This window comes from Candidatus Accumulibacter sp. ACC007 (genome assembly GCF_907163205.1).
GTDB lineage: Bacteria > Pseudomonadota > Gammaproteobacteria > Burkholderiales > Rhodocyclaceae > Accumulibacter > Accumulibacter regalis.
In genome coordinates this window covers 57,672-114,152 of record NZ_CAJQUD010000009.1, presented here as the reverse complement: position 1 = coordinate 114,152, position 56,481 = coordinate 57,672, and the positions used below count along the sequence as shown (strand labels likewise).

54 protein-coding genes and 1 tRNA gene (2 of these 55 running past the window's edge) are annotated in these 56,481 nt (G+C 63.8%); 34 read left to right on the top strand and 21 right to left on the bottom strand.

Features of this window, described 5'->3' with window-relative positions:
* Nucleotides 1-778 carry the 5' portion of an alpha/beta fold hydrolase gene (locus QZ634_RS18220; RefSeq protein ID WP_291990881.1) on the bottom strand. Its footprint begins 20 nt before the window's first position, so the window shows 778 of its 798 coding nt (coding positions 1-778); its start codon is at nt 776-778; the stop codon falls past the left edge of the window.
* Between the two features lie 43 nt (nt 779-821).
* Entirely contained in the window at nt 822-1,916 is a 1,095-nt protein-coding gene (locus QZ634_RS18215; protein WP_291990879.1) for a calcium/sodium antiporter, read from the bottom strand.
* Nucleotides 1,917-2,117: 201 nt separating this feature from the next.
* Between QZ634_RS18215 and QZ634_RS18210 the strand changes: the two genes are divergently transcribed.
* The 10 genes from QZ634_RS18210 (at nt 2,118) to QZ634_RS18165 (ending at nt 11,140) form a co-directional block, all read left to right on the top strand.
* Entirely contained in the window at nt 2,118-3,359 is a 1,242-nt protein-coding gene (locus QZ634_RS18210; RefSeq protein ID WP_291990877.1) for a DUF1887 family CARF protein, read from the top strand.
* Between the two features lie 286 nt (nt 3,360-3,645).
* Nucleotides 3,646-5,562: a threonine--tRNA ligase gene (gene thrS, locus QZ634_RS18205; RefSeq protein ID WP_291990875.1), complete on the top strand. Its 1,917-nt coding sequence runs from the start codon at nt 3,646-3,648 to the stop codon at nt 5,560-5,562.
* Nucleotides 5,563-5,588: 26 nt separating this feature from the next.
* A complete protein-coding gene (gene infC, locus QZ634_RS18200; RefSeq protein WP_291863189.1) occupies nt 5,589-6,110 on the top strand; it encodes a translation initiation factor IF-3 in 522 nt (173 codons plus the stop codon).
* Nucleotides 6,111-6,240: 130 nt separating this feature from the next.
* Nucleotides 6,241-6,438 carry a 50S ribosomal protein L35 gene (gene rpmI / locus QZ634_RS18195; RefSeq protein WP_043567180.1) on the top strand — a complete coding sequence of 66 codons (198 nt, stop codon included), beginning with the start codon at nt 6,241-6,243 and terminating at the stop codon, nt 6,436-6,438.
* Nucleotides 6,439-6,449: 11 nt separating this feature from the next.
* On the top strand, nt 6,450-6,809 hold the full coding sequence (gene rplT / locus QZ634_RS18190) for a 50S ribosomal protein L20 (protein ID WP_042335591.1): 360 nt from the start codon (nt 6,450-6,452) through the stop codon (nt 6,807-6,809).
* Nucleotides 6,810-6,861: 52 nt separating this feature from the next.
* Nucleotides 6,862-7,920: a phenylalanine--tRNA ligase subunit alpha gene (pheS, locus tag QZ634_RS18185; protein ID WP_291990872.1), complete on the top strand. Its 1,059-nt coding sequence runs from the start codon at nt 6,862-6,864 to the stop codon at nt 7,918-7,920.
* A 64-nt stretch (nt 7,921-7,984) separates the two neighbouring features.
* On the top strand, nt 7,985-10,360 hold the full coding sequence (pheT, locus tag QZ634_RS18180) for a phenylalanine--tRNA ligase subunit beta (protein WP_291990870.1): 2,376 nt from the start codon (nt 7,985-7,987) through the stop codon (nt 10,358-10,360).
* 12 nt (nt 10,361-10,372) lie between these two features.
* Entirely contained in the window at nt 10,373-10,675 is a 303-nt protein-coding gene (locus QZ634_RS18175; protein ID WP_042335585.1) for an integration host factor subunit alpha, read from the top strand.
* On the top strand, nt 10,659-11,033 hold the full coding sequence (locus QZ634_RS18170; protein WP_291991087.1) for a MerR family transcriptional regulator: 375 nt from the start codon (nt 10,659-10,661) through the stop codon (nt 11,031-11,033). The genes QZ634_RS18175 and QZ634_RS18170 overlap by 17 nt, the downstream gene beginning before the upstream one ends.
* 30 nt (nt 11,034-11,063) lie before the next feature.
* A tRNA-Pro gene (locus QZ634_RS18165) sits at nt 11,064-11,140 on the top strand.
* A gap of 51 nt (nt 11,141-11,191) precedes the next feature.
* Here the strand turns inward: QZ634_RS18165 and QZ634_RS18160 are convergent.
* The 7 genes from QZ634_RS18160 to QZ634_RS18130 form a co-directional block, all read right to left on the bottom strand.
* A complete protein-coding gene (locus QZ634_RS18160) occupies nt 11,192-12,658 on the bottom strand; it encodes a hemerythrin domain-containing protein (RefSeq protein WP_291990869.1) in 1,467 nt (488 codons plus the stop codon).
* 63 nt (nt 12,659-12,721) lie between these two features.
* Nucleotides 12,722-14,041, bottom strand: a complete 1,320-nt coding sequence (locus QZ634_RS18155) for an ATP-binding protein (protein ID WP_291990868.1) — start codon at nt 14,039-14,041, stop codon at nt 12,722-12,724.
* Nucleotides 14,042-14,653, bottom strand: a complete 612-nt coding sequence (locus tag QZ634_RS18150; protein WP_291990867.1) for a chemotaxis protein CheC — start codon at nt 14,651-14,653, stop codon at nt 14,042-14,044. It abuts the gene before it with no gap.
* Nucleotides 14,650-15,018: a response regulator gene (locus QZ634_RS18145; protein ID WP_291990865.1), complete on the bottom strand. Its 369-nt coding sequence runs from the start codon at nt 15,016-15,018 to the stop codon at nt 14,650-14,652. Before QZ634_RS18145 ends, QZ634_RS18150 begins: the two co-directional genes overlap by 4 nt.
* 127 nt (nt 15,019-15,145) lie before the next feature.
* Nucleotides 15,146-16,351: an ATP-binding protein gene (locus tag QZ634_RS18140; RefSeq protein ID WP_291990862.1), complete on the bottom strand. Its 1,206-nt coding sequence runs from the start codon at nt 16,349-16,351 to the stop codon at nt 15,146-15,148.
* Nucleotides 16,352-16,647: 296 nt separating this feature from the next.
* Nucleotides 16,648-17,214, bottom strand: coding sequence for a response regulator (locus tag QZ634_RS18135; RefSeq protein ID WP_291990860.1), 567 nt, complete (start codon nt 17,212-17,214; stop codon nt 16,648-16,650).
* A 20-nt stretch (nt 17,215-17,234) separates the two neighbouring features.
* On the bottom strand, nt 17,235-18,548 hold the full coding sequence (locus tag QZ634_RS18130; protein WP_291990858.1) for an HD domain-containing phosphohydrolase: 1,314 nt from the start codon (nt 18,546-18,548) through the stop codon (nt 17,235-17,237).
* Nucleotides 18,549-18,875: 327 nt separating this feature from the next.
* On the opposite strand from QZ634_RS18130, the gene QZ634_RS18125 reads away from it, so the two are divergent.
* Complete coding sequence (locus QZ634_RS18125; protein ID WP_291990856.1) at nt 18,876-20,129, top strand: HD-GYP domain-containing protein; 1,254 nt, start codon at nt 18,876-18,878, stop codon at nt 20,127-20,129.
* A gap of 34 nt (nt 20,130-20,163) precedes the next feature.
* Here the strand turns inward: QZ634_RS18125 and QZ634_RS18120 are convergent, their stop codons facing one another.
* The 7 genes from QZ634_RS18120 to QZ634_RS18090 form a co-directional block, all read right to left on the bottom strand.
* Nucleotides 20,164-21,327 carry a response regulator gene (locus QZ634_RS18120; protein WP_291990854.1) on the bottom strand — a complete coding sequence of 388 codons (1,164 nt, stop codon included), beginning with the start codon at nt 21,325-21,327 and terminating at the stop codon, nt 20,164-20,166.
* A gap of 163 nt (nt 21,328-21,490) precedes the next feature.
* Nucleotides 21,491-22,558, bottom strand: a complete 1,068-nt coding sequence (locus QZ634_RS18115) for a GNAT family N-acetyltransferase (RefSeq protein WP_291990852.1) — start codon at nt 22,556-22,558, stop codon at nt 21,491-21,493.
* 46 nt (nt 22,559-22,604) lie between these two features.
* Entirely contained in the window at nt 22,605-23,786 is a 1,182-nt protein-coding gene (locus tag QZ634_RS18110; RefSeq protein ID WP_291990850.1) for a DegT/DnrJ/EryC1/StrS family aminotransferase, read from the bottom strand.
* A 142-nt stretch (nt 23,787-23,928) separates the two neighbouring features.
* Nucleotides 23,929-25,173, bottom strand: coding sequence for a pyridoxal-dependent decarboxylase, exosortase A system-associated (locus tag QZ634_RS18105; protein WP_291990848.1), 1,245 nt, complete (start codon nt 25,171-25,173; stop codon nt 23,929-23,931).
* The gene (locus QZ634_RS18100) at nt 25,170-26,801 is read right to left on the bottom strand and encodes an acyl-CoA ligase (AMP-forming), exosortase A system-associated (RefSeq protein WP_291990846.1); all 1,632 of its coding nucleotides are present in this window, start codon (nt 26,799-26,801) and stop codon (nt 25,170-25,172) included. The genes QZ634_RS18105 and QZ634_RS18100 overlap by 4 nt, the downstream gene beginning before the upstream one ends.
* 135 nt (nt 26,802-26,936) lie before the next feature.
* Nucleotides 26,937-27,815, bottom strand: a complete 879-nt coding sequence (locus QZ634_RS18095; protein WP_291990844.1) for a methylated-DNA--[protein]-cysteine S-methyltransferase — start codon at nt 27,813-27,815, stop codon at nt 26,937-26,939.
* Complete coding sequence (locus tag QZ634_RS18090) at nt 27,812-28,690, bottom strand: DMT family transporter (RefSeq protein ID WP_291990842.1); 879 nt, start codon at nt 28,688-28,690, stop codon at nt 27,812-27,814. The genes QZ634_RS18095 and QZ634_RS18090 overlap by 4 nt, the downstream gene beginning before the upstream one ends.
* A 433-nt stretch (nt 28,691-29,123) precedes the next feature.
* On the opposite strand from QZ634_RS18090, the gene aroC reads away from it, so the two are divergent.
* From aroC to QZ634_RS17985, 21 genes are all read left to right on the top strand, one after another.
* On the top strand, nt 29,124-30,239 hold the full coding sequence (gene aroC, locus QZ634_RS18085; RefSeq protein WP_291990840.1) for a chorismate synthase: 1,116 nt from the start codon (nt 29,124-29,126) through the stop codon (nt 30,237-30,239).
* Between the two features lie 79 nt (nt 30,240-30,318).
* Nucleotides 30,319-30,570, top strand: coding sequence for a DUF465 domain-containing protein (locus QZ634_RS18080; protein ID WP_291990838.1), 252 nt, complete (start codon nt 30,319-30,321; stop codon nt 30,568-30,570).
* Nucleotides 30,571-30,664: 94 nt separating this feature from the next.
* Nucleotides 30,665-31,876 carry an MFS transporter gene (locus QZ634_RS18075; protein WP_291990836.1) on the top strand — a complete coding sequence of 404 codons (1,212 nt, stop codon included), beginning with the start codon at nt 30,665-30,667 and terminating at the stop codon, nt 31,874-31,876.
* Nucleotides 31,873-32,712 carry a M48 family metallopeptidase gene (locus QZ634_RS18070; protein WP_291990834.1) on the top strand — a complete coding sequence of 280 codons (840 nt, stop codon included), beginning with the start codon at nt 31,873-31,875 and terminating at the stop codon, nt 32,710-32,712. Before QZ634_RS18075 ends, QZ634_RS18070 begins: the two co-directional genes overlap by 4 nt.
* Before the next feature lie 127 nt (nt 32,713-32,839).
* The gene (gene leuC / locus QZ634_RS18065; RefSeq protein WP_291990832.1) at nt 32,840-34,246 is read left to right on the top strand and encodes a 3-isopropylmalate dehydratase large subunit; all 1,407 of its coding nucleotides are present in this window, start codon (nt 32,840-32,842) and stop codon (nt 34,244-34,246) included.
* A gap of 15 nt (nt 34,247-34,261) precedes the next feature.
* A complete protein-coding gene (locus tag QZ634_RS18060) occupies nt 34,262-34,390 on the top strand; it encodes an entericidin A/B family lipoprotein (protein ID WP_291990830.1) in 129 nt (42 codons plus the stop codon).
* Between the two features lie 21 nt (nt 34,391-34,411).
* Nucleotides 34,412-35,050, top strand: a complete 639-nt coding sequence (leuD, locus tag QZ634_RS18055; RefSeq protein ID WP_291990828.1) for a 3-isopropylmalate dehydratase small subunit — start codon at nt 34,412-34,414, stop codon at nt 35,048-35,050.
* A gap of 10 nt (nt 35,051-35,060) precedes the next feature.
* The gene (gene leuB / locus QZ634_RS18050) at nt 35,061-36,143 is read left to right on the top strand and encodes a 3-isopropylmalate dehydrogenase (RefSeq protein WP_291990826.1); all 1,083 of its coding nucleotides are present in this window, start codon (nt 35,061-35,063) and stop codon (nt 36,141-36,143) included.
* A gap of 39 nt (nt 36,144-36,182) precedes the next feature.
* On the top strand, nt 36,183-37,313 hold the full coding sequence (gene asd, locus QZ634_RS18045) for an aspartate-semialdehyde dehydrogenase (RefSeq protein ID WP_291990824.1): 1,131 nt from the start codon (nt 36,183-36,185) through the stop codon (nt 37,311-37,313).
* A 202-nt stretch (nt 37,314-37,515) separates the two neighbouring features.
* Nucleotides 37,516-40,635: a FimV/HubP family polar landmark protein gene (locus QZ634_RS18040; protein WP_291990822.1), complete on the top strand. Its 3,120-nt coding sequence runs from the start codon at nt 37,516-37,518 to the stop codon at nt 40,633-40,635.
* A gap of 76 nt (nt 40,636-40,711) precedes the next feature.
* Complete coding sequence (locus tag QZ634_RS18035) at nt 40,712-41,305, top strand: CbiQ family ECF transporter T component (protein ID WP_291990820.1); 594 nt, start codon at nt 40,712-40,714, stop codon at nt 41,303-41,305.
* A 3-nt stretch (nt 41,306-41,308) separates the two neighbouring features.
* A complete protein-coding gene (truA, locus tag QZ634_RS18030; protein WP_291990817.1) occupies nt 41,309-42,103 on the top strand; it encodes a tRNA pseudouridine(38-40) synthase TruA in 795 nt (264 codons plus the stop codon).
* On the top strand, nt 42,100-42,759 hold the full coding sequence (locus QZ634_RS18025) for a phosphoribosylanthranilate isomerase (RefSeq protein WP_291990815.1): 660 nt from the start codon (nt 42,100-42,102) through the stop codon (nt 42,757-42,759). Before truA ends, QZ634_RS18025 begins: the two co-directional genes overlap by 4 nt.
* Before the next feature lie 158 nt (nt 42,760-42,917).
* Nucleotides 42,918-44,123 (top strand): tryptophan synthase subunit beta, encoded by a 1,206-nt coding sequence (gene trpB / locus QZ634_RS18020; RefSeq protein ID WP_291990813.1) that lies wholly within the window; start codon nt 42,918-42,920, stop codon nt 44,121-44,123.
* A 2-nt stretch (nt 44,124-44,125) separates the two neighbouring features.
* Complete coding sequence (gene trpA / locus QZ634_RS18015; protein WP_291990811.1) at nt 44,126-44,950, top strand: tryptophan synthase subunit alpha; 825 nt, start codon at nt 44,126-44,128, stop codon at nt 44,948-44,950.
* Nucleotides 44,947-45,819 carry an acetyl-CoA carboxylase, carboxyltransferase subunit beta gene (gene accD, locus QZ634_RS18010; protein WP_291990809.1) on the top strand — a complete coding sequence of 291 codons (873 nt, stop codon included), beginning with the start codon at nt 44,947-44,949 and terminating at the stop codon, nt 45,817-45,819. Before trpA ends, accD begins: the two co-directional genes overlap by 4 nt.
* 10 nt (nt 45,820-45,829) lie before the next feature.
* The gene (gene folC, locus QZ634_RS18005; RefSeq protein WP_291990807.1) at nt 45,830-47,164 is read left to right on the top strand and encodes a bifunctional tetrahydrofolate synthase/dihydrofolate synthase; all 1,335 of its coding nucleotides are present in this window, start codon (nt 45,830-45,832) and stop codon (nt 47,162-47,164) included.
* A gap of 32 nt (nt 47,165-47,196) precedes the next feature.
* Nucleotides 47,197-47,877: an SPOR domain-containing protein gene (locus tag QZ634_RS18000; protein ID WP_291990805.1), complete on the top strand. Its 681-nt coding sequence runs from the start codon at nt 47,197-47,199 to the stop codon at nt 47,875-47,877.
* A complete protein-coding gene (locus QZ634_RS17995; RefSeq protein WP_291990802.1) occupies nt 47,874-48,362 on the top strand; it encodes a CvpA family protein in 489 nt (162 codons plus the stop codon). The genes QZ634_RS18000 and QZ634_RS17995 overlap by 4 nt, the downstream gene beginning before the upstream one ends.
* Before the next feature lie 11 nt (nt 48,363-48,373).
* Nucleotides 48,374-49,897, top strand: coding sequence for an amidophosphoribosyltransferase (gene purF, locus QZ634_RS17990; protein WP_291990800.1), 1,524 nt, complete (start codon nt 48,374-48,376; stop codon nt 49,895-49,897).
* A gap of 11 nt (nt 49,898-49,908) precedes the next feature.
* The gene (locus QZ634_RS17985) at nt 49,909-51,117 is read left to right on the top strand and encodes an O-succinylhomoserine sulfhydrylase (RefSeq protein WP_291990799.1); all 1,209 of its coding nucleotides are present in this window, start codon (nt 49,909-49,911) and stop codon (nt 51,115-51,117) included.
* Here QZ634_RS17985 and QZ634_RS17980 read toward each other — a convergent pair.
* The 4 genes from QZ634_RS17980 to glnK form a co-directional block, all read right to left on the bottom strand.
* Nucleotides 51,114-51,413: a hypothetical protein gene (locus QZ634_RS17980; RefSeq protein ID WP_291990797.1), complete on the bottom strand. Its 300-nt coding sequence runs from the start codon at nt 51,411-51,413 to the stop codon at nt 51,114-51,116. The genes QZ634_RS17985 and QZ634_RS17980 overlap by 4 nt on opposite strands.
* A gap of 199 nt (nt 51,414-51,612) precedes the next feature.
* Nucleotides 51,613-52,068: a bacteriohemerythrin gene (locus QZ634_RS17975; RefSeq protein ID WP_291990795.1), complete on the bottom strand. Its 456-nt coding sequence runs from the start codon at nt 52,066-52,068 to the stop codon at nt 51,613-51,615.
* A gap of 223 nt (nt 52,069-52,291) precedes the next feature.
* Nucleotides 52,292-53,797, bottom strand: a complete 1,506-nt coding sequence (amt, locus tag QZ634_RS17970; protein WP_291990793.1) for an ammonium transporter — start codon at nt 53,795-53,797, stop codon at nt 52,292-52,294.
* 10 nt (nt 53,798-53,807) lie between these two features.
* The gene (gene glnK / locus QZ634_RS17965; protein ID WP_291990791.1) at nt 53,808-54,146 is read right to left on the bottom strand and encodes a P-II family nitrogen regulator; all 339 of its coding nucleotides are present in this window, start codon (nt 54,144-54,146) and stop codon (nt 53,808-53,810) included.
* 411 nt (nt 54,147-54,557) lie between these two features.
* On the opposite strand from glnK, the gene QZ634_RS17960 reads away from it, so the two are divergent.
* Nucleotides 54,558-54,812, top strand: coding sequence for an accessory factor UbiK family protein (locus QZ634_RS17960; protein WP_291990789.1), 255 nt, complete (start codon nt 54,558-54,560; stop codon nt 54,810-54,812).
* 76 nt (nt 54,813-54,888) lie between these two features.
* Nucleotides 54,889-56,394, top strand: coding sequence for a YifB family Mg chelatase-like AAA ATPase (locus tag QZ634_RS17955; protein WP_291990787.1), 1,506 nt, complete (start codon nt 54,889-54,891; stop codon nt 56,392-56,394).
* 21 nt (nt 56,395-56,415) lie between these two features.
* Here the strand turns inward: QZ634_RS17955 and QZ634_RS17950 are convergent, their stop codons facing one another.
* On the bottom strand, nt 56,416-56,481 hold the 3' portion of the coding sequence (locus QZ634_RS17950) for an MFS transporter (RefSeq protein ID WP_291990785.1). Its footprint extends 1,251 nt past the window's final position; only the last 66 of its 1,317 coding nucleotides appear in the window; its start codon lies beyond the right edge, outside the window; the stop codon is at nt 56,416-56,418.

The window sequence follows — 56,481 nt, the reverse complement described above, 5'->3', positions numbered from 1 at the left end:
AGTCGGCGATTTTCGCGGCTGCTGGCTGCCAATGGGCGTCGAGCATCAGGGTATGGCCGGCGCCGGGAATGACGCTCTCGTCGGCACGCCAGCGGCTGGCGGTGAAGTTCAGCAGGGCGGGTTGGAAAACGGCATCGGCTTCGCCGCCGACGACGAGAACGGGCAGCTTCGGCCGCCGTCCGCCGATGCGCATCGCCAACAGCGTCAGATCGAGGATTGCGCGCCGGGACTCGGGCTGGAACAGGCGACCGAAGCGGATCAGATCCTCGCTTTTCGTTTCGCGTGAGTAGTAGACGTCGCGGATCGTGCGCAGCGTCTTCTCGCTGTACTCGCCCTGCGTGGCACGCGCCTGTTCGCTGAAGAACGCCGGTTGGGCGAAAGCGATGTTCATCGTTGCGCCGAGAATGCCGCCGGGTGGCACCGGCGCCATCAGGACCGCGGCCTGTGCCGGCTGCCGTTCGAGGACGCGTTCGACGACGACGCTGCCCATCGAATGGCCGATCAGGATGAGCGGCTCGTCGATGCCCTGAGCGACCTGTACGACGTCGTCGACGTAGTCGTCGAGTCCGAACCCGTCGAGCCGCTCGCGACCGTCGCTGGCGCCGTGGCCAGCCAGGTCGAGTGCTCGGCAATCGAAACCGCGACGGCTGAAATAGGGCAGAAAGTACGCGTCCCAGCAGCCCGCCGTGGCGTAACCGCCATGGACGAAAAGGAGGCGCGGCGTACGCGCCGGTCCGGTTGCCGGTCGGTGCAGGGTATGAATTCGTCTGGTTTTCATGGTTGCCGAGGCTTTCAGAGGGGGCTGCCGCTGCGGTGCCGGGTCATCGGCCCACACCTGGTGCGCTGCGCGGACTGTTCCAGTGGCGCCAGGCGAGCACGATCAAGGTGATCGCGGTGAGCGGCAGGGCGAAGCCGCTCATTACCAGCGAGAAGCCGCTTTGCGCGGCGTGATCGGCGGCGTCGAGCACGAGGTAGGTCGTATAGCCCGCGTAGTAAGCGAGGAACAGCGCTCCCTCCCAGCGTGCGATCAGGTGGCCGGTAAAGAAAATGGGCAGGCAGGCGACCGCGACGGCAACCATTACTGGCAGGTCGAAGGCGAGCAGCGACGCCGGGACGAGGAGATCGCCCGGCGCGACGCTCGCCGAGATGCCGAGTACGGCGAGGATATTGAAGGTGTTGCTGCCGACGACGTTGCCGACGGCAATGTCGCGCTCACCGCGCACTGTCGCCATGATCGACGTCGCCACTTCCGGCAGTGAAGTGCCGGCGGCGACGATGGTCAGTCCGACGACCACCTCACTCATTCCCAGCCTTCGCGCCAGGGTCACCGCCGCCTCGACGAGCCAGTTGGATCCGAGCACGAGCAGACCCATGCCCAGTGCGATGAGCAGGGCCTGCGCCAGCCAGTGAGCATCCCAGGCCCGGTCGTCCACCGGCTTGATCTCGGAAGCGGGCTCGGGCGTGGCGAGCGCTATGCTCTCCCGGCGGCTCTGGCGGATGATCAGGACGGTATAGGCGAGCAGCAGTCCGACCAGCAGCAGGCCATCGCCGCGACTGATGCCACCGTCGGCGACGAGCATCCAGAGCAGCAGCGAGACGGCGACCATCATCGGTACTTCCTGCCGGATCAGCTGGCGATGCACGAGCAGTGGCGTGATCAGGGCCGAAAGGCCGAGGATGAACAGTACGTTGAAGATGTTGCTGCCGACCACGTTACCGAGCGCGATGTCGACCTGGCCAGACCACGCCGACTGTACCGACACGGCGAGTTCGGGCGAACTGGTGCCGAAGGCGACGACCGTCAGGCCGACGACGAGCGGCGAGATGCCGAACGACAGGGCAAGCTTCGAGGCGCCACGGACCAGCAGTTCGGCGCCGACAATAAGGGCGATGAGACCGGGGATGAACCAGAGCATGTGATGTCGTCCGTGCAGTTGATCGGTGCGGCCCCTGGCCTGCGCGCCGCCCGCCCCATCGGCCCGGCAGCTGGCGGGGCCCGTGCCGGCGGCGCGGCGATCATCGCACGACCACCATTTCGACTCAAGCTCGCGCCGTGACGCCGTATTTGCCGACAGAAAGGGCACAATGACAGCTTCCCTCGTCTACGGACCTACTCCATGCCGTTCCAGCCACGCATTCTTGTCTGCCTGGCTTCCGAGCAGATCATGCAGAACAGCCTGCCGGCGCTACGCTTGCGGCCGGCCCGCGTGATCATCGCCGCCAGTGATGCCGAGCCTGCGTGTCGGGGCGCGTTGCAGGTGAGTCGTGTCCTGCGCGAAGCGGGCTGGGCGGAGGATGCGGTGCGTATCGTTCGTCACACGCCAGACCACGACCTCGGGCGAATCACCCGCTACGCCCGCGAACTGGCGGCGTCGCTGCGCAGCGAGTTTCCCGGCTGGCCGATCGATCTCAACGCCAGTGGGGGGACCAAGGTGATGTCCTTCGGCTTTCTCGGCGCCTTTGCCGGCCTGGGCGACGCCTGGTACTGCGATACGCACCACGATCTGCTCGAGCCTCTGGGCGGTGGCGCGCCGCTGGAGCTGCCGCCGGACATGCTGCGGCTGACCGACCTGCTGCAGATGCAAGGGTACCGTGTCGTCGCCGATCCTACCTGGAGCGCCGATCTTGCCCGCGCCACCGCCGCGCGTGCCTTTCTGACCGAGCACCTGGCGTGCTCGGCTTCGCAGCTGGGTGGCTTCTTTGGCTACGTCAACCGGCTGACCCGCGAAGTTCTGCCAAAGAGGCGTCCGGACGGCATGGTCATCCGTCCGTTTCAGGGTGCAATCGTCGCCGAACGGGCGCTCTTCGCCAATCACCACCAACTCGCCTGGGCCTTCGAGCAGGCCGGCATCTGGCAATGGGACGGCGATTGCCGCTTCGCTTTCCCGAGCGAGACGGTGGCTCGCTACGCCGGTGGTGGCTGGCTCGAGGAATGGGTCTGGCTGACGCTCGCCGGCTTGCAGGCGGACGGCCAGATTCCCGATGGCCACTGGGGAACCAATGTGCGGATCGACGCCGAAGGCGCCCAGGAAGGCGCCGGCAATGAACTCGACGCCGCGCTTGTGTGGCGCAACCAGCTCCTGGTGCTCGAATGCAAGACCGGCGTACAGATCACCACCGAAGGCGGCAGCCAGGCCATTCTCAACCGTCTCGACAGCCTGCGCCGGCACGTCGGAGGGGCAATGGGCGAAACCTGGCTGCTTACCGCCAGGCGACTGCATCCGGGAACCGGCTCGGCGGCACGCGAACGCGCCCGCGCCTACCGTATCCGCCTGATCGAACCCGAGCAACTGGCGGACCTGCGTAGCGATATCGAGCACTGGATGCACCTCGACAGCGCTTCCCGTGGCCTGTCGTGACGGGGAGCTGCGTCGCCTCGCCTTTTCGCGCTCGGCGCAAAATTGCCTTCGCTGTTGCGTACGCGGCTTTTCGCAGCCGCTGGCCGCTGTGCTAGAATCCTGCCCTCGCGGATTCCGCCGCTGCGCCCGCCTGGCCGTTTCGCTTGGCCTGGCTGCCGGAGTGTCGAGCGCTGGCGCGTGCGCTGTCGTGGTGAGGGCCGCGTTTGAGGTTGCGGCCGCCGAATGCTGAGTGTCTTGGAGCCAGAGCGGACCTCTGGCTTTTCCATTTTCTTGCTGGGGTTTCCTTATGCCGGTTGTCACACTGCCTGACGGTTCGCAAAGAGAGTTCGCACAGCCGGTGACGGTTGCCGAGGTCGCGCAGAGCATCGGTGCTGGCCTGGCGCGCGCTGCGCTTGCCGGCAAGGTCGATGGACGTCTGGTCGACACTTCGTTCTCGATCACCGGCGACGTGCAGCTGGGCATCGTCACCGAGAAGGATCCCGAGGGTCTGGAGGTGATCCGGCATTCGGCCGCGCATCTGATGGCGCATGCCGTCAAAGAGCTCTTTCCGGAGGCGCAGGTGACTATCGGGCCGGTCATCGAAAACGGTTTCTACTACGATTTTGCCTATCAGCGTCCGTTTACCAACGAGGACCTGGCGGCTATCGAAGAACGCATGGGCGAACTCGCCAAACGTGATCTCCCGGTGCAGCGAGAAGTCAGCGAGCGCGCCGCGGCCGTGGCGTTCTTCCAGTCGCTCGGCGAGCGCTACAAGGCCGAGCTGATCGAGGCCATTCCGGAGGGGCAGGAGGTTTCGCTTTATCGCCAGGGCGATTTCGTCGATCTTTGCCGCGGACCGCACGTGCCGTCTACCGGCAAGCTGAAAGTGTTCAAGCTGATGAAGCTGGCCGGTGCCTACTGGCGTGGCGATCATCGCAACGAACAGTTGCAGCGCATCTACGGGACGGCGTGGGCCAGGAAAGAGGATCAGCAAGCGTACCTGCACATGCTCGAGGAAGCCGAGAAGCGCGATCACCGCAAGCTCGGTCGGCAACTGGACCTCTTTCATCTGCAGGAAGAGTCGCCGGGGATGGTTTTCTGGCACCCCAAGGGATGGACCATCTGGCAGGAGGTCGAGCAGTACATGCGCCGTCTGCTCGACCGTCACGGCTACCGCGAAGTGAAGACGCCGATGATCATGGATCGCTCTCTGTGGGAGCGCTCGGGGCATTGGGAGAACTACGCCGAGCACATGTTCACCACCGCCTCCGAGAACCGCGATTACGCGGTCAAGCCGATGAACTGCCCCGGGCATATCCAGATCTTCAATCAGGGTTTGCGCAGCTACCGCGACCTGCCTTTGCGCCTCGCCGAGTTCGGCTCGTGTCATCGCAACGAGCCATCGGGGGCTTTGCACGGAATCATGCGCGTACGCGCTTTCGTCCAGGATGACGCGCACATCTTCTGCACGGAAGCGCAGGTATTGCCGGAGACCGAGGCCTTCATCGATCTTTTGGAGAAGGTCTATGCCGATTTCGGGTTTACCGACATCATCGTCAAGTTGTCGACCCGCCCGGAAAAACGTATCGGCTCCGACGCGCAATGGGACAGGGCCGAAGCCGCTCTCGCTGAGGCGCTGAAGGCCAAGGGTCTGAGCTACGAGGTGCAGCCCGGAGAGGGCGCTTTCTATGGCCCGAAGATCGAGTTCTCGCTCAAGGATTGCCTCGGCCGCGTCTGGCAGTGCGGCACGCTGCAGCTTGATTTTGCCTTGCCCGAGCGCCTTGATGCACACTACGTCGGCGAGGACAATGATCGGCATGTCCCGGTGATGCTGCACCGGGCGATCCTTGGTTCGCTGGAACGTTTTATCGGCATTCTCGTCGAGCATTATGCTGGTGCAATGCCGCTGTGGCTGTCGCCGACGCAGGCGGTGGTGATCAATATTTCAGAGAAGCAGGGCGAGTACGCCGAACGGATTGCGCAAACGCTGCGCAATGCCGGCCTGAGGGTCGAGGCGGATTTGCGCAACGAAAAAATTAGCTATAAAATACGAGAACATAGCTTGAACAAGCTGCCCTATCAGATCGTCGTTGGCGACAAGGAAGTGGCAGCGAACCTGGTGGCCGTGCGCACACGCGGAGGTCAGGATCTCGGACAAATGTCGATCGAGACTCTGACCAGGCAACTTCTCGATGAAGTTGCAGCGCGAAGTGGTACGGCTTAACTTTTGTCGACACAAGGAGCGGAACCATCGCACTGCAAAAGGCGCAACGCGTTAACCAAGAGATCAATGCACCAGAAATCCGGCTGATCGGGGAGGATGGCGAGGCATTGGGGGTCATGAGTTCCAGGGAGGCGCTGTCCCTTGCCGAGGAAGCGGGGCTCGATCTGGTCGAGATCGCCCCGATGGCACGACCGCCGGTTTGCCGGATCGTCGATTTCGGAAAGTTCAAGTACCAGGAGCAGAAGCGCCAGCACGAGCAGCGACAGAAGCAGAAACAGGTGCAGGTCAAGGAGGTCAAGTTTCGCCCCGGTACCGACGAGAACGACTACCAGATCAAACTGCGCAACATGACGCGCTTCCTCGAGGAAGAGGACAAGGTCAAGGTCACTTTGCGCTTTCGCGGTCGGGAAATGGCGCATCAGGATATCGGCATGCGCCAGATCGAGCGCATCAGGGCCGATCTTCAGGAGATGGCGGTGGTCGAGCAGATGCCGAAGATGGAAGGGCGGCAGATGGTCATGGTCCTGACGCCGAGCAAGAAGAAGTAAGGGTGGAAAAGCAGTTGTCGATGTAGAAGCAGCCCCTGTTGCCGATCCTGGCAGCAAAAACAAGTGTGGTCGGGTTGAAAGCGCTCCCGTCGGGAGACACCTGGCAGCATGTCTATAAATGGAGCATGAAATGCCCAAGATGAAGACCAAGAGTGGAGCAAAGAAGCGCTTCACGGTCAGTGCCAGCGGCCGCATCAAGCGCTCGCAGGCGTTCAAGCGTCACATCCTGACCAAGAAGGACACCAAGACCAAGCGCCAGTTGCGCGGGATGACCGAAGTCCATGCATCTGACAAGGCCATGGTTCGTTCCATGCTGCCTTACGCTTGAGGAGATAAGAGATGCCCCGAGTAAAACGTGGTGTAACGGCGCACGCGCGCCACAAGAAAATCCTCGCCCTGGCCAAGGGTTATCGCGGTCGCCGCAAGAACGTCTACCGCGTTGCCAAGCAGGCGGTGATGAAGGCCGGTCAGTATGCCTATCGTGACCGCCGCCAGCGCAAGCGTCAGTTTCGCAGTCTCTGGATCGCGCGCATCAACGCCGCGGCGAGAGAACTGGGCATGAAGTACAGTACCTTCATGAATGGCCTCAAGAAGGCGCAGATCGAAGTGGATCGCAAGGTGCTCGCCGATCTGGCTGTTTTCGACAAGCCGGCTTTTGCTGCTCTGGCCGTGCAGGCCAAGGCCCAGCTCGACGCCTGAGCTAGACCCGTGTCAAAAAAGGAGGCGTCAGCCTCCTTTTTTTCGGTGAACCATGCATAACTTCGATGAAATAGTCCACGCCGCGTCGGCTGCCTTTGCGGCGACCGACGATCCCGACGCGCTGGAGCAAATCAAAGCCACCTATCTCGGCAAGAGCGGCCAGATTACAGCCTTGCTGAAGGGCTTGGCCACACTTCCGGCAGACCAGCGCAAGAGCGTGGGGGTGAGCATCAATCGCGCCAAGAACGCTGTCGAAGCGGCCCTCAACGCGCGTCGCGAAGCGCTGCGCCAGATGGCGCTGGCAGCGCGACTGGCTGAAGAGGCGCTGGACGTCACGCTCCCCGGACGCGGCCAGTCGCACGGCGGTCTGCATCCGGTGACGCGGACGCTGGAGCGCATCGAAGCGCTCTTTGCCTCGATCGGTTTCGAGGTCGCCGACGGCCCGGAGATCGAGGCCGATTTTCAGAACTTCACGGCGCTCAATACGCCGGCAGATCACCCCGCACGTTCGATGCACGATACCTTCTATCTGCAGGACTCGGCCGGGGGGGTCGCCGAAAACGTCCTCCTGCGTACGCATACCAGCCCGATCCAGGTCCGCTACATGCAGGCGCATGTCGCCAGGCATGTCGCCAGGCATGGCGGTGCGGAAACGATGCCGGAGATCCGCGTGATCGCCCCGGGACGTGTGTATCGCGTCGATTCCGATGCCACGCATTCGCCGATGTTCCATCAGGTCGAGGGCCTGTGGGTCGGCGAGCGGGTCAGCTTTGCCGACCTGAAGGGCGTCATCGGCGACTTCCTGCGCCGCTTTTTCGAGAGCGACGACCTGCAGGTTCGCTTCCGTCCGTCGTTCTTCCCGTTCACCGAGCCGTCGGCAGAGATCGACATGGCCTTCATGAGCGGCGCGCTCAAGGGGCGCTGGCTGGAGATTGCCGGTTGCGGCATGGTCCATCCCAACGTCTTGCGCCACGTCGGTATCGATCCCGAGAGGTACATCGGATTTGCTTTTGGCATGGGGCCTGACCGGCTGACGATGTTGCGTTATGGCGTCAATGACCTGCGCCTGTTCTACGATGGCGACCTGCGCTTCCTGCGCCAGTTCGTCTGAGCGCCCGTCTGACCCCCTCCTGACCGCCCTGATCGCCAATGCCTTCTCCTGAGTTCGCCCGTCCATGAAATTTTCAGAATCCTGGCTTCGCAGCTTCGTTGACCCCGCTTGTTCGGGCGGCGAATTTTCGCATCTGTTGACCATGGCCGGTCTCGAAGTGGAGGAGGAGGAAACCGTCGCTCCGGCCTTCGACAAGGTGCTCGTCGCCGAGGTGCTCGAAGTCGACAAGCACCCGGACGCGGAGCGCCTCAATGTCTGCCGCGTCGACGTCGGCTTGGGCGAGACGCTGCAGATCGTCTGCGGAGCGCCCAACGCGGCGGCCGGGATCAAGGTGCCCTGCGCCCTTCCCGGCGCCGAACTTCCGGGAGGCTTCGCGATCAAGGTCGCCAAGGTGCGTGGCGTTGCCTCGTCAGGGATGCTCTGCTCGGCCAAGGAACTCGGCATCGCCGAAGACGCTGCCGGCCTCCTGCTGCTGAGCGACGAGGCGCCGGTGGGTGAGGATATCCGCCGCCATCTCGATCTCGACGATCGCCTGTTGACCCTCAAGCTGACACCGAATCGGGCGGATTGCCTGTCGCTGGAAGGTGTCGCCCGCGAGGTCGCCGCGCTGACCGGAACGCCGGCCCGCCTGACGCAGGTCGACGAAGTCGAGGCCACCATCAGCCGCGCGCGTGACCTCGTTCTCGACGCGCCGGAAGCCTGCCCGCGCTACTGCGGGCGGGTGATCGTCGGCGTCGATGCCGCGGCGCCGACGCCGACCTGGATGAGCCGTCGCCTCGAGCGCAGCGGGATACGGCCGATCTCCGCCCTGGTCGATATCACCAACTACGTCATGCTCGAAGTCGGCCAGCCGCTGCACGCCTTTGACGATAGCCGCCTGCACGGCGCCATTCATGCGCGCATGGCGCGTGCGGGCGAAAAAATCACTCTGCTCAACGAACAGACCGTGGAGTTGCAGGACGACGTGCTGCTGATCGCCGACGAGCAGCGGCCGTTGGCGATGGCCGGGGTGATGGGCGGCGAGGAGAGCGGCATCAGTCTGGACACCCGCGAGCTGTTCCTCGAAGCGGCTTTTTTTGCCCCGACGGCGATTGCCGGTCGTGCGCGTCGCCACGGCTTTGTTTCCGACGCTGCGCATCGTTTCGAGCGGGGTGTCGATTTCGGTGGCACGCGGCGCGCGCTCGAGCGTGCCACGCGACTGGTTCTCGATATCTGCGGTGGTCAGGCCGGGCCGGTGAGCGAGGCTCTGGCAATCCTGCCCGAGCGCCCCGAGGTTCGCCTGCGTCCGGCGCGAGTGGCCAAGGTTCTCGGTGTCGAGTTGGGCGTCGAGCACATTGGTGAACTCTTTGCGCGTCTCGCCCTGCCCTTTCGCAGGGACGCTGACGACTTCGTCGTCACGCCGCCGAGCTACCGCTTCGACCTGGAGATCGAGGAAGACCTGATCGAGGAGCTCGCCCGCCTGCACGGCTACGAGAACATCCCGGCGGTCGTGCCAACGGGCTTGCTGGCGATGTTGCCGCAGACCGAGGAGACGCGGCCGTTGGCGCGTGTTCGCCAGATCGCCGCTGACTGCGGCTATCAGGAAGTGGTCAACTTCGCCTTCGTCGACGAGGCCTGGGAGCGTGATTTTGCCGACAACGGCGAACTGATTCGCCTGGCCAATCCGATTGCCAGTCAGCTGAGCGTCATGCGCTCGACGCTGATCGGTGGCCTGCTCGCCAACCTGGCCGGCAACCTAAAACGCCGGCAGGCGCGCGCGCGCCTGTTCGAGACCGGGCGATGTTTCTTCCGCGATGCAGCGGGCGAACCCGTCGCCGGCTTCCGTCAGCCGTGGAAACTCACTGCTCTGGCTTACGGCACAGCCGCGCCAGAGCAGTGGGGCTGTGCCGCGCGCCAGGTCGATTTCTTCGACCTCAAGGGCGATCTCGAGCGCTTGCTCGCCCCGCGTGTGGCGAGCTTCGAGAAAACCGCTCATCCGGCTCTGCATCCCGGGCGTAGCGCCCGCGTCGTGGTCGACGGCAAGGCCATCGGCTTCATCGGCGAGCTGCATCCGCAGTGGCAGCAGAAATACGAACTGCCGCAGGCTCCGGTCATTTTCGAAGTCGACCTCGATGCTGTGGTCATGGCCAGGCGGGCGCAATACGCCGAGGTGTCGCGGCAACCACCGGTCATACGCGACATGGCCATTGTCGTCGATCAAAGACTTGATTTGCAGCCTTTGATCGACGGCATGATCGCCAATCGTCCAGAAATCGTCCGCGAAATCAATCTCTTCGACGTCTATGTCGGGCGCGGAGTCGAGGCCGGCAAGAAAAGCCTTGCCTTCCGCATAACGATGCAAGATACTCGAAAAACCTTGCAGGAAGTCGAAGTTGACGCCGCCATGCAGCACCTGATGGCCTATCTGCAAGAGACATTCGCGGCGCAGCTGCGCGTCTGAGAAGGGGAGGGTATGACGCTTACCAAGGCAGAACTCGCCGATTTTCTGTTCGAGAAGGTCGGCCTCAACAAACGCGAGGCCAAGGACATGGTCGAGGCTTTTTTCGAAGAGATTCGCAATGCGTTGGAGCGCGGGGATGGCGTGAAGCTCTCCGGATTCGGCAATTTTCAGCTGCGCGACAAACCGCAGCGGCCGGGCCGCAATCCAAAAACTGGCGAAGAAATCCCGATCACTGCCCGACGCGTGGTCACTTTTCATGCCAGCCAGAAACTGAAGGCCGAGGTGGAGCACGCTTATGATGGAAGCCAGTCCTAGAGACAACGGCAATGAGCCATTGCCGCCCATACCGGCCAAGCGTTACTTCACGATTGGCGAGGTCAGTGAGCTGTGCGGCGTCAAGCCGCATGTGTTGCGCTATTGGGAGCAGGAGTTCTCGCAGCTCAAACCCGTCAAGCGGCGCGGCAACCGCCGCTACTATCAGCATCATGAAGTTCTCCTGGTGCGCCGCATCCGGGAACTTCTCTACAGCCAGGGGTTCACGATCAGCGGCGCCCGCAATCGTCTCGAAGATGCCGATCCCCAGGCTCCCGGCGGCGGCTCGGCAATGAGCAATGAGGTGCTGCGCAGCGAGCTGCTGAGCATTGCAGAAATGCTGCGCGTTCAAGAGCGCTGATGATGATTTCGGTTATAATGCGCAGCTTGTCGGGGCGTGGCGCAGCCTGGTAGCGCACTTGCATGGGGTGCAAGGGGTCCCGAGTTCGAATCCCGGCGCCCCGACCAATAGAATCAGATAGTTAGAGAAAATGAAGAACCGGCCCTGGGCCGGTTTTTTTATTGGCCTGCGAGCAGCGGAAGCTCGATACGGAAACGAGTGCCGCGCTCAAGCTGGCTGCTGACGTCGATTTTCCCGGAGTGCTTTTCGACGATGATCTCCCAGGAAATCGAGAGCCCAAGGCCGGTACCCTGGCCGACCGGTTTGGTGGTGTAGAAGGGCTCGAAGATCCGGCGTTGCACCGCCTCGCTCATGCCCCTGCCGGTATCGCTGATCTCGATCCACACGAAACCCTCGCCGCTACCGGTGGACAGCGTAATCGTGCCGTGGACGTCAATCGACTGCGCGGCATTGACCAGGAGATTGAGAAAGACCTGATTGAGCTGCGCCGGGAGGCAGTGCACCCGCGGCAACTGGCCGTAGTTCCGGACCACCGTGGCCTTGTACTTGAGCTCATTCCAGGCGACGTTGATGGTGGACTCGAGGCCGGCGTTGATGTCGGCAGATTGCCACTCTGCGGCGTCGACGTGCGAGAAGTCCTTCAGGTTCTCGACGATCTTCTTGACGCGGCTCAGGCCCTGCGCCGATTCGTCGATCAAGTCGCCGATGTCCTGCCGAAGATACTCGAGGTCGGCCTGCGCGCAAGCCGCGTCGATTCTCTGCCGACGCACATCGCTCTCGGGGGTGGCCTGGCGCAGCTCGTCGAAGGCCGCGATCAGCGCGAGCAGCTGGCGCACGTGCGCCCGGAGCGATCCGAGGTTGGAATTGACGAAGCCGATCGGATTGTTGATCTCGTGCGCGACGCCAGCGGCCAGCTGGCCCACCGCAGCCATCTTTTCGGACTGCAGCAGTTGTCCCTTCGTCCGCTCCATTTGCGCCACCGTCGCTGCCAGTTCGGCCGTCCGTTCGGCTACCCGTGTTTCGAGTTCCTGGTTGAACTGCGCCAACTGCCGGCTCGATGCCTTCAGTTTTTCGTTGGTTGCGTGCAGCGTCTTGTTTCGTTCACCGACGACCGCGTGCAGATCCATCAAGGCCGCGATCAGGGCGGCTCGCGCCTTATCGTCGCGAGCAACCGTGCCCGATTCGGCGAAGGCGCTTTCGGGTCCGTGCCCGGCGTCGATTAGGCGGATCTGGCGCGCCATGCGCTGGTCTTCATCGTGGATATGGAAGGTCAGCCAGCTGCTCAGAAAGCGCAGCAGACTCGGTCCCACGGTGGCCAGCGACTCGTCGTCCATCTGCACGCGAAACTCGCGCAACTGCTCGACGAAGGCCCGATGATCGGCGTAGTGCTTGCCGATATATTCAGGCAGCAGGCCGGACGAGCGCATCACGCCTTCTTCGGCGGTGAAGTGGCTGCTGGCGTAGTCGCCCAGACGTTCGAGCAAGGCTTCGATGCGTTCGCGCCCTGGCATTCCGCCGCCAGTCAGCAAGGGCGCCGCCTCGTTGATCAGCGCGACCAGCCCGCGATGCTGGGAATCAACGATGGCAATTCCCGTCTCGAAGTAGCGATCCCATGTGAAGGCCATCAGCGCTTCACCTTCGCTGGCCGCGCGGCGCTGCCGGTCGCGCTGTTCTGGTTGTGGCTGTCTTCAATCGATCGCCTGCGCCTGTTTCACCGGTACCCAGACCCGGAAACGCGTGCCCTCGCCGGGTACGGAGTCCACCTCGATGCGACCGTGATGCTTCTGGACAATATTGTACGAAACGGACATCCCGAGCCCTGTCCCCTTGCCTATCGGCTTGGTCGTGAAGAAGGGCTCGAAGAGTCTTTTTCGCGTTTCCTCGCTCATCCCAAGACCGTTGTCCCGGACCTCCACCCACACCCACTCGTCGTGGTGACCGGTCGATAGCGTGATCGTGCCCATGCCCTTGCTTTCGTCCAGCGCCTGCACGGCGTTGATGATCAGGTTCATGAACACCTGATTGAGCTGGGCGGCGAGGCACTCGACAGGCGGCAGGACGCCGTAGTTCTTGGCGACGGTGGCCTTGTACTTGACTTCGTTCCATACCACGTTGAGTGTCGCGTCAAGCCCGGCATTGAGGTCGGCATACTGCCAGTCCGTTTGATCGACGTGCGAGAAGTCCTTCAGGTCTTCAACGATCTTCTTGATGCGCACCAGTCCGTCTTCGCTTTCCTTGATCAGCTCGGGCAGGTCTTCCTGCAGGAAGTCGACATCCATGGCCTGCGTCAGCGCGCTGATTTTCCGGCGCAATTCGACATCGGCGATCTGCGTCTCGGCACCCTGGTAGGCGGCGATCAGCTGCAACATCTGCTGGCAGTACTTCTTGAGCGTCTGCAGGTTGGAATTGACGAAGCCGACCGGGTTGTTGATTTCATGCGCGACACCCGCAGCGAGCTGGCCGATCGAGGCCATCTTCTCGGATTGCAGGAGCTGGTTCTGCGCGGCTTCCAGCTTCGCGATGAGCCGGGCCTGGGCGTCCTTTTCCTGGTGCAAGGCGGCAATCGCATCGTGCAGCTTGTCCTGCGCGATCGCGGTGTCGGTGTAATCAAAGAGCGTGCCGCAGACCAGCGACACCTCGCCGCCAGACAGTCGCAGGGGCAGAAAAGTGACGTTCTGGCGCATCTCGGCGAGGCCGCCGGTAATCGGTCGGTTGTTCGCGAAGCGAAACAGATACGGCCGCAGGTCCCACAGGGTGAACGCGTTGTTGCCAAGGACGAAGACGCTTTCCAGCTTTTTCTCCAGCCACGGCCGCGGCAATTCGGGAAACATCGCAAACAGGTTCTGGCCGAGCATATCAGTGCTCGACTTGCCGCTATGGATAGCCATGAAGCTGTTCCACAGCGCCACCGTGCCGCTACGATCGACAGCGAATATGCCCACGTCGAGGCGCTCGACCAGCGAGGCGAGCAGCGCGCAGGAGTTGCCGGAGTCGGCAGCGGTGTCCAATCAGAGTTCCTCGACAAAGCGGTCAAGCGCCCGCCGCAGGGCGGCAACCGCGTCGTCCGGCATGAGCATCACCAGGTGGCAGCGGAAGACGCGCTTCTCGATTCCAAAGCGCACTTCCACGAGCAGCGCGCAGCGCGCGGAAATCTCATTCGCCCGCAGCAGTTGGCTGGTGGCCACCTGGTCGGCAAGCAGGGAGGGCGCCGAAAAACCGATCGTGGTGCGCAGCAGTTCGGCAATTCCGCCGAGGCAGGCGCCGACGAGAACGTTGCTGATGTCGAGCAGCAGCTCGCGGCTGGCCGGACCATCCAGGGCGTCGCCGTAGGCAAGCAGGGCGGCGAGGTCGTCTGCCGAGTGCTCGGCAAAGATGACGATCGCCTCGCCACGCAGCTCGCCAATGAACGCCTGGCGTACGGCCGAAGCGATGCCGTCGCCGGCCAGGGCGACCAGGGCAGCAGGTATCCCGGCGGCGTCCACGGCGCTGATCTGCGGCACCGACAGTTCGACAAACTCGCCCAGAACCTTGGCAATCGATGCGCCGGCCTGGCCCATGCCGATGTTGGCGACTTCCTGCAAGGCCTCGCGCTGCTCCTCGCTGATGAACTCGATAGTCATACCAGGAGCCCGTATTCCTTGAGTACCGCCTTGATGCGTTCGGCATCGACCGGTTTCTTGATGAAGGCGATGGCGCCCATCGCACGGACGCGCGCCTGGGCCGCTTCCTGGATGTCCGCCGAGACGACGACGACCAGACAATTCAGGTCTTCGCGGCGGAGAGTCTCGAGGACCTGATAGCCGTCCATCTCCGGCATGGTCAAATCCAGGAACATTACGTCGACCACTCCCTGGCGGTAATGCGCGAGGGCTTCGGCGCCATTCGAGGCTTGCGTAATGGTGATGTCCCAATCGGCAGGCAGCGCTCGAATGAGCATCTTGCGGGCCATCGCCGAATCATCGACGACGAGAACTGAAACCGACATCGTCCCTCCTTGTCATAGTCGCTTGCTTTGCTCGCCCGGTGACTTGATCGCCATCCGGGCCCTGGCACCGGCGCTTCGTCCGCGAATGCGGAAAGTTCTCTGCGCTCCTTGTACTGCTGTCGCTGGGTCAATCCGGGAGGGTCATGGTGACCTTCGTACCCGTGGCCGGAAGGCTGTCGAACTCGATCTCGCCACCGTGGGCGCGCACGATGTCGCGCGCCACCGTCAGCCCCAGACCCGTTCCCTTGCCGACTGCGCGGGTGGTATAGAAAGGATCGAAGACGCGCGGCAGGGCGCTTTCTTCAATGCCAACGCCGTTGTCGCGCACCTCGATGATCACCTGCCGGCCGTCGAAGCGGCTGCTGACGCGCAACTCACCTTCGCCTCCCTTGCCTTCGATGGCTTGCGCGGCGTTACTGAGTACCGCCAGAAAGGCTTGCGAAAGATGCCCGGGAAGGCACAGCAGAGGTTTCAGTTCACCCAACTCGCAGATCAGAGTCGCGCCAGATGGCAGCTTCTTTTCGGCCATTTTGCACGCGGTACTGAGCAGGGCGTTGATATCGACAACGTCCTCCTGCGGCTTGTCGACGTTCGAGAAGCCCTTGAGGTCGTTGACGATGCGCGCCACCCGATCGACGCCGGCGATACTGTCCCGCAGCAGCGCAGAAAAATCCTCGAGCGTGAACTCGGTGTCCGTGCTGGCCAGGATCGCTTCGCCACCCGGCAGGTCCTTGACCGCCGTGGCGAGATCGTCCAGCTTGACGAGGTAGGTCTCGGCGGTGCTCAGGTTGCTGCGCACGAAGGCGATCGGATTGTTGATTTCGTGCGCGACGCCTGCAGCGAGGGCACCCACAGACGCCAGGCGCTCTGCCTGATAGGACTGGCGCTGCCGCTCGTCGCTCAGTTTCACCTCGGCCGCGACACGGGCGTCGAACTGCTCGGAAAGCGCTTTGTATTGCGCCTGCAAGTCCTCCGGCGCGGTCTCTTGCGGCGGCTCTGGTTGAGCCGGCGCTTGCTTTTCGGCGGTCGGTGCGGCTGCTTCGATCAGGCAACGCGCAAGCGCGCGCAACAGCGTTTCGATCAGTCGCGCGGCGGCGTTGCACAGCGCCGGCTCGGCCAGTGGCGCTTGCAGATAGCCGATCGGCTGCTGTTCGAGACGCAGCGCCACGCGGCCCTGCGCAGGCAGGTCAGGTCTGCCGAAAATCACGCTTCCGGAGAGATCCTCCACAGCCACCGGAGAGCCTAGCAACGCGCTCAGCGCAAGGCCAAGATCCTCGCTGTCCCTCGCCGCAAGCAAGGCCAGAAATGACCGGTTCTGGTCCGCAACGCTCACCGATCCGCCCACTGCGACCTCATTGCCCCCTTCGCCAGGCTTGCGGCGGCCGGACTGGGCTCATCGCCGCGCACTGAAATTCGTCAGCTCGCATCGTGCCGACCGTGAACCCGCACCATACGCCCTAATCGCGCGCGCCTGTGCACTTTCGGAAGCCGCGGCGACGAGCCTGCGCCGCCATTTGCGCTGGCCAGCGGGAGGGAGCAATGGCTGGCGCCCGGCGGCACGGCAAAGACGCCGCAGGCGTCCATCCAGGGGCACGTGGCTGCTGGCGTCGCGGCGAGCGAGTGGGAGCCTCAATCCTTGTTCAACGCGTCGGGGTCGAGCATCACCGAACCGTCGGGCCCCCAATGCACGCGGGTGATGCCGGGTTCGAGTGCTTCCAGGCGCTGGCGTTCGAAGTCCTCCGGGCTGAGCCGGCCCTGCTGCAGTCGCGCTTCGTCGGCGATTTTCTGGGTTTCGTTCTGCAGCCCCTGCAAGGCCAGGGCTTGGGCGATCGTCGTCACCAGTTCGTAGTCGTTCCACGGCTTGGCAATGAAGCGCAGGATGCCTGCTTCATTGATCGCCGCGATCAGCCCATTGAGGTCGGCGTAGCCGGACAGGATCAGGCGGGCTGCATTCGGTTGCAGCTCGCGGAACTCCTTGAGAAAGGCGACGCCGTCCATGCCCGGCATGCGGAAGTCGGAAAGCACCAGGTCGTAAGGTGTGCCGAAAGCGTTTTCCAGGGCCTGGAGCGGGTCAGCGCAGGTATCCACAATCAGCGGGTATACCTTGCCGCCCGCCGTGCATGGGGTCATGGCGAGCAGACGCCGCAATGATTTGAGGATGTTGTCTTCGTCGTCGACGATCAGGATACGAGGCATTGCTAAGCTCCTCCCGGAAGCTAACGCTGCTTGCTATGGTTACGGACGTGCAGTACCAGGGGCAGGCTTTCCCGTTTGGCGTAGGCCTGGATCTCGCGCACCAGGTTGGCGTCGAGAACGTAGTCGGTAGCCAGCAGCAAGGTTCCGTCACGGGCGAGGAGATCGCGGGCGAGGACCATGCCGATCTTGAGCTGGTCGACCGGAACCTCTTTCTCCTGTCCGGCTTCGTCCCGCGGTCGGCCAAGAAGTTCGACCAGGGCGTCGACGACCGCCGGGCAATAGCGTTTGCCTCGCGATTTGACCAACAGCATCCTGGCGTCGTCGGCACTGAAGCGCTTTTCCGACAGCGTGCCGATCTGCAAGCCATCGTAGTCGTTGGCTACGGCCAATATGCGCGCGCCAAGCGGGATGCCAAGGCCCTGCAGGGCATCGGGAAAACCCTGCCCGTCGAAACGCTCGTGGTGCGCGCGGATCAGGTCCGCGGCGCTTTTCAGATCGGCGAGTGGCAGCAGCGCGCTGGCCCCCGCGACGCTGTGCTTGCGGTAACGTGACAACTCTTCCGAAGTCAATTTGGGGACCGGTTTGGCGAACATGGCGTCGGAGAAGCCGATCTTGCCGATGTCGTGGAGGAGGCCGGCGATGAAAATATCCTGCTGCGCCTTGGCGTCCAGTTCCAACTGGATGGCCAGTTTGCGCGACAGGTCGGCGACGCGGCGGGCGTGTCCGCCGGCCGACCCCTCGCGCAGTTCGAGGAGCGTCGAGAAGACCTTGATCGAAACCAGGAAACTCTGCTTGAGCGTGTCGTTGGCAAGGTTGAGGAAGCCATTGACCTGCTCAAGTTCTGCGGTGCGTTCCTGGACCCGCGCCTCGAGGCTGCTGTTGAGCGCTTTGAGTTCTTCGTTCTGGTTCTGGGTCAAGGCCAGCAGACGCGCGTTTTCACTCCGCAGACGCTGGCTTTGCAGAGCGTCACGCACCATCAGCACGATATCGTTGTCGTCCCAGGGCTTGGAAACGTAGCGGTAGATCTCGCCCTTGTTGATGGCGTTGACGGTCGAGCCGATGTCGGCGTAGCCGGTCAGGAGAATGCGGATGATGCGCGGCCAGCCGGTACGCACCTGTTCCAGGAACTGGGCGCCATCCATTTCCGGCATGCGCATGTCGGAAATCACCAGGTCGACGTCTTCCTTGGCCAGCAGTTCGAGTCCTCCGGCGCCACTTTCGGAGGTCAGGATGCGATAGCCGCAGGGGCGGAAGAGTCGCCGCAAGGCGCTGAGGATCGACGGTTCGTCGTCGACCAGGAGCAGTGTCTGGGGGGGCGAGGTCTGTTCGGTCATTGTCGCGCTAGAGCACCTGGGCCTTGGCCCGCTGGTCGAGGAAGGGCGGAGCAAACTGTGCGCCGATGCGGCCCCGTTCCGGCAGAAGGCCGTCTGGTTGCGTTCTTCAACGCGGTACTCTACCTCATTCCGGACGCGGCTGAGCGCGTTGGCGAGGTCTTTTTTGTACCTCCTGCGTGACCCTCTCGCCGCACCATGCGACGACTCTGTCTTGCCAATGGCTGATTGCGTTCGCGCCGCGCAATCGACAATAGTTTTCTCAGCCAGGCTCCGAGGGAGTATCGTTCGTACCATCTGGGTGAGGGCCAATCTCATATGGACGAGCGCGTGTTCGTAGAACCTGAGCAGCTTGCTATCGGCATGTTCGTGATCCTCGACCTGTCGTGGCTCCAGCATCCCTTCAGCTTCAGCAGCTTCCTCATTCAAAGCGATGATCAGTTGGCGACCCTGCGCGGTCTGGGTCTCGACAGGATCAGGATCGATCCCGCGCGGGGCAAGGGTCCCGTTTTTCCAGTCGAGGCCGAGCCGCCGCAAGTGCCGCCTGTGGTTACCCCGGAGACAGCGCCCGAGGTGGTGACGCGAACCGACCAGGACCTGCGGAGTGAGCGCAATCGCGTCCTGCGTTCGAGCATTGCCAACGCGGAAAAGGAGGCTGCAGCCGCCGCGCGCAGTACTCGTCAAGCGACCCGGCAGTTCCGTTCCGAACCCGGCAAGGCGATCGAACAGATCGGCACGCTGATTGCTGGAATTGCCGAATCGCTGCTCGGCAACGGCGCGACGATGGTTCATCTGCTCGGTGACAAGGGCGCAGGCGACGAGGTCTATTACCACTCACTCAACGTCGCGGTCCTGGCGCTGATTCTCGGCAAGGCCATGGAACTCGACGCCGAGGCCTTGCAGACGATCGGGGTGGCCGCCATTTTTCACGATGTGGGCATGGCCGAGCTGGCGCCCCGGGTGCGCCTCAAGAGCGAAGCCTTGACGGTGGCGGAAGAAGCGCTTCTGCGCCACCATTGCGAAGCTGGCGCCAAGCTGGCGCTACGCAGCGGCTTGCCGCAGGAAGTGGCCCTCGCCATCCTCCAGCATCACGAACATCTGGACGGCTCGGGTTACCCCAATCGCCTGTCGGGCGAGAAAATAGGCCAGGTGGCGCGGGTTATTGCCATTGTCAATCACTATGATCATCTGTGTAATCCGGCCCAGGCCGCGGCGGTCGTCACTCCCTACGAGGCGCTGTCCACGATGTTCGCCAGGAAGCGGAACTGGTTTGACGGCGCCATGCTCGCCAAGCTGGTGCACGTTCTCGGCGTGTACCCGCCCGGAAGCATCGTGCAGCTTTCCAGCGGCGAGACGGCGTTGGTCATCTCGGTGAATGCGGCGCGGCCCTTGCGGCCCATGCTCCTGGTTTACGACCCGCAGATCCCGAAGGCAGAGGCGCTTATCCTCGACCTTGAGGAGGTGCCGCAGATCAGCATCAGTAAAGCCTTGCGGGCAGTCAACCTGCCACCGCCGGTGCACGAGTATCTCAGTCCGCGAAAGCGCGTGGCGTACTTTTTCGGTGATGATGCGCGTGTTGACTAGCGTCGTCGGGAGGCTTCATTCTCCCTTCGCGGACCTACGGCGGAGCGACCGCGAAGCAGAAAATATGGCCAATCACTTCGTCATCGCGTAGTTGCGGGGACGCGTGCCAGTGGCAGCTTGCCCCGTTCTGTCGCTCAAAAATGCCGCTGAGGCGAGCGGCCGGGGCAAGGAAATGGGCGAAAAGCTCGGCCGTTGTCTCGACCGGTGTCGTCGCCTGGGCAGCAATCCAGCGCAGGATGGCCTCGCCGCCGGTGGCTGAGAGCAGGTCTTCAGGCAGCGACCAGAGGTTTTTTAGCCGGCGATTGATGTGCGCCAGCCGGTGTCCGGCATCGAGGACCAGCAAACCCTCCGATGTTGCCTCGAGAACCGACGCCATCTCGGCGTTCAGTCTTTCCAGTGACGACTCGATGGTCCGTTCGTGGCGCAGGTCATGCGCCAGCACGAGCACGTACGGGTGTTGGCCATCGGCGGCGTTCGAGGTCGACTTGCGCACCGGGAGAAGGCTCCCGTCGCGATGCTGATATTCGGTTTCAAGCCCGTGTAGCGGCCGGAAAGTGCCGTCGGCGATTTCGTCCCAGTAGCACAGGTCTACCGGCAGGAGCTCGATTTCGCCGATTGCCGTGCCGGCCAGCTCCGGTGACCCGGCCGATCCCGGCGCTGCGTAGCCGAGCAGCGTGCTGGCTGCGGAGTTGGCGGTGACGATCACGCGCCGGCGCACATCGACGAGCAGCAGGGCGTCCGGAATGGCGTCGATGATGGCTCGGTTCAGCATCGAAACGCGGGCGTTCTCGTTCTTCAGTTCGTAGTGCTCGAAGGCGTCCGCAAGGTGCTCGCGCAGAAGCTCGTCATCCCAGGGCTTGGTCAGGAACTTGTAGATGGCGCCGCTGTTGATCGCGTCGGTGATCGAGTTCAGCTCGGTGTAACCGGAGAGGACGATGCGGATGGTGTCCGGATACTTCTCCTTGACCTTGCTCAGGAACTGCGAGCCGGTCATCCCCGGCATGCGTTGGTCGGTGACGATCACCCCGACCGGTTCCCGCTCCAGGACGGCCAGCCCTTCCTCACCGCCGAGGGCGACATGAATGACATAGCCATCGCGACGCAGCATGCGGCGCAGGGAGCGCAGGATGCTTTCCTCGTCGTCGACCAGCAGCAGGTGGCGGACGGGCTTGGACAACTCATCGAAACTCAGGTCCATGGTGCGCTCGCTTTCGATTGTCGGCCGAGGCCGATTCTATCCACGACAGGCAGTGCGATCGTGTGCGTCCTTGCCGGTTATCGTCTCACAGATTCTCGCCCGGACGCACGAAGAGTGGCTGCGTTGGTACAGCGCGTGGCGGCGGCGCGGCGTACAAGGTGTGCTAAGCGTGTTTCGCGGCGGCGACGCCTGCGGTGCGACGACGGCGCCATCCGGCAAGCGCCTTGAGCAGCGGCCAGCGGTAGAGCGTCAGATGGTAGATGGTGCGCTTGTTTGCCGTCCATTTGGTGTGCCAGTCCATCAGGCGACCATAGTACTCCAGCCGCTCGATTGCCTTTTCCGCATAGAGTTGTTCCATCTCGTCCTGACAAAGCAGGAAGGCCGGTGAGTAGGACTGGATGCTCTCATCGTAGGTTGTCTTGAGGACGACCAGCGTCCCCTTGCGGCGCAGGCAGAGGTTGGAGGCGACGACCCGATCGTCGAAGAGATACTCATAGACCACGGCCTCGCCGCGCGCGGCGGCGGCATTCAGCAGGGCGCCATAGAAGCGACCCTGGGCATTGTCGCGGTGGATCGCCGTGCCTTGAGCGGCCTTCCAGCCGGCACTCTCCAATACACCGTAGCGCTCGATGGCGCCGTCGATGTCGGCTGGCGAGGTCCAGGCGCGCAGTTGCCCGACGATGCCTTCGTTGGCCAGTTTGTTGCGTTGCTTGCGCATGTTCTGGCGCAGGTTCTTGCCGCGTGCGTTCCAGTAGTCGTCGAAGTTGCCGAGCAGGTCGATCCAGCCGGTTTCGATGTAGTCACTGTTTTCGCTGTCCGCACCGTCGTCGCCACGTGGCGCAAACAGTGGATCGATCTGGGTGACGGACAGAGCGAGGCAAAAGCCAAGCGGCCCTCGGCTCAGGCTGCGGGCGAGATCCGGCAGGTGCAGCTGGGTTTCAGCCACCCAGGCCCCGAGCGGGATCTGCGACGCCTGAAACGTACTCCACTTGTATTTCCCGGTCGGCACGAGAAGAAACAGGGCGACGATCGAGGAAGCGTCCCGGCCGACGAGAAGTCTTTCCTGGCCATCGGCGAAGTTGTCGAGCGCGGCGATCATCGCCTCCGCGGTCAGAAAAGGCAGGTCACCGCGGGCGGCGTTGAGGCGGTTCCAATCAGCCTGAAGGTCGGGGCTCTGCAGCAGTGCCGCGGCGGGCAGATTCTTCCAGAGCAGAGAAGCAGTTGTTGACATGATCGGGCGTCTTTCCGTGGTTGTTCGACGCGGCGAAAGCGTTTGCCTAGGCTTGCGGGTTGGCCAGCAAGCTCAGGGTCGCCAGCGCCGTGTTGGTGACATCGCTGTCGTCTAGGTTCTGATGGCACAGCAGTTGCAGGACGTGATGGCTCCATTCGGGGCCGACATCATCGCGTAGCTGTGGTGTCCCGGGCCAGAGGTTGTCCCAGCGAAAGACCGGGAATTCCTGTGCGCGCAGCGCATGGTAGATGCGATCGGGCTCTTCGACCCACAAGGGGAAAACGTAGGGTATGGCGTCGGCATCCAGCGGGGGAAGGAGCGCTCGCGCACCGCGTACCTGCGCAAAGTGTCGGGCATAGATGGCAAAGTTCTGCCGCCGTCGCGCAATGATCGGGCCACGCGGCAAGGTCGCTTTCAGCGCCAGCGCTGCCCATAATGGCGCTTGCGAGATACGTTCCATGTCACAGCTCTGCATCATTCGGGCCAGGGCCGAGGCCTCTTCGCCGCCGCCCGTTGCCTTGTGCTGCCCGAGCGCGTTCTTGAGTCGGAAGATGCTTGCCAGCAGGCGATTGAGGCCGGCAAGGCGCCCGTGCCGGACGGCGATCTCAAGGACGTCGACGCAGCCCTTGAGTTGTGCCTTGAAGCCCGGGGCAGAAAGGGGCAGGGGGGTGAGGGCTTGCCCGGCGGAGGCCAGTACGCCGCCTTCGGGAACCGGAAAGAACTTGGACAGGCTGGCCGTGGAGAAGTCCCCCCAGGTGCCCACTGGCCTTTCGCCGGCGTCGCCGAAGTAGCTGTGCGCGCAGTCTTCGATGAGCGCGATCCGATGCTCATCGCACCACTGCCGGACTTCGGCCAGTGATCGCGCCAGACCGAAGTAGTGCGAAACGATCATCGCCTTGGCCCTGCCTGCGGTGGCCGCGTCCACGCTGTTCAGATGGGGTAGTCCGTCGGCACGAATGGCAAAATAGCCGACTTCAAGGCCGGCCAGGATTGCCGGTGCGATCATCGTCGGGCAGTGGTAGCTGGGTGCCAGGACCAGGCTTCCGGGTGGCAGGCGCAGTTGCAGCAGGGCGTGATAGATGGCCGCGCGCCCGCTGGTGGTCGTCACCTTGTGCCGGAGGTCGTCGATGCTGCTGACGCCCGCCGACGTCGGCTTCCCGGCAAAGCTGGACCAGTCGAGGACCGGGCTGCGTGGCAGCGGCGAACGTTCTGTGGCAGTTGGTTTCATTGCGCGTCGGGTCTATTCTCTTTGTTGGCTGGGCAAGGGGCTGGCGGCGAAGCTTGCCGGGCGTACCGCTGCGCACCTGCTGGCGCAATCAACGGCGCAGCGACCGAGGTCGTCGTCTGCAGCCAGGCAAGCCCTGCTGCTCTCAAACCATGGTCTCGAGGCAGGCGGGATGGCCGAGAAAGGCCTGCGGACTGGCGCTGGCGCCGTAGGCGCCGGATTGAAAGATCACCACCAGATCCCCCGCTTCGGCGACGGCCAGTTCCATCCGGTCGGCGAGCAGGTCGAGCGGCGTGCACAGCGGGCCGACGACGGAAACCATTTCACGCTCGCCCGGCGCCATCCGGTTGCCAATGGCGACCGGGTAGTTCTTGCGGATGACCTGGCCGAAATTGCCCGACGCCGACAGATGGTGGTGCAGACCGCCGTCAGTGACCAGGAAACAGTGGCCGCGCGAGATCTTGCGGTCGACGATGCGACTGACGTAGATGCCCGCTTCGCCGACCAGGTAGCGCCCCAGTTCAATTACCAGTTCGGCTTGTGGGAGTTCCTTCGCCGCGCGTTGGGTGATCGTCGCCAGCCCGGCGCCAATCGGTGCCAGGTCAAGGTGCTTTTCCCCGGGGAAGTAGGGGATGCCGAAGCCGCCACCAAGGTTGAGGAAACGAACCGGCGAGGGCGCTTCCCGAGCCAGGCGCAGGGCGAGGTCGAAACTTTTGCTCTGCGCCTCGACGATCGCTTCCGGCTTGAGATTCTGTGAGCCGGCAAAGAGGTGGAAGCCCTCGAAGGACAGCCCGGCGCGGCCGATCTCGGTGAGCAGCGCCGGCACCTGCTCGGCGTCGACGCCGAATTGCTTGGCACCGCCGCCCATCTTCATTCCCGAGCTCTTCAGTTCGAAGTCGGGGTTCACACGAACTGCGATGCGCGCCTTGTTGCCCGTCTGTGCGCTGATGGCTGCCAGTTCGGCGACTTCACGGAACGATTCAACGTTGATCAGGATGCCGGCGGCGACGGCCTGGCGCAACTCCGCGCCTTGTTTTCCCGGCCCGGCGAAGCTGATATCGCGCGGATTTGCGCCGGCGTCGAGGGCGACCTTCAACTCGCCGGCAGAGGCGACGTCGATGCCGTCGACCAGTCCTGCCATGTGGCAGACCAGCGCCGGCATCGGGTTGGCTTTCATCGCATAGTGCAGTTTCAGTGCTGGCGGAAGGAGGGCGCGCAGCTCGCCAACCCGCCGCGTCAGCAGGCTGCGGTCGTAGGCGTAGAAGGGGGTTTGTCCGACGCGCGCGGCGAGTCGGGTCAGCGCCATGCCGCCGACGACGAGTTCACCGTCGGCAACCGGGAACTGGTCCATGGCTGCGTGGCTGGGGAAGCTGCGTTGCACTTCGTTCACCGGTGCTCCTTTGCTTGCGCTGCTGCGGTCGCATCGCGCTGCCTGGCGAGGAACTCGTCAGCCAGCAATTTTCGATCGATCTTGCCGTTGGGATTGCGCGGCAGAGCCCCGGGATGCACGGTGACCGCCGCCGGTACCATGTAGGCGGGCATCCGGCGGCGGCACTCGGCGAGCAGTTCGGCGCTGTCCAGAGCGCTGCCCGAGGCGGGCGTGGCGATGACCTGGATGGCCTGGCCGAGCGTCGGGTGGTCGACGCCGAAAGCGACGCATTCACCGACCAACCGGGTCGCGTAGAGGACTTCTTCGACTTCGGTCGGGCTCACCCGGTAGCCCGAGGTCTTCATCATTTCATCGCGACGACCGATGAAGTAGAGAAAACCTTCCTCGTCGCTGCGCACCGTATCACCCGAGAAGACGGCAATTTCCGGGAGCACCAGGCCGGCATCGCGACCCGGTGTGGTGGCGGGCAGCGGTTTGTAGCGTTCGGCCGTCTTTTCGTGGTCGTTCCAGTAGCCCATGCCGACCAGCGCACCGCGGTGCACCAGTTCGCCGGGTTCGTGCGCGGCGCACGGCGAGCCGTCTTCGCGCAGCACCAGTATCTCGGCGTTGGGGATCGCCTTGCCGATCGAATCGGGGCGCCGGTCGACTTCGTCCGGCGGCAGGTAGGTCGAGCGAAAGGCTTCGGTGAGACCGTACATCAGATAGGGTTTGCTGGCCGGCAGGTGGCGGCGCAGGCTGGCCAGCGTTTCGCGCGGCATGCGCCCGCCGGTATTGGCAAAATACCGCAGGTGCTCGCTGATCGCCGCTGGCCATTCCAGTTCCGCGAGCTGAATATAGAGCGGCGGTACCGCGGTCAGCCCGGTCACCTGTTCGCGCGCCAGCGCCTTGAGCACGTCGCGCGGCAACAGGTAGTTGAGCAGGACGACGCGCGCACCGGCGTGGAAAGCGGTGGTCAGCTGGCTGAAACCGGCATCGAACGACAGCGGCAGGGCGGCCAGCAGCGTGTCGTCGGCCGTGTTTTCGAGGTAGCTGGCGACGCTCTTGGCGCCGGCGACCATATTGCGGTGCGAGAGAACGACGCCTTTCGGCTTGCCGGTGCTGCCCGAGGTGTACAGGATCGCCGCCATGTCGGTGTCGATCACCCGGTGACCACTCTGGCCGCCGGCATGCAGCAGGTCGTCCCAGCGCAGGTAAGCGAGCGGACCGTCAGCGGCGGGCGGCGGCTCGCTGCCGGTCACCAGCACGTGGCGCAGATCGTGGCACGATGACAGCACGGGGGCGAGCAGCGACAGACGTTCGCTGGAGGTGAGCAGCGCGCGGACATTGCAGTCACGCATGATGTAGGCCACCTGGTCGGCCTTGAGCAGTGGATTGAGCGGCACGAAGACGCAACCGGCGGCGGTCGCGCCGAAACTGGCGACGACCGTTTCGAAGCGCTTTTCCAGGTAGATCGCGATGCGCTCGCCGCGCTGCAGTCCGAGGCCGACGAGGCCGGCGACGAGGCCGTCGATCGACTGTTGCAGCTCGCCGTAGCGCATCGACTGCTTGCCGTAGCTGAGCGCGATGGCGTCCGGATTGCGCGTGGCGGAGTGGCTGATCAGTTCGGCGAGCAGGCTTGCATCAGTCATTTTTCTGGCGCGAAGTGACTATGGAGAAGGTCCCGATTCTAACGACAAGCGGCGTTTCGACTGTGAAATTATTTGCCGTTGACGAGAGAATGCGGTGCTCGCCGTGGGCGCCGTTCGCTGACCGGTCGCGAGTGTTCATGGGCCGGCATGGGCGACGGTGCACGCCGCTTCGGCGGCCAGCAGCGCCTGTTTTCGGTCGCCTCCCCAGCGATAACTGCCGATCTCGCCATTCTCGCGAATGACGCGATGGCAAGGAATCAGCACCGCGATACGGTTGCGTGCGAGCGCCGAACCGACCGCGCGTTGTGCGCGCGGGTGCTCGATACGCGCCGCCAATTCGCCGTACGAGACGACTTCCCCGGGGGCGACGTTGATCAGCGCCTGCCACACCTTGAGCTGGAAATTCGTGCCCTTGAGCAGGACGTGGAGCGCTTGTCCCTGGCTGCTCCGAGCGAAGGCGCGGGCGATGCTCGTGGCCAGTGCCGCGTCGTCGCGGACCAGCCGAGCGTGCTGCCAGTCGGCTTGCAGTTGCCGTGCGGCGTCGCTGGCGTCGCCGGCGTCGAGATGGTCATTGGCGTTCACGAACTGCAGATGGCACAGCCCGCGCGGGGTAGTGCCGGCAATGACCCAGCCGAACGGCGTCGGTCCGAAGCCATAGGTGATCAGCAGCCCTGCGCCCAGCGAGCGCACCTCGCCCGGCGTTGCCGCGTCGCAGGCGACCATCAGATCATGGAGCCGGCCGGGTCCGGAGAGCCCTGCCGCGTGCGCTGCGGCGAGGACGTCGTACTCGCCACGCAACAGCGAGCGGGCGTGTTCGGTGGTCAGGTATTGCAGGAAGCGCTTCGGCGAGATGCCGACCCAGACACTGAACAGGCGCTGCAGATGAAAATGGCTCAGGCCGACGTGCGCGGCGACCTCCTGCAGCGTGGGCTGACAGGGCCTGCGCTCCCTGACGAAGCGAATCGCCCGGGCGACCGTGTCGTAGGCACGACAGCGGGCAGCGAGCTCGTTCATTCCGTTTGGCCGCGCGGGCCGAGCAGGCCGGCGGTCAGCGCGATGCCGGTGAGGATCAGTGCGCCGCCGATCAGGGTGTGCCAGCCGACCGCTTCGTCGAGGAACAGCGCAGCCCAGAGGACGCCGAAGACGGGAATCAGAAAGGTCACCGAAAGCGCGCGCGTCGGGCCGACGTCTTCGATCAGGCGAAAGTAGAGCAGGTAGGCGGCACCGGTGCAGACGATGGCCAGTAGCGACACGGCTGCCCAGTCGCCGCCGTCCGGCGCATGCCGGACCGGGGCAAGAAGAAACATCGGCAGCAGTACCAGCGTGGCCATCCACATGCTGCCGTGGGCGTTGGCGAAGGGTGTTGCCAGGCCGGGGTGGGCCTTGGTGTAGATGCTCGCCAGGCTGTAGGAGAGCGGCGCGAGCAGCCCGGCGGCGACCGCTGGCCACTCGGCACTACCGGCCAGCGCGAGGTTCTGGCCAACGAGGACGCTGACCCCGGCCAGGCCGCAGCCCAGACCGAGGGCGACGGCGCCGGTCAGCGGAACGCTCAGCCAGAGCGTCCCGATCGCCGCTCCGAAGAGCGGCGAGGTGGCGTTGAGAATGGCCAGCAGCGACGCCGGGAGCGATTGCGCCGCGTAGGCGAAAAGAAGGAAGGGGAGCGCCGAGTTGAGGACGCCAATGCTCAGGAAGTACTTCCACTTGCGACCCATTTCCAGGGATTGCTTGAGGACGCGGGCGACCAGCCAGAGAAATACCGCGGCAATGCCGACGCGAAAGGTGATCAGCGCGACGGGTCCGAAAGCGGCGACGCTGACGCGCATGAACAGAAAAGAGGCGCCCCAGATCGCAGCGAGCAGGAACAGTCGGGTGATGCTGGCAGCAGTCATGACAGCCTTTCGTATGGGGGGTGATAGGCTGCGATTGTCGTCTCGGCAGCGCTCCCCGGCCACCCGATTCTTGCGCATTCTGGCGATGGTACGCAGCCGCGGCCGTGGCTCGGGCGCCAATCGTCGACGCTGGGTGAACGCACCAGCGGCAGTGGGCTCGGGCGCCAACGGACGGGGCAGGCGCGCGGCTTACCTGCCGCCCTTGCTCCCTCCCTTGTCCCAGGCATAGCGGACTGTTCGCTGCCAGCGTGTGTCCGCCTGGCGTAGTGCGTTCCCGGGCGGCGAGGGTGGCTGCCGCGCGGGCATTTTCGGGGTGGACGCTGGCTGCGGCTTGCCGGGACGTGCAGGCTTGTCGGTCATCGGGCTGGCTTCGGATCAGCGCGCTGGGCGCTATGGTAGACTTTGCACCCATTCTAACGCTCAAGAGAAAGCCATGTCCGGCAACACGATTGGCACGCTGTTCACCGTGACTTCGTTCGGTGAGTCACACGGTCCGGCGATCGGCTGCGTGGTTGATGGCTGCCCGCCCGGGCTGGCGATTTCGGAAGCCGACATTCAGTGCCAGCTCGACCGTCGTCGGCCAGGAACCTCGCGGCATGTGACGCAGCGGCGCGAGCCGGATCAGGTCGAGATCCTCTCCGGCGTTTTCGAGGGCCGCACGACGGGAACGCCGATAGGCCTGCTGATCCGCAATCAGGATCAGCGCAGCAAGGACTACGGCAATATTGCCGAGACCTTCCGCCCGGGGCACGCCGACTACGTTTACACGCAGAAGTACGGTTTTCGCGATCATCGCGGTGGCGGTCGCTCGTCGGCCCGCGAGACGGCGGTGCGTGTCGCCGCCGGGGCAATTGCCCGCAAGTGGCTGGGCGAGCGCTACGGGGTCAGCATCAGCGGCTGGATGAGCCAGCTCGGGCCACTCGAGATTCCCTTCCTGGATGCCGCGGCGATCGCCGGCAATCCGTTCTTCGCGCCGAATGCGACGATCGTTGCCGAGCTCGAGGAGTACATGGATCAACTGCGCAAGGCGGGCGATTCGGTGGGCGCGAAGATTACCGTCGCTGCCCACGGCGTACCACCCGGTTGGGGCGAACCGGTCTACGACCGGCTGGATGCCGAGATCGCCTACGCGATGATGAGTATCAACGCGGTCAAGGGCGTCGAGATCGGCGCCGGTTTTGCCAGCGTTGCCCAGCGCGGCAGCGAGCATGGCGACGAAATGACGCCGCAGGGCTTCCTCAGCAATCACGCCGGCGGGGTGCTCGGCGGAATTTCCACGGGCCAGGACATCGTCGTCAGTCTGGCGATCAAGCCAACGTCGAGCATTCGCCTGCCACGCCGTTCCGTAGACCGCTCGGGCAACGCGGCAAGCGTCGAAACGCATGGCCGGCACGACCCCTGCGTCGGCATTCGAGCGACTCCGATTGCCGAAGCGATGCTCGCGCTGGTGTTGATCGACCATGCTTTGCGCCATCGCGCCCAGTGTGGCGACGTGCGTTGCGCCACCCCGCGTATTCCTGGCGCGGCAAGCGATGCCGGGGAGGTGTGACGCTTGCCGGTGGCTCTGGTTATAATCGCCTGGTCTGGTCGCGCATCGGGCCGACCGGGATCAGCGAGAGGCTAGGATCATGCACATCGAGCATCACGACCTGCACCATGATTTCCCCGAGTATCTGGATTCGATTCACGCCCTGAAAGCCGCGAGCCAGCCGTTCGGCGAGATGTATGACGAATACCATCAACTGACGCGCGAGGTCGAGCGTCTCGAAGAGGAAGACCTGCCGGTCGACGACTTCACCATCGAAACGATGAAGAAACAGCGCCTGCTGCTCAAGGATCAGATGTACCGGATGCTGGTCGCCTACAAGAACAGCGATTGAGCGCCTGAGAAAACGCACAAGCGGACAAACGCGCGACCCGCTAGCCGAGCTGGCGGCCGCCGGCTGCCGGCGCGCCATCCGGTAGAATTACCGGATGCAAGCTCTGCCCTACTGGCGTCTTTCCGGTTACTACTTCTTCTATTTCGCCTTCATCGGCGCTTTCTCTCCGTATTTCGGGCTCTACCTTCAGTCACTGTCGTTTTCCGCCTGGGACATCGGTCTGCTGATGTCCCAGATGCAGCTGATGCGCCTGTTCGCGCCCTATCTGTGGGGCGCCCTGGCCGATCGTATGGGGAAACGGGTGAGCATCGTGCGCCTCGCCGGCGTCCTCAGCCTGATCGGTTTCTCGAGTTTTTTTGTCGTGCGCAGCTTCGAGGCGATGCTGCTGGCCATGGCCTTGCTGGCTTTTTTCTGGAGTGCCGCACTGCCGCTGGTCGAGACGCTGACTTTTGATCATCTGCGCGAGCAGCCGGCGCGTTACAGCCGTGTCCGGCTGTGGGGTTCGATCGGTTTCATTGTCGCGGTGATGGGCACCGGTGCGCTGCTCGACCAGTTGCCGCTCTCGGCGCTGCTGTGGGTGATCGCGGCGACCCTGGGCGGGATTCTGATCTACGCTCTGGCGGTTCCCGAGGCGCCGGCGCATGGGGCGACGGATGCGCAGGTGCCGGTCGGGGAAATCCTTCGCCAGAGGCGGGTCAAAGCGCTCTTTGCCGCGTGTTTAGCCATGTCGGCGGCGCACGGCGCCTTCTACGTTTTCTACTCGATCCACCTCGCTGACCATCACTACAGCAAGTTCGCCGTTGGCTGCCTGTGGTCGCTCGGCGTTCTCGCCGAGATCGTGGTCTTCTTCTTCATGGTCGGCTTGCTGCGTCGTTTTGGACTGCGTACCATTCTTCTCGCCAGTTTTGCGGCCGCGATCGCGCGCTTCCTGATGATCGGCTGGGGCGTAGACAGCGTGCCGCTGATCGTCGTTGCGCAATTGCTGCATGGCCTGACTTTCGGTGCTTACCACGCGGCGGCGATCGCCGCCGTCAATCGCTGGTTTCCCGGTCGCTGTCAGGCGCGTGGGCAGGCGCTGTACTCAAGTCTGTCGTTTGGCGCCGGAGGCCTGCTCGGCAGTTTGCTGAGCGGCTGGAGTTGGGACGCCTGGGGCGCCGGGCCCACCTACACCATGAGCTCGGCGTTTGCGCTGCTTGGCCTGGTCTTTGTCGCCGTCGGCGTGAAGAGCGGCGATTTCGACGATCCCGGCGGCAGCCACCCGGCGCCAATTGCCGGGATTGCACAAGGTTCTGGAGGTAAAGAATGACTGTCCTTTCCTGCGCTCGTGGCGCACTTGTCGTGCTCGCTGCCGTTGCCGTTACGGGCTGTGCGACGACCCGAACCACCGGCAGCGGCAGGGTTGGCGTCGATCGCGAGCAGACCATGCTGGTTTCGTCGGCCGAGGTCGATCGCTCGGCCGCCAAGGCTTACCAGGAAGCGATGCACGCGGCGCAGAGCAAGAAACTGCTCAATCGCGATGCGCAGCAGACCGAGCGGGTGCGGGCAATCGCTCGGCGGCTGATCCCGGTGACCGCCGCTTTTCGCCCCGATGCGCCCGGCTGGAAGTGGGAAGTCAATGTGGTCAGCTCCAAGGAGCTCAACGCTTGGTGCATGCCCGGCGGCAAGATCGCGGTATATACCGGCTTGATCGAGCAGTTGCAGATCACCGACGACGAACTCGCCGGGGTGATGGGCCACGAAATCGCGCACGCGCTGCGCGAGCACGGGCGTGAGAAAGCTGGCCAGGCCGCAGGCCTGAACGTCGCGGCAGCCATCGGCGGGGCCTTGATCGGCGCCTATTTTGGCGTTGATTCCGGTCTCGGGCAGAGCGTCATCGGCGGCGTCGGCGACCTGGCTTTCATGCGCCCAAATTCTCGGGAAATGGAGCAGGAGGCCGATCGCATGGGCGTCGAGCTGGCGGCGCGAGCCGGCTACGATCCGAGTGCGGCGGTCTCGCTGTGGGAGAAGATGGGGCGTGTCTCGGCAGGGCAGCCGCCGCAGTGGCTGTCGACGCACCCCTCGCATGGGTCACGGATCGCCGATCTGCGCGCTTATGCGCAGCGCGTGGAGCCGCTCTACCTGGCGGCGCGCCAGTCGCGCTGATCGCTCGCGCGGCAAGCGGTTCATGGCCGGGCGTGCAAGCCGGCGCTGACAGCGGACGGTGCGCTGTGACATAATCCTGCCCTCCATTGGCTCTCACCGGGGCCGAACTTCGTCGGATCGTCGACCTATGCCGCAGACCTTGTACGAAAAACTTTGGCAGGACCACGTCGTCCATCAACAGGCCGACGGGACCGCGCTGATCTATATCGACCGCCACCTGGTACACGAGGTGACCAGTCCGCAGGCCTTCGAGGGCTTGAAGCTGGCCGGCCGCAAGCCATGGCGGGTGTCTTCGATCGTCGCTACGGCGGACCACAACACGCCCACCGATCATTGGGATCGCGGCATCGAGGATCCGATCGCACGCCTGCAGGTCGAGACGCTGGACGCCAATATCCGCGAAGTCGGCGCGCTGGCCTTTTTCCCGTTCAAGGATCCGCGCCAGGGGATCGTGCACGTGGTTGGCCCGGAGAACGGTGCGACGCTACCCGGGATGACCGTCGTCTGCGGTGATTCGCATACCAGTACGCACGGTGCCTTCGCGTGCATGGCGCACGGCATCGGTACTTCCGAGGTCGAGCACGTCCTGGCGACGCAGTGCCTGCTGCAGAAGAAGTCGAAGACGATGCTGCTGCGCGTCGACGGTTTGCTCGCCAAGGGTGTCACGGCCAAGGACGTCGCGCTGGCGATCATTGCCCGCATTGGTACCGCCGGTGGCACCGGCTATGCGCTCGAGTTTGCCGGCAGCGCGATTCGCGGGCTGTCGATGGAAGGGCGGATGACGCTCTGCAACATGGCCATCGAAGCGGGCGCGCGCCTGGGTATGGTGGCGGTTGATGAGGTGACCATCGACTACCTGCGCGGCCGTCCGTTCGCGCCGAAGGCCGAGCAGTGGGAAGGTGCCGTTGCCCACTGGCGGACTTTGCGCAGCGACGACGGCGCCGAGTTCGACAGCGTCATCGAGTTGTCCGCCGAGGCAATCCGACCGCAGGTGACCTGGGGGACGTCTCCCGAAATGGTGGTGGCGATCGATGCCTGTGTGCCGGATCCGGCGCAGGAGCCCGATCCCGTCAAGCGCGAGGGGATGGAGCGGGCGCTGGTTTACATGGGGCTTGGCGCCAATGTGCCGATTCGCGAGATTCGCCTCGACAAGGTCTTCATTGGCTCGTGTACCAATTCACGGATCGAGGATCTGCGTGCCGCCGCGGGTGTCGTGCGCGGCAAGAAGGTGGCCGGCAGCATCCGCCTCGCGCTGGTCGTCCCCGGTTCGGGGCTGGTCAAGCGGCAGGCCGAGGAAGAAGGGCTCGACGAGGTCTTTCGCGCCGCCGGTTTCGAGTGGCGCGAGCCTGGATGTTCGATGTGCCTGGCGATGAACGCCGACCGCCTGGAGCCCGGCGAGCGCTGCGCTTCGACTTCGAACCGCAACTTCGAGGGTCGCCAGGGGGCCGGTGGTCGCACCCATCTGGTCAGCCCCGAGATGGCTGCGGCGGCGGCGATTGCCGGGCATTTTTGCGATGTGCGCGAGTTGCTCTGACGCAAAGGAGAAGAGATGAAACACTTGACATTGTTGTTCGGCGCGCTTGCCGTGGCGCTTTCGCTGACTGCCTGCAACACCGTGCAGGGCGTCGGCAAGGATATCTCCAAGGGCGGGCAGGTGATTGAAAAGGCGGCCAAATAGGGGCGCCAGACAAGGAAGAGAATGGACAAGTTCGTTCGTCTTGAAGGCTTGGTGGCGCCACTCGATCGGGCCAACGTCGATACCGACGCGATCATTCCCAAGCAGTTCCTGAAGTCGATCAAGCGTTCGGGCTTCGGTCCGAACCTGTTCGACGAATGGCGCTACCTGGACGTGGGTGAGCCGGGCAAGGACAATTCGCAGCGGCCGCTGAAGCCCGATTTCGTCCTCAATCAAGCACGCTATCAGGGCGCGCAGATTCTGCTGACGCGCAAGAACTTCGGCTGTGGCAGTTCGCGCGAGCACGCGCCCTGGGCCTTGCTCGACTTCGGCTTCCGGGCGGTGATCGCCGAGAGTTTCGCCGACATCTTTTTCAACAACTGCTTCAAGAACGGCATTCTGCCAATCGTCCTGCCGGCAACCGACGTCGACGCCCTGTTTGCGCTGGTCGACTCGACGCCGGCTTGTCGATTGCTCGTCGACCTCGAGCAGCAACAGGTGGTGTGCCCCAATGGCAAGGTCTTGCCGTTTGCCGTCGATGCCTTCCGCAAGGAGTGCCTGCTCAATGGCTGGGACGACATCGGATTGACCTTGCGCCACGCCGAGCTGATCAAGGCCTTTGAAGAGCGCCGTCGTAGCGAGCAGCCCTGGCTGTTCGCCTGAGGAATTGTAAATGAAGATTTGTCTTCTCCCGGGAGACGGGATTGGCCCGGAAATCATGGCCGAAGCGGTGCGCGTCCTGCGCGCACTCGATCTCGACTGCGCGATGGAAGAAGCGCTGCTCGGCGGTGGCGCCGTCGATGCCACCGGTGATCCGTACCCGGAAGCCACCCAGCGCCTGGCGCAGGCGGCCGACGCGGTGCTCCTCGGTGCCGTCGGTGGCCCGCAATGGGACGCGCTGCCGCGCGCGCTGCGCCCGGAGCGCGGTCTGCTCGCCATCCGCAAGCAGCTCGGCCTGTTCGCCAACCTGCGCCCGGCGATCCTTTATCCGGAACTGGCCAACGCCTCGACGCTGAAAAGCGAAGTCGTCGCCGGTCTCGACATCCTGATCGTGCGCGAGCTGACCGGCGACATCTATTTCGGTCAACCGCGCGGTATCGAGACGCGCGACGTCGATGGCCGTCAGGAGCGCTTCGGATTCAACACCATGCATTACAGCGAGAGCGAGATTCGCCGCATCCTGCGCGTCGCTTTCGAGGCGGCGCGCAAGCGCAGTGGCAGGCTGTGCTCGGTGGACAAGATGAACGTCCTGGAAACGACGCAGCTGTGGCGCGACGTGGCCATCGAGACCGCGGCAGACTATCCCGATGTCGTGCTCAGCCACATGCTGGTCGACAACGCGGCGATGCAGCTGGTACGCAATCCGAAGCAGTTCGACGTCATCGTCACCGGCAACATGTTCGGTGACATTCTCTCTGACGAGGCGGCGATGCTCACCGGTTCGATCGGCATGTTGCCTTCGGCGTCACTGGACGCCAACAACAAGGGCATGTACGAACCCTGTCACGGATCGGCGCCGGATATTGCTGGGCAAGGGATCGCCAATCCGCTGGCCACGATCCTCTCGGCGGCGATGATGTTGCGTTACACTTTTGCGCGTCATGACGCTGCCCAGCGTATCGAGAACGCGGTCAAGAAAGTGCTGGGCCAGGGCTACCGGACGGCCGACATCCATGAGCCCGGAATGCGGCAGGTCGGTACCCGCGAGATGGGCGACGCGGTGCTCGCCGCGCTGCAAGTCGAGTGCGTGAAGTGAGTGAAGTGATTCAACGGGATTTCTGGCAGAGGTGAACAAATGAACAAGGTAGGTCTGGTCGGTTGGCGCGGCATGGTCGGTTCGGTGCTGATGCAAAGAATGGTGGAAGAGGGCGATTTCGAGCACATCGAGCCGCTCTACTTCTCGACTTCCGCCGTCGGCGGCAAGGCGCCGCTGCTCGCGGGCAGGGAAGCAGGCAGCCTGCAGGATGCGATGTCGATCGACTCCCTCAAGCAGATGGACATTGTCGTCACCTGCCAGGGCGGTGACTACACGAAGGAGGTCTTCCCCCGGCTGCGCGCCGCTGGCTGGAACGGTCACTGGATCGACGCCGCGTCGACGCTGCGCATGAAGGACGATGCGGTGATCATCCTCGATCCGGTGAACCGCGAGGTTATCGACGCTGCCCTGGCCAAGGGTGGCCGGAACTGGATCGGCGGCAACTGCACCGTTTCGCTGATGCTGATGGGGCTCGGCGGACTGTTCCGGCAGGATCTCGTCGAGTGGGTCAGCGCGATGACCTACCAGGCGGCATCGGGTGCCGGCGCCCAGAACATGCGCGAGCTCCTGCTGCAGATGGGTGCGCTGCACGATGCGGTGAAGTCCGAGTTGGCCGATCCGGCTTCGGCGATTCTGGACATTGATCGCAAGGTTGCTGCAACCATGCGCTCGGCGGACTTTCCGACCAGCAACTTCCGTCACACGGCGCTCGCCGGTAGCGTGATCCCGTGGATCGACGCGTCGGTCGAACACGGGCAGTCGAAGGAGGAATGGAAGGGCGGCGCCGAGTGCAACAAGATCCTTGGCCGCCCGCCGTTTCGTTCGCCGGGCAGTATTCCGGTTGACGGGCTCTGCGTACGTGTCGGCGCCATGCGTTGCCATTCGCAGGGACTGACCATCAAGCTCAAGCACGATGTCCCGCTCGACGAAGTCAACGAGATCATCGCGCAGGGGAATGCGTGGGTGAAAGTCGTTCCGAATGAACGCGAAATCAGCGAGCGCGAGTTGACCCCGGCGGCCGTTACCGGCAGCTTGTCGGTCCCGGTCGGGCGGCTGCACAAGCTGGCGATGGGCGGGGAGTACCTTGGAGCGTTTACGGTCGGCGACCAGTTGCTCTGGGGGGCGGCTGAACCGCTTCGTCGCATGCTTCGTGTTCTGATCGATAACTGATTGAAATCGAATAGACAAACTGGCTGTGACAGGCCGGGTTTGGCGCCTTATCCGGGCGTTGATTCAGAAGCAAGTTTAGCTTGCATGGCTAACCCCATGATGTTATTTTAATAATTCCGATTTCGACGCTCAGGGTGGCGCCGTGGCCAGAAAAATACGTCAAACAGCAAAGGATTTCAGATTGCGGACCTCGGTATGGGCGGTGGCGTCATCACTGGTGCTGGCCACCGTGCCTGTGGCCAGCGAGGCCGCGGGTCTGGGCCAGATCACCGTCTTCTCGGCGCTCGGCCAGCCTTTGCGCGCCGAGGTGGAGGTCTTCGCGACACGCGAAGAGATTGCAGAAATGCAGGCCAAGCTCGCGGCTCCCGATGAGTTCAAGCGGGCCGGCGTCGACTACTCCTCGACGCTGCTGGGGATCAGTTTTGCGATCACCAAGAATTCCAGCGGCCGTTCGATCATCAAACTGACTTCCTCTCGGCCCATCAACGACCCGTTCGTCGACCTGCTCCTCGAGCTCAATTGGCCAACGGGGCGCTTGATTCGCGATTACACGTTTCTGCTCGATCCTCCCGAGTTTGCCGCCCGAGCAGGTGCCTCCGCAGGCCCGGCTCTGGTTGCCAGGCCAGTGGCGCCGGTCAGGCCGGTCAGTGAAGCACGCGTGCCTGAGGCCGGAGCAGCGCGCGCTGCTCCGGCGCGGCCGATGGTGCAGGCGCGTGCCCCATCACCTCCCGAGCAGCCGTCAGCAGCTGGCGGCGGAACGCACCGGGTCGAACGCGGTGAAACGCTGAGCAAGATCGCTCGTGAAACCCGGCCGGAGGGGGTGTCTCTCGACCAGATGCTGGTTGGCCTGTTCCGTGCCAACGAGGACGCGTTCGACCGCGGCAACATGAATCGCCTGCGCGCAGGCAAGATTCTGTCGATACCGGATAAAGGTAGTCTGAGCACGATTTCGCAGGACGAAGCCAGACGGGTGGTGATTGCGCAGTCGTCGGACTGGAGTTCCTACCGTCGCAAACTCGCCTCGGCGGCAGCTGATTCTCCGGCTGCCGAAGAGGAAGCGCGGCAGCAAGCGTCCGGTAAAATCACGACCAAAGTCCAGGATACGGCGGCGCCTCTCGCGGAGCCCAAGGATCAACTGAAGGTCTCGAAGAGCGAGCTTCCCGGCGGCAAGCCGGTGGCGACGGGCAAGCGCAGCGACGAGGATCTGATCGCCAAGGAGCAGGCGCTCAGGGAAGCCAACGAGCGTTTGGCGGCTCTCGAGAAGAATGTGGCCGAGTTGCAACGGCTGGTCGAGTTGAAGAGCCAGAGCCTGGCTGAGCTGGAGAAGCAGGCGGCGGGGCAGCCCGCGCCGATGCCTCCGGCTGCCCCGGTCGTTCCGCCAGCCGCCAGCCCGGCGGCGCCCGCTGCCAGTGCAGCGGCACCTGCGATGTCGATGGACAAGCCGCCAGCGCAGCCTGCCGAGAGCAGGCCGAGTGAAGTGCTCGCCCAGGCGGAGCAAAAGACCGAAGAGCCCAAGGCAGAGGTGAGGGCGGAAGAGCCCAAGCCGGTCGAACCGCCAAAACCGCCGGCGGCGCCGAAACCAAAGATCGTATTGCCGCCGCCCGAAGAGCCGAGTTTCCTCGACGACTTGCTGACGAGTACGCCGTTCATGGCCGGAGGCGGCGGCATTCTCGCGCTGCTCGCCGCGTACTGGCTGGCCCGACGGCGTCGCCAGAGCGGGGGCGAGGGTCCTCTCGATTCGCAGCTCAGCACGCTTGCACCGCAGGGCGACAACAGCCTGGTAGCCAACTCGGTATTTCGCAGTACGGGCGGGCAGAGCGTCGATACCTCGCACTCGATGGCACAGACCGATTTCAGCCAGGCCGGTCCCGGCAGCATCGACACCGACGAGGTCGATCCGGTTGCCGAGGCCGATGTCTATATGGCGTATGGGCGGGACGCGCAGGCCGAAGAGATCCTCCTGGAGGCTCGCCAGAAGGATCCCGGGCGGCATGCGATTCACTTGAAGCTGCTCGAGATCTACTTTAGCCGCAAGGATATCAAGCCGTTCGATGCGCTGGCGACGGAGCTGTTCAACGCCACCGGCGGGTTCGGCAGCGATTGGGAGAAAGCGGCCGCCATGGGCCTCCAGCTTGATTCCAAGAACGCCCTGTTCGGCTCGGTTGGGCAAGCGGAGCAGCCACCGGCCGCATTCGAGTCTGCAGCAGTGGATGACGGTGGCGTCGACCCCAGTGAAAAAACCATCGCCATTGAGCGACCCGTTAACGACACGATGGCCGTCGACCCGTCGTATGAAGACACGCTGATCGTCAAACACGACCGGCCGGCGGCAGCCGCTTCGGAGGCCGAGCACGAAGATACCTTGGTCAAGCCCGCCGAGCCCGAGCAGGCGAAATCGCCTGTTCAGTCTGCGGGTTCTGCTGCGCCGATGGCCGCCGGGATGAGCGCAGCGAGCGATCTGGCGGACCTCGATTTTGATCTCGGGGCCGGCGAGGCGACGCCCGATGCGCCAGCCGTCGCTGACGACGATTTTCTCGAGACGACGCTCTCGTTCCCGAGTCCCGCACCGGGGGCTGCCCTTGATTTTGATTTTGCAACATCCTTGCCAAGAGCCTCGACGTCATCGGACAGCGAATTCGACGATGCCGAACCCGATTCTCCGCCGATTCCGGTGGAGGAATTCGGAATGCCCGAGGAGACGATGCTGATCGGTGCCGACGCGCGCGAGACATCTTCGCAGCCCGGTGCCGGTCTCGACTTCGAGTTCGATCTGGGCGTCGAAGATCCGGTCGACCGGACAGCCGAGACGCAGGAGGTGCCGCTGCTTGAGCCCGCCGAGGTGCTCGACATTGGTGTGGCGGACGCTGACGCGCTGGAGTTTGATGTCACGCTGACCGAGTCGACCGTCCTTGGCGAGGGAATGCAGCATCCCTCGTTCGACATGTCGTCGATCAACCTGGACCTGGAAGACAGCGATCGCGATGACCGCTCTGGCGCCACCGTGCCCGAAGCCGCCGGGTCTGCTGGCGCCGCTGGCTCTGTTTTCGAAGCCGACCAGGAAGACACGCTGGTCAACCCGGATTTCTCGACGACGCAGGCCGACAGCACGGCCGATTCCGCGTTTTCGTCCGACATGGATTTGGCGAGCGACGCCGATATCAGCTCCAGCGAAGAGGTGGCTACCAAGATCGACCTCGCCAAGGCCTATCAGGAAATGGGTGATCTCGAAGGCGCACGCGAGCTCCTGCAAGAGGTCATCAAGGATGGCGACGCTGCGCAGCGTGAAGCGGCGCTGGCCATCCTCGGCGAGTTGCGCGAGTAGGCGCGTCGACCGCGCTCGGAACGAGAATTCCGGGCGCGGCGGTCTGTCGATCCCTCCATACGAAAGCTGGCGCGCCGTGCATCCTACAACCCGCCTGGTGGTCTGGCTGCTACTGCTGCTGGCGAGCCAGTCCCTGCATGGCGAACAACTGCTCGCCGCTCTTCTGCTCCTACCGTTTCTTGGCCTGGCAGCACTTCGCCGTGCGCTGCGCCTCGCCTGGCGGACGCGCTGGCTGTTCCTGTCGCTGTTCGTCATCGTCGCCTGGGGGGCGGCGGGCGAACCTGCCTGGGGCGGTGCTCTCGCCCCCACTCGCGAGGGCTTGCTCGCCGCCGCGACGCATGGCGGGCGCTTGTTGCTCGCCTTGAGTGCGGTGGCGGTACTTGTCGAATGGACGCCTGTGCCCGAACTGCTGGTCGCCACTCATCGCTTGCTGCAGCCGCTGCGGCGCTGTGGCGTCGACCCCGACCGCAGCGTCGTGCGCCTCCTGTTGGTGATGCGCCACATCGAGACCTTGCCGCGTCCGCGTGACTGGCGGATCCTGCTCAAGGCGCCGACCCCGGGGGAGGATGAGGTCTTTGAACTCGCTGACCGGCCTTTTTCGTGGTCCGACCCCGCGCTGATTCTGCTTGTCGCCGGCGTCGTCGGCGCCTTTTTTCTCCGCCAGGCCTAGCGCGTGCGCATCGCCCTGGCCGTCGAATACGACGGTAGCGGTTATCGCGGCTGGCAGAAACAGCCTGGTGGCGGTACGGTCCAGGATGCCTTTCAGGAAGCCTTGCAGCAGTTCGCTGGCACGGCGGTGCGGGTGATCTGTGCCGGGCGTACCGACGCCGGCGTGCATGCCTTGGGCCAGGTGGTGCATTTCGACACGCCGCTTGAGCGGCCGATGTTCTCCTGGGTGCGAGGAATCAACACCTTCCTGCCGCCAGCGGTCGCCGTGCGCTGGGCGCAGCCGGTTGCCGACGATTTCCACGCCCGCGCCTCGGCCTATGCCCGACACTATCGCTATCTGCTCCTCAACCGGGCGCACCGCACGGGGCTCTGGCCCGGCCGCGTTGGCTGGTACCACCACCCGCTTGACCTGGGCGCGCTGCAGGCTGGCGCTGCGCTGTTGCTCGGCGAGCACGACTTCTCGGCTTTTCGGGCGGCGCAATGCCAGGCGCACTCACCGGTCAAGCTCATGCACAAGGCAGAGATCACGCGTGTCGGCGAGCTCCTTGTCTTTGATTTCGAGGCCTCGGCCTTCCTTCACCACATGGTGCGCAATCTGGTCGGTAGTCTGGTTCACGTCGGTCAGGGCAAGCATCCACCGGAGTGGATTGCCGAACTGCTGGCGGCTGGCGATCGCCGCCTGGCGGCGCCGACCTTCGCTGCCGCCGGGCTCTATCTCGCCGCGGTCAGATACCCGCCGAACTGGGGCCTGCCGCTTGGCGAAGAGGCACTGCTGCTGCCCGTCGGCCCAGGACGATGAGCAGGGCGACCGCCATGGCCAGGATTCCGCGCCTCAAGATTTGCGGGCTGACTCGCCGCGAGGATCTGCTGTGCGCCGTGCGCGAGGGTGCCGACGCGCTGGGCCTGGTTTTTTTTCCGCCCAGTCCGCGCTACGTCGACCTGCGGGCGGCGGCTGCGCTGGCCAACGCCGTGCCGCCATTCGTCACCATCGTCGGACTCTTCGTCAATGCCGATCCGGCGCTGGTACGCGCAACGCTGGCCGCGCTGCCGATCCACCTGTTGCAGTTTCACGGCGACGAAGACGAGGGGTATTGCCGGCAGTTCGATCGGCCGTACATCAAGGCGGCGCGCGTCAGGCCTGGACTGGATTTGGTACAATACGCGGCTCGCTTCCCTTCGGCGCAAGCCATCCTTCTCGACGCTTTCGTCGAAGGCTACGGCGGTGGCGGCAAGGTTTTCGACTGGGCGTTGGTGCCCGAATCGCTGGGCAAGCCACTGATCCTCTCCGGTGGCCTGGATGCCGACAATGTCGGCGAAGCGGTGCGCCGTGTGCGCCCGGCAGCAGTTGATGTCTCGTCGGGTGTCGAGGCAGACAAGGGAATCAAGGATGTCGAAAAGATCCGCGCCTTTGTCGCCGCGCTGCGGGCGGCAGGATCGGAAAGTAGCGACGCATAGCGCAATCGCTGCTGCGCTGGACGTGCTGGATTCGAGCTGGGCACGAGCGCAGCCACTGGACGCCATCTGGTCGGGAATGCCTGTGTCGGTGCAGCGGCGGGCCGGATGTTCGAGACGCTGCAGATGTTTTGTCGCAAACCGCCGCAAGGAGATTGTTGATGGCCGTTGATGTTTATGATTTGCCTGACGCTGCGGGCCATTTTGGCCCGTACGGCGGTGTTTTCGTCGCGGAAACCCTGATCGGTGCGCTCGACGAACTGAAGGAGGCCTACGCCAGCGCGCAACACGATCCGCAGTTCGTCGCCGAATTCGACTACGAGCTGCGCCACTATGTCGGCCGTCCGAGTCCCATCTACCACGCCCGGCGCTGGTCAGAACTGCTTGGCGGGGCGCAGATCCACCTGAAGCGCGAAGACCTCAATCACACCGGGGCGCACAAGATCAACAACTGCATCGGCCAGGCGCTGCTCGCCCGGCGCATGTGCAAGGCGCGCGTTATTGCCGAGACCGGCGCCGGCCAGCACGGTGTTGCGACGGCCACCGTGGCGGCGCGCTATGGCATGGAATGCGTGGTGTATATGGGGGCCGACGACATCCAGCGGCAGATGGCCAATGTTTACCGCATGAAGCTGCTCGGCGCGACGGTGGTGCCAGTCAATAGTGGTTCACGAACGCTCAAGGATGCGCTCAACGAAGCGATGCGTGACTGGGTGGCACAGGTTTCCGACACTTTCTACATCATCGGTACGGTTGCCGGCCCGCATCCCTATCCGATGATGGTGCGCGACTTCCAGTCGGTCATCGGCCGTGAGTCGATTGCGCAGATGCTCGAGCAGTGCGGTCGCCAACCGGATGTGGTGATCGCCTGCGTCGGCGGAGGCTCGAACGCGATGGGTATCTTCCATCCCTATATCCCGGTTCCCGGGGTGCGTCTGATCGGCGTCGAGGCGGCCGGCGCGGGGATCGCGACCGGACATCATGCCGCTTCGCTGACCGCCGGTCGTCCGGGTGTCCTGCACGGCAACCGGACCTATCTCCTGCAGGATGAGAATGGTCAGATTACCGAAACCCATTCGATTTCAGCCGGCCTCGATTACCCTGGAGTCGGCCCCGAGCACGCCTGGCTCAAGGATAGCGGCCGCGCCGAATACGTCAGCATCGACGACGCGGATGCGCTAAAGGCCTTTCACGACCTGTGCCGTCTCGAAGGCATCATCCCGGCGCTCGAATCGAGCCATGCCCTGGCCTACGCCAGCAAGCTGGCACCGACGCTGCCCAAAGACAAGATCCTGCTGGTCAACCTCTCCGGTCGCGGTGACAAGGATATGCACACCGTTGCCGATAAATCGGGCATCAAACTCTGACCATGTCGAAAATAGAGGCTGTATTCGAGCGCCTGCAAGCGCAGGGGCGCAAGGCGCTGATCCCGTTCATTACCGCCGGCGATCCGGATCCGGTGCTGACCGTTCCCTTGCTGCATTCTCTGGTCCTCGCCGGCGCTGACATCATCGAACTGGGCGTGCCGTTCTCCGATCCCATGGCCGACGGGCCAACCATCCAGCGGGCTTCCGAGCGAGCTCTGGCAAAGGGCGTCAGCTTGCGAAAAGTGCTCGAGATGGTGGCCAATTTTCGTGCTGACGACAACGACACGCCGATCGTTCTGATGGGCTACGCCAATCCGATCGAGTCGATGGGCGTCGAGGCCTTTGCCGCGGCCTCTTTCGACGCGGGAGTAGACGGGGTTCTGGTGGTCGACTACCCGCCGGAGGAGGCGATTGAGTTTGCGCAGACCCTGCACCGGCACGCGCTCGATCCGATTTTCCTGTTGGCGCCGACTTCCAGCGAGGCGCGCATGGCGCAGGTCGGTGCTCTGGCCAGTGGCTACATCTACTACGTGTCGTTGAAGGGAGTGACCGGCTCGGCCGCGCTCGACGTCGCCGCCGTTGCTGCCCGTATCCCGGAGATTCGGGCGCGCACCGGGGTGCCGGTGGGCGTCGGTTTCGGGATCCGCGACGCGGCGACGGCTGCCGCAGTGGCCGAACACGCCGATGCCGTCGTGGTTGGTAGCCGAATCATCGAAGAACTCGAACACTCGTCACCCGACGAGGCCTGCAGCAAAGTCCGCGCCCTGGTCGCCGAAATGCGCCAGGCGATAGACGCGGCAACGAATCCGTCGCGAGGAATGCCATGAGCTGGTTGAGCAAGCTGCTACCCCCAAAGATCAAGAGAAGCGGCGCAGCTTCGGCGCGCAAGTCGGCGTTGCCGGAGGGTCTATGGAGCAAATGCCCAAGCTGTGAGGCTGTGCTCTATGCCACCGATCTGGCCAGCAACTGTCACGTCTGCCCGAAGTGCGCTCACCATATGCGCGTCAACGCGCGGGCGCGGATCGACATTCTGCTCGATGCCGAGGGGCGCCTCGAGCTCGGTGACGATGTGCTGCCGGTCGATTCGCTGAACTTCAAGGACAGCCGCCGTTATCCGGAGCGTTTGCAGGCGGCGGCCAGCAGCACTGGCGAGTCCGAGGCACTGGTGGTCATGCAGGGGACCATGAAAGCTCTGCCGGTAGTGCTGGCGGTTTTCGAATTCGACTTCATGGGCGGTTCGATGGGGTCGGTGCTGGGTGAGCGCTTCGTGCGCGGCGTGCAAGCCGCTGTCGAGCAGCGTGTGCCTTTCATCTGTATCTCCGCGTCGGGCGGTGCACGGATGCAGGAAGGGCTTTTCTCGCTGATGCAGATGGCCAAGGTGACGGCGGTCCTGACTCTGCTCGCGCAAGCCAAGCTGCCGTTCATCTCGATTCTCAGCGACCCGACGATGGGTGGTGTTTCGGCGTCCTTCGCCTTTATCGGCGATGTGGTGATCGCCGAGCCGGGAGCGCTGATCGGTTTTGCCGGCCCGCGGGTGATCGAGCAGACCGTTCGCGAAACTCTTCCAGAGGGTTTTCAGCGCTCCGAATTCCTCCTTGAAAAGGGAGCCATCGACATGATCGTCGACCGCCGAGAGATGAAGGACCGGGTAGCGGCTTTGCTGGCTCTGTTGCTGAGGCGGCCCGCCCTGCAGTGAGGACCGCGCCGTGAGCGGGCGCGCGGGCAGCGCGTCGCCTGCCTCTTCCGGGGCTGTCGCGCCGGCCTCCCTGACCGACTGGCTGGCCTATCTCGAAGAGCTTCACCCCAAGGGGCAGGCAGGAATCGAGCTCGGGCTGGAACGTGTCCAGCTGGTCAAGGAGGCGCTGCGCCAGCAGTTGCCCTGTCCGCTGATTACGGTCGCCGGAACCAACGGCAAGGGTTCGACCTGCGCCTACCTCGAAGCGATCTATACCTTTGCCGGTTATCGCGTTGGTTGCTATTCGTCGCCGCATCTGCTCGACTACAACGAGCGCGTGCGAATCAATGGGCGAGCAGTGGACGATGCCCTGCTCTGCGCAGCATTTGCCAAGGTTGAGGAGGCGAGAAAGGCTTGCCGTGGCGTCGCGCTCACTTACTTCGAGTTCGGCACGCTGGCTGCCCTGGAGGTGTTCGCTGCGCAGGCGGTCGAGGTCCTGATTCTCGAAGTCGGCCTCGGCGGGCGGCTCGATGCGGTCAATGCCTACGATGCGGATTGCGCGCTGGTTACCAGCATTGCTCTGGATCACACCGAATGGCTGGGGCCGACACGCGAATCCATCGGCTTCGAGAAGGCGGGCATTTTTCGTGCAGGCAAGCCGGCGCTCTGTGCCGATCCGGATCCACCCGCTTCGCTGATTGCGCAGGCGCTCGCTGTTGGCGCCGATTTACAGCTGCTGGGCCGCGACTTCGGTCATTTCGGGGACGCGGCACAGTGGACCTTCTGGGGCCGGGGCGGTCTGCGCCGGGGCGGCCTGGCCAATCCCGGTTTGCGTGGCCGCTGCCAACTGCGCAATGCCTGCGCCGCGCTCGCCGCTGTCGAGGGGCTCAAAACGCGGCTGCCGGTTTCCATGAGCGCCGTGCGGCGAGGCCTGATCGAGCTGGACTTGCCCGGGCGTTTTCAGGTCCTGCCCGGCCGCCCGACGATCGTTCTCGACGTCGCCCACAATCCGCAGGCGGTAGGAGAACTGGTCGACAACCTGGCCGGAATGGGCTTCTTCGCGCGCACCCTCGCCGTTGTCGGCATGCTTGCCGACAAGGATGTCGCCGGGTCGCTGGCGCCGTTGGCCGGCAGGATCGATCGCTGGCTGCTCGCTGATCTCGGCGGGCCACGTGGTGCGTCGGCTGCCAGCCTGGCTGCGGTGGTGACTGGCGCCAGCCTGGGCGGTGAGATCGAATGTCTGTCGTCACCCGAACAGGCCTTCGCGCGTTCTGCCAAGCTGGCCGGTGAAAATGATAGAATCGCCGTCTTTGGATCGTTCTACACGGTCGCGGCCGTCATGCGCAGCCTGCAGAACGGTCGCTGAGCGAAGCGACGCAAGTGGATTCCACGATGCAAATGACTGAATCATCCGACCCGCAATTACACCTCAAGAAGAAAGCGCGTCGCCGTCTCGTTGGCGCGGTGGCGATTGCCGGTCTGGCCGCGGTGGTCTTGCCAATGGTCATGGACGAAGAGCCGAAGCAGCCCGTCCAGGACATCCAGATCCGCATCCCGGGGCAGGACCAACAGCCCTTCGACCCCGGCGAACTGGTGGCGCGCTCGTCGCCGTCAGCGGCCGTGGCGACGGGTAGCGACGAGCACGCCGCTGCGCTGCCAGTCGACGTGGCAGCAGTCGCCGAGAAGGCGGAGGAAAAACGTCTGGAACATGCGGCCAAGCCGGTCGACAAGTCGCCGCCGAAAAAAGCCGAGAAACCGGTGCCGCCGCCTGCTCCGGCCATCGTCAAGAAGCCCGAACCGCCCCCGCCCCCGCCCCCGCCCCCGCCGCCCCCGCCGGTCGCCTCGGACGGGCAGTACGTCATCCTGGTCGGCGCTTTCGCCGACCCGGCCAACGTCAAGAAGCTAGTCGCCAAGATTGACCGTGCCGGCGTTGCCACCTATACCGAAATCCTCAATTCGCCAGCCGGCAAGAGAACGCGTGTGCGCGCCGGTCCGTTTCCCAACCGCGAGGCGGCTGAAAAAGCCCTCGACAAGCTGAAGAAGATTGGCGTTGGCGGAGTCGTCGCCGGCCGCTCATGACCGTCTTCGACTACGTAGTGCTGTTTGTCGTTGTGGTGTCCCTGGTGCTCGGCATGTGGCGTGGTGTGGTCGGCGAGATCATTGCCCTGGTGGCGTGGGTGCTTGCATTTTTCGCCGCCCGCTGGTGGGGCTCCATGGTCGCCGAGGGATTTACGTCGATTGCCGACCCGGCGCTGCGACTGGTCGCCGGCTGGGTGACCATCTTCGTCGCCGTACTGGTGGTGATGTCGCTGCTGCGTCTGGCCGTGCGTAGCCTGCTCAAGGCGCTCGGAATGACCTTGACCGATCGTCTGCTGGGAATCATCTTCGGCGCCGCCCGCGGCCTGTTGATCGTCCTGGTTCTGGTGGCCGTTGGCGGCATGACGTCGCTACCCAAAGAGAAGTGGTGGAGCGAGGCGTACTTTTCGGCGCCGCTTGAAACGGCAGTACTGGCGAGCAAGCCGTGGTTGCCATCAGAAGTGACTAAACGAATCAGGTTTGGCTAGGAAAAAACACTATGTGCGGGATCCTCGGAGTTGTCGCAACGTCACCGGTAAACCAGTTGCTTTATGATGGGTTGATGGTCCTCCAGCATCGCGGACAGGACGCGGCCGGCATTGCGACTGTCGAGGATGATGCCTTCCACATGCACAAGGGGTCCGGGCTGGTGCGCGACGTTTTTCGCACGCGCAACATGCGCGCTCTACCGGGCAACATGGGGATCGCGCATTGCCGTTACCCGACGGCTGGTTCGGCGTTCGATTCCTCGCTCTCACAACCTTTCTATGTGAACTCGCCGTTCGGGATCGTTCTCGGTCACAACGGCAACCTGACCAATACCCAGGAGCTCAAGGAAGAGATGTTCCGCCAGGACCTGCGGCACATCAATACGCACTCCGATTCGGAAGTGCTGCTCAACGCACTGGCGCACGAATTACAGGCCACCGCCAAGGGCTATCGTCTCGATCTCGATATCATCTTTGGTGCAGTGTCGGCGGTTCATCGTCGCTGCCGCGGCGCCTATGCCGTGGTGGCGATGATCGCCGGTTACGGCATGCTCGCTTTCCGTGACCCTTTCGGCATTCGTCCGCTGGTCTTAGGCATCAACGAGACGTCCGAGGGCACCGAGTACCTTTTTGCTTCCGAGTCGGTGGCGCTCGACACCCTGGGATTCAAGGTGCTGCGCGACGTCGATCCGGGTGAGGCGATCTTCATCGACCTCGAACACCGCATGCACCAACGGCAGTGCGCGCGCCACTCGGCGTTGGCCCCGTGCATTTTCGAGTTTGTCTACCTCGCGCGTCCAGACTCGGTGATCGATGGCGTTTCGGTCTATGAAGCGCGACTGCACATGGGCGAGCATCTGGCCGACAAGCTGGTGAAGCATATTCCGGTCGAGGAGATCGACGTGGTCATCCCGATTCCCGATTCGAGTCGCCCCTCGGCGATGCAGCTCGCGCAGCGCATCAACGTGCCCTATCGCGAGGGTTTCGTCAAGAACCGCTACATTGGTCGCACCTTCATCATGCCGGGTCAGGCGACACGCAAACGCTCGGTTCGCCAGAAGCTCAATACGGTTGCCCAGGAGTTCAAGGGCAAGCGCGTGTTGCTGGTTGACGATTCGATCGTGCGCGGCACGACCAGCCGGGAGATCGTAGAAATGGCGCGTGCTGCGGGGGCGCTGAAAGTCTACTTTGCGTCTGCATCACCGCCGGTGCGCTACCCTAACGTCTATGGAATCGACATGCCGACGCGCGGCGAGCTGATTGCTACCGGTCGCACTGGCGAAGAGATCGCCCGTGAAATCGGTGCCGACGCACTGGTCTACCAGGATCTCGACGCGCTGAAAGCGTCGATCAGGGAATTGAAGCCGTCGCTGTGCTGCTTTGACACGTCGTGTTTTGATGGCTCCTACATCACCGGCGACGTCAGCCCGGAGTATCTGAATGCCATCGAACTGGCCCGTGAAGGCTACGGTGCGGCGCGGGAAGAACTCTGGTCGTCCAACCAGTTGCAGTTGAACCTGATGTCCGTGGATTGAAGATGGAGCCAATGGAAGCAATCGAATCGATGGCCTCAAGGGACACCCCGCGCAGCTACTCGCTGGAGACGCTGGCCGTGCGTGCGGGTCAGGAACGTAGCCAGTTCAACGAGCACAGCGAGGCGCTGTATCTGACCTCGAGTTTTGTCTTCGACAGCGCTGCCCAGGCCGCCGCCCGCTTTTCGGGTGAGGAAGAAGGCAACGTCTACTCGCGCTTTACCAATCCGACAGTGGCGACGTTTCAGGAGCGTCTAGCGGCGCTCGAAGGCGCCGAGGCCTGCGTCGCCACCGCCTCGGGGATGTCGGCGATTCTCTCGCTGGTGATGGCGCTATGCAGCAGCGGCGACCACATCGTCGCCTCGACGGGCCTGTTTGGCGCGACGCAGCAGATGCTTGGCACCATCATGCCGCGCTTCGGAATCCAGACCAGCTTTGTCGCACAGACCGACAATGCCGCTTGGCAGGCGGCGCTGCGGCCAGAAACCAGGCTCCTGTTCCTGGAAACACCGTCGAATCCGCTGACCGCAATTGCCGACATCGCTGCGCTGGTCAGCATTGCGCACGCCCGGGGTGTCCTGGTGGTGGTCGATAACTGCTTCTGCACGCCGATTCTGCAGCGGCCGCTCGATCTCGGTGCCGATCTGGTGCTGCATTCGGCGACCAAATATCTCGATGGTCAGGGTCGGGTGCTCGGCGGCGCTGTCGCTGGGCCGAAGAGACTGACCGATGAGGTGTTCAGGTTCCTGCGCACCGCCGGCCCGACGCTTTCCGCGTTCAACGCCTGGGTACTGCTGAAAGGCTTGGAGACGCTGCAGATTCGCATGCACGCGCAGTCGGCGAAGGCGCTGCAACTCGCGCAGTGGCTGGAGCAGCATCCTCGGGTGGAACGTGTCTACTATCCGGGCCTGGCTTCGCATCCGCAGTTCGACCTGGCGTGTCGGCAGCAGAAAAGCGGTGGGGCGATCGTCTCGTTCACCGTCAAGGGGGCGCGTCAGGAAGCCTGGAAGGTGGTCGATAGCTGCCGTTTGTTGTCGATTACCGCCAATCTCGGCGATACGAAAACGACGCTGACGCATCCGGCGACGACGACGCACGGGCGAATCACTGCGGAACAGCGGGCGGCGGCAGGCGTCAGCGAGGATCTGCTGCGCATCGCCGTCGGTCTCGAAGCAGTCGTTGACCTGCAGAACGACCTCGACGGCGGTTTGTCTTCGATTTAGCGGCCGACGCTGCGCGGCTCCCGGCGTTTCGGCCGGGCGAGATCGTTGCGGTCCCCGGCTGCTTTCATCAGCGCCTCCTTGGCGTCTCGGGGCATCATCAGATAGGTCATCAGGCTTGATCCGATGCAGACCAGCCAGAAGAGCAGAAAACCTGTCGAGTAGGTGGCTGTGACCGACCATTCGACGCGTTGTCCGAAGAGGTACAACTGCTCGGGGTCGATCATCGTAAAGAAGATCGTTTCGGCAATTCCGGCAGCGATGAACGCTGGCCAGAATACCCAAATCACGTATTTCATGCTTTCTCCATGTTTCTGGTGGGCTTGCTGGGTGGTGTTTCGATGCCGTGCTGGCCGTTAGTCATTGGGCCGAAAAGGCGCGCACAAGACAGGAAATGTGGCACAGACGACGTTCCTGTTCAAGGAGTGGAAGAGCGCAGGGGAGCGTCCGCTTGCGGCAAAGCGGGCAGATGGTTGCGCAGCGCCGTGCCCGTGCCGGTCATTGCGCGCCGGCTTCCTCGGAACTTTCCTGTTCTCCGTTCGCCATCGCTTTAGCCCGGCGCGCGAAATAATCGCCAAACGCCAGATCGTGCTTGATAATGTGCTCGACCAACCAGTTGCGGAGGAAGCGGTGGGTGTCCCTATCGATCCGCAACGAGCCCGCGGCGAGTTCTTCCGAGAGACGGAAGATCGTCATGTAGAGGGCCTCGTGCAGCGCGCAATGCTCGGCGTGAAGCGGATACTCGCTTTCCAGCATGCTCTCCTCCTCGTGGCGAAAATGCTCTTCGGCATACTGCACCAGGCGGTTGAGAATCTGCGCCAGAGCTTTCTCATCGGCGCCACCGCGGTGGCTGTCGTGGAATTCGTTGATCAGCTCGAAAAGATAGTGATGCTCCTGGTCGATGTCGGCGACCCCGACGCGATACTGGTTTCGCCAGCTCAGAAAAGGCATCATTTTTTCCCGCTCAAGTTATCCCGGGCGCAGCCGGGTCGTCGATGAATGTGCTGCAAGACTGGCTAGAGTAAGGGATTCTGCGCCAAGAATCGAGGGTTTGCCCTTGGCCCATCCCGGGGTACGAACTGCCGGCGTGTTCCTCCCCGCCAGGGGCCGCTTGCGTACGCAAAAAAAGGGCGCCACGTGGGCGCCCGAAGGGGAGAGTTCCTGATGGTCGATCGGCTCAGTAGTGGTAGGCCGATTCGCCGTGTGAGGTGATGTCGAGGCCTTCGCGCTCTTCGTCTTCCGGTACCCGCAAACCGATCACCAGGTCGACAAGCTTGAAAGCCACGACTGAGACGACACCGGACCAGATGATCACCGTGCCGACGCCCCACAGCTGGCTGATCACTTGCGCGGTCATGTCGTATTCGCCGACAGCGTTGGCGACATAGTCATAGACGCCGGTGCCGCCCAGTGACGGTGCTGCGAAGACCCCCGTCAGGATCGCGCCGAGAATCCCGCCGACGCCATGGACCCCAAAGACGTCGAGCGAATCGTCCGCGCCGAGGAGGTGCTTCAGACCATTGACACCCCACAGGCAGATCACGCCGGCCAGCAGGCCGATGACGATGGCGCCCATGACACCGACGAAGCCGGCTGCCGGAGTGATCGCCACCAGCCCGGCGACCGCTCCGGAAGCTGCACCGAGCATCGAAGGCTTGCCCTTGATCATCCATTCGGCGAGCATCCAGGACATCGTCGCGCAGGCCGTTGCCAACCAGGTGTTGACCATCGCCAGCGCCGATCCACCGCTCGCTTCGAGTGCCGAGCCGGCGTTGAAGCCGAACCAGCCGACCCACAGCAGTGAGGCACCGATCATGGTGAAGGTGAGGCTGTGCGGGGCCATTGATTCGCGGCCGTAGCCGATCCGCTTGCCGATCATGAATGCGCCGACCAGGCCGGCAACCGCCGCGTTGATGTGTACCACGGTGCCGCCGGCGAAGTCGAGCGCGCCTTTCTGGAACAGGAAACCCGCGGTTGCCCCGGCCGCCTCGGCGGCAGCGGCATCCACATAGGCATCGGGACCTGCCCAGTACCAGACCATGTGCGCCATCGGTGCGTAGGAGAGGGTAAACCAGATCACCATGAAGACCAGGATGGCGGCGAACTTCGCGCGCTCGGCGAAGGCGCCGACGATCAGGCAGCAGGTGATCGCTGCGAACGCACCCTGGAAGATAACGAAGGTCAACTCGGAGATGAACACGCCCTTGGAGAAGGTGGCGCCAAGCGAATCGGCGGTGATTCCTTTCAGGAAGACCTTGTCGAGCACCCCGAAGAAGCTGCCTCCTTCAGTGAACGCCAGCGAGTAGCCATAGACCACCCAGAGCACGCTGATCAGCGCAAAGGTCACGAACACCTGCATCAGCACCGAGAGCATGTTCTTGGTGCGTACCAGGCCACCGTAAAAGAGGGCCAGCCCGGGCAGGGACATCAGGATGACCAGCGCGGCGCAGACCATGATCCAGGCGTTGTCGGCCTTGCTGAGGGTCGCCACCGGCGCAGCGGCGGTAGTGGCCGCAGTGGCCGCTGCGGTGGCGGCAGCGACTTCTGCCATTGCCGATGGAGCCTGCGCCAGAGTCATGGCAGTGCTCGTCGCGGAGACCCCGGCAGGGGTCTCGTCAGCCCACGCCGGCGCGCCGATGCCGACGGCTCCAAGCAGGGCGAGGATGGCGAAAATGTGTTTCATGGCAGGCTCCTCACAGGGCTTCCTCACCGGTTTCACCGGTGCGGATGCGGATGACTTCTTCAATGGTCGAGACGAAGATCTTGCCGTCGCCGATCTTGCCGGTGCTGGCCGACTTCTCGATGGCTTCGATAGCCTGCTCGAGGAGGTCGTCGCGGATCGCCGCTTCGACTTTCACTTTCGGCAGAAAATCGACGACGTACTCGGCGCCGCGATAGAGCTCGGTGTGGCCTTTTTGACGTCCGAAGCCTTTGACTTCGGTGACCGTGATGCCCTGCACGCCGATCGCCGACAGGGCTTCTCGTACTTCGTCAAGCTTGAAGGGTTTGATGATGGCGGTAACCAGTTTCATGTTGCACTCCATGTCAGGGGAGGGCGGAGCCTCCCCGGTCGAAACAAAAATTGTCTAGAAGCTGTGCGGCTCACCCGCATTGCGGCGTTTTCCATGGCGGAATTGCCTGTGCCTTACCTGCTGGCCAGTGCGCCGCCGGGAACGACCTTGAAGGAGCGCCATTTTTCATGCTTGCGCCCTGAACAAAGGAATAAAGGAACTGCTGCCTAGGTACTAGCACTTTCCGTGCCACGATTGTTTATGTTGATTAATCAATGGCATGAAGGATCTCTTCGGCACCCTGGATTGGTTGCTGCACTGCGATAGAGCGGCGCCGGCAAGGAAATGCACCGTAATGGTGCGCTTCCGGTTGCGCAACGCGCCTGTGCTAAACTCGGTGCACTCAGAAACCAACGCGTCCCGGTGATTCCCATGCTCGACCCCAGAATTCTCGAAGAACTTGGCGCCCGCCTGGGCGGCATCATCGCCGCCAGTCCCGCTGCCGATATCGAAAAAAACGCCCGTTCGCTACTTGCCAGCGTCTTCAGCAAGCTCGATCTGGTCAGCCGTGAGGAGTTCGATATCCAGACGCAGGTTCTGCGGCGCACCCGCGAGAAGCTGAAGGCGCTCGAGCTGCGCCTGGACTCCCTGGAGCGGCTTGAAAACCCGCCGGACCAGTCGGCCTGAGCGGGGGCGCGGCAAGTCCGCCGGATTGACCGCTTTTTCTCGCCCTGCCCCTGGCGCGCATTGACGATCGCCCGCCATGTCACTGGCCATCGTTCATAGCCGCGGACTGGACGGTCTTTCTGCCCCGGAAGTTGCCGTCGAAGTGCATCTCGCGGGGGGCTTGCCGAGCGTGACGCTGGTTGGCCTGCCCGATACCGAGGTCAAAGAAGCACGCGATCGGGTCCGGGCGGCGCTGCAGAACTCGGGCTTCAGCTTTCCCAGCAAACGGATCACGGTCAATCTCGCGCCGGCTGACCTGCCCAAGGAGTCGGGCCGCTTCGACTTGCCGATTGCGCTCGGCATCCTGGCGGCGACAGGCCAGATTCCCGCCTCCGCGCTGGCTGACCATGAATTCGCCGGCGAGCTGTCGCTCTCGGGCGAGCTGCGGCCGATCCGTGGCGCCCTGGCAATGGTCCTTGCCGCCGGCAGCCGGGGACGGAGCTTCGTTCTGCCGGCGAGCAGTGCGCGCGAGGCTGCGCTCGCCAGCCAGGTGCGGGTACTCGCCGCCAATACCCTGCTCGAGGTTTGTGGCCACCTGACCGGACAGGGTGTCTTGGCCGAATGCCTGCGCGCAGACGAAAGCCGCGAGGACGACGGCGGCGACGATTATCCCGATCTGGCCGACGTACGTGGTCAGGCGCAGGCCAAGCGCGCGCTCGAAATTGCCGCAGCGGGCGGGCATTCGATCCTGCTCGCCGGCCCGCCGGGTACCGGCAAATCGATGCTCGCCAGCCGCCTGCCGGGCTTGCTGCCGCCGATGACCCTGTCAGCGGCGCTGGAGTCGGCGGCCGTGTTGTCCCTGGCCGGGCAGTTTCGCCCCGAGTTCTTCCGTCGCCATCCCTATCGGGCGCCACATCACACCGCTTCGTCGGCGGCGCTGGTCGGCGGTGGCAGCGTGCCGCGTCCCGGCGAGATATCGCTGGCGCATCAAGGCGTACTCTTTCTCGACGAAATTCCCGAGTTCGACCGGCGCGTACTCGAGGCGCTGCGCGAGCCGCTCGATAGCGGCCGCATCCACATCTCGCGCGCTGCGCGACAGGCGGAGTTTCCAGCCCAGTTTCAGCTGGTTGCCGCGATGAATCCCTGCCCCTGTGGCTATCACGGCGACTCGGCTGGCCGTTGCCGGTGCACGCCGGAGCAGGTGCGGCGCTATCGGAGTCGGCTTTCGGGTCCCCTGCTCGACCGCATCGACTTGCAGATCGAGGTTCCCGCCTTGCCCGCCGAAGCGCTGCAACAGGCGGCTGACGGCGAGGCGTCGGCGGCAGTGCGTTCACGCGTCGTGCTGGCGCGAGAAATACAGATCAGGCGTCAGGGCAAGGCCAACGCGCGCTTGGAGACCCGTGAAATCGACCATTGGTGCGCGCCCGAAGCGGCCGCTGCGGTACTCCTGAAACACGCGATAAGTCGCTTCGATCTCTCTGCCCGCGCCTACCATCGCCTGCTCAAGGTTGCGCGCAGCATTGCCGACCTGAGCGGCAGTTCGGCAGTAGCGGCGCAGCATGTTGCCGAAGCCGTACAGTACCGCCGCATCGCAAGAGATTGAAGCGCCTGCGCCGCGGCGAAATCAGTGCGTCTGCTTGCCGTAGGTCTCTTTGGCAAACGGGATCAGGCACAGCGAAACCACCAGGCA

What these genes read in the sequence shown, in the direction of transcription:
- QZ634_RS18215 (WP_291990879.1), bottom strand. Translation starts at nt 1,916, where the DNA reads ATGCTCTGGTTCATCCCCGGTCTCATCGCCCTTATTGTCGGCGCCGAA.
- QZ634_RS18210 (WP_291990877.1), top strand. Translation starts at nt 2,118, where the DNA reads ATGCCGTTCCAGCCACGCATTCTTGTCTGCCTGGCTTCCGAGCAGATC.
- thrS (WP_291990875.1), top strand. Translation starts at nt 3,646, where the DNA reads ATGCCGGTTGTCACACTGCCTGACGGTTCGCAAAGAGAGTTCGCACAG.
- rpmI (WP_043567180.1), top strand. Translation starts at nt 6,241, where the DNA reads ATGCCCAAGATGAAGACCAAGAGTGGAGCAAAGAAGCGCTTCACGGTC.
- rplT (WP_042335591.1), top strand. Translation starts at nt 6,450, where the DNA reads ATGCCCCGAGTAAAACGTGGTGTAACGGCGCACGCGCGCCACAAGAAA.
- pheS (WP_291990872.1), top strand. Translation starts at nt 6,862, where the DNA reads ATGCATAACTTCGATGAAATAGTCCACGCCGCGTCGGCTGCCTTTGCG.
- pheT (WP_291990870.1), top strand. Translation starts at nt 7,985, where the DNA reads ATGAAATTTTCAGAATCCTGGCTTCGCAGCTTCGTTGACCCCGCTTGT.
- QZ634_RS18175 (WP_042335585.1), top strand. Translation starts at nt 10,373, where the DNA reads ATGACGCTTACCAAGGCAGAACTCGCCGATTTTCTGTTCGAGAAGGTC.
- QZ634_RS18170 (WP_291991087.1), top strand. Translation starts at nt 10,659, where the DNA reads ATGGAAGCCAGTCCTAGAGACAACGGCAATGAGCCATTGCCGCCCATA.
- QZ634_RS18160 (WP_291990869.1), bottom strand. Translation starts at nt 12,658, where the DNA reads ATGGCCTTCACATGGGATCGCTACTTCGAGACGGGAATTGCCATCGTT.
- QZ634_RS18150 (WP_291990867.1), bottom strand. Translation starts at nt 14,653, where the DNA reads ATGACTATCGAGTTCATCAGCGAGGAGCAGCGCGAGGCCTTGCAGGAA.
- QZ634_RS18145 (WP_291990865.1), bottom strand. Translation starts at nt 15,018, where the DNA reads ATGTCGGTTTCAGTTCTCGTCGTCGATGATTCGGCGATGGCCCGCAAG.
- QZ634_RS18135 (WP_291990860.1), bottom strand. Translation starts at nt 17,214, where the DNA reads ATGCCTCGTATCCTGATCGTCGACGACGAAGACAACATCCTCAAATCA.
- QZ634_RS18130 (WP_291990858.1), bottom strand. Translation starts at nt 18,548, where the DNA reads ATGACCGAACAGACCTCGCCCCCCCAGACACTGCTCCTGGTCGACGAC.
- QZ634_RS18120 (WP_291990854.1), bottom strand. Translation starts at nt 21,327, where the DNA reads ATGGACCTGAGTTTCGATGAGTTGTCCAAGCCCGTCCGCCACCTGCTG.
- QZ634_RS18115 (WP_291990852.1), bottom strand. Translation starts at nt 22,558, where the DNA reads ATGTCAACAACTGCTTCTCTGCTCTGGAAGAATCTGCCCGCCGCGGCA.
- QZ634_RS18110 (WP_291990850.1), bottom strand. Translation starts at nt 23,786, where the DNA reads ATGAAACCAACTGCCACAGAACGTTCGCCGCTGCCACGCAGCCCGGTC.
- QZ634_RS18100 (WP_291990846.1), bottom strand. Translation starts at nt 26,801, where the DNA reads ATGACTGATGCAAGCCTGCTCGCCGAACTGATCAGCCACTCCGCCACG.
- QZ634_RS18095 (WP_291990844.1), bottom strand. Translation starts at nt 27,815, where the DNA reads ATGAACGAGCTCGCTGCCCGCTGTCGTGCCTACGACACGGTCGCCCGG.
- QZ634_RS18090 (WP_291990842.1), bottom strand. Translation starts at nt 28,690, where the DNA reads ATGACTGCTGCCAGCATCACCCGACTGTTCCTGCTCGCTGCGATCTGG.
- aroC (WP_291990840.1), top strand. Translation starts at nt 29,124, where the DNA reads ATGTCCGGCAACACGATTGGCACGCTGTTCACCGTGACTTCGTTCGGT.
- QZ634_RS18080 (WP_291990838.1), top strand. Translation starts at nt 30,319, where the DNA reads ATGCACATCGAGCATCACGACCTGCACCATGATTTCCCCGAGTATCTG.
- QZ634_RS18075 (WP_291990836.1), top strand. Translation starts at nt 30,665, where the DNA reads ATGCAAGCTCTGCCCTACTGGCGTCTTTCCGGTTACTACTTCTTCTAT.
- QZ634_RS18070 (WP_291990834.1), top strand. Translation starts at nt 31,873, where the DNA reads ATGACTGTCCTTTCCTGCGCTCGTGGCGCACTTGTCGTGCTCGCTGCC.
- leuC (WP_291990832.1), top strand. Translation starts at nt 32,840, where the DNA reads ATGCCGCAGACCTTGTACGAAAAACTTTGGCAGGACCACGTCGTCCAT.
- QZ634_RS18060 (WP_291990830.1), top strand. Translation starts at nt 34,262, where the DNA reads ATGAAACACTTGACATTGTTGTTCGGCGCGCTTGCCGTGGCGCTTTCG.
- leuD (WP_291990828.1), top strand. Translation starts at nt 34,412, where the DNA reads ATGGACAAGTTCGTTCGTCTTGAAGGCTTGGTGGCGCCACTCGATCGG.
- leuB (WP_291990826.1), top strand. Translation starts at nt 35,061, where the DNA reads ATGAAGATTTGTCTTCTCCCGGGAGACGGGATTGGCCCGGAAATCATG.
- asd (WP_291990824.1), top strand. Translation starts at nt 36,183, where the DNA reads ATGAACAAGGTAGGTCTGGTCGGTTGGCGCGGCATGGTCGGTTCGGTG.
- QZ634_RS18025 (WP_291990815.1), top strand. Translation starts at nt 42,100, where the DNA reads ATGAGCAGGGCGACCGCCATGGCCAGGATTCCGCGCCTCAAGATTTGC.
- trpB (WP_291990813.1), top strand. Translation starts at nt 42,918, where the DNA reads ATGGCCGTTGATGTTTATGATTTGCCTGACGCTGCGGGCCATTTTGGC.
- trpA (WP_291990811.1), top strand. Translation starts at nt 44,126, where the DNA reads ATGTCGAAAATAGAGGCTGTATTCGAGCGCCTGCAAGCGCAGGGGCGC.
- accD (WP_291990809.1), top strand. Translation starts at nt 44,947, where the DNA reads ATGAGCTGGTTGAGCAAGCTGCTACCCCCAAAGATCAAGAGAAGCGGC.
- QZ634_RS18000 (WP_291990805.1), top strand. Translation starts at nt 47,197, where the DNA reads ATGACTGAATCATCCGACCCGCAATTACACCTCAAGAAGAAAGCGCGT.
- QZ634_RS17995 (WP_291990802.1), top strand. Translation starts at nt 47,874, where the DNA reads ATGACCGTCTTCGACTACGTAGTGCTGTTTGTCGTTGTGGTGTCCCTG.
- purF (WP_291990800.1), top strand. Translation starts at nt 48,374, where the DNA reads ATGTGCGGGATCCTCGGAGTTGTCGCAACGTCACCGGTAAACCAGTTG.
- QZ634_RS17985 (WP_291990799.1), top strand. Translation starts at nt 49,909, where the DNA reads ATGGAAGCAATCGAATCGATGGCCTCAAGGGACACCCCGCGCAGCTAC.
- QZ634_RS17980 (WP_291990797.1), bottom strand. Translation starts at nt 51,413, where the DNA reads ATGAAATACGTGATTTGGGTATTCTGGCCAGCGTTCATCGCTGCCGGA.
- QZ634_RS17975 (WP_291990795.1), bottom strand. Translation starts at nt 52,068, where the DNA reads ATGATGCCTTTTCTGAGCTGGCGAAACCAGTATCGCGTCGGGGTCGCC.
- amt (WP_291990793.1), bottom strand. Translation starts at nt 53,797, where the DNA reads ATGAAACACATTTTCGCCATCCTCGCCCTGCTTGGAGCCGTCGGCATC.
- glnK (WP_291990791.1), bottom strand. Translation starts at nt 54,146, where the DNA reads ATGAAACTGGTTACCGCCATCATCAAACCCTTCAAGCTTGACGAAGTA.
- QZ634_RS17960 (WP_291990789.1), top strand. Translation starts at nt 54,558, where the DNA reads ATGCTCGACCCCAGAATTCTCGAAGAACTTGGCGCCCGCCTGGGCGGC.
- QZ634_RS17955 (WP_291990787.1), top strand. Translation starts at nt 54,889, where the DNA reads ATGTCACTGGCCATCGTTCATAGCCGCGGACTGGACGGTCTTTCTGCC.